Below are 42930 nucleotides of genomic sequence, written 5' to 3'. Positions count from 1 at the left end.
GCTGGAAAGTCGCCGAGCCTGTTTCTGCCAACTGCCAACTGCCAACTGCCAACTGAACACTGAGTTACCTCTCCGGCGGTTCTAGCTCCTCCAGCGGCCAGCGGGCCACGACCGAGCAGTCCCAGCCGTCACGCTCACCGGCGGCCAGGCGCAGGGCGCCGGCGTGGGCCACCATGGCGCCGTTGTCGGTGCAGAACGCCGGCCGCGGGAAATGCAAGCCCACCTCCAGCTTATCGGCACCCGTAGCGAAGCGTTCCCGCAAGCGGGCATTGGCGCCCACGCCCCCGGCTACCACCAGCCGTTTCAGGCCGGTCTCCTCAAGGGCCCGGGCCGACTTGCGCCACAGGGTCTCCGCCACCGCGTGCTGGAAGCTCGCGCACAGGTCCGCCACGAACCGGTCCGAGGGGCCGCCCTCGTCGGCCGTCTTGGCCTGGTTGAGCACGGCCGTTTTCAGTCCCGAGAAGCTGAAGTCCAGGTTGGGCTTGTCCACCATGGGCCGAGGCAGGTCGAAGGCGGCCGGATCGCCGCCAACCGCCGCTTCGGCCACTGCCGGTCCGCCCGGATAGCCCAGCCCGAGCAGCTTGGCGGTCTTGTCGAAGGCCTCGCCCGCGGCGTCGTCCAGGCTCTGTCCCAGCAGCCGGTAGCGGCCAATCCCGGCCACCTCCGCCAGCAGGGTATGCCCCCCCGAAACCAGCAGGGCCACGAAGGGAAATCCGGGCGCCTCCTTCTCCAGGGCCGGGGCGAGCAGGTGGGCTTCCAGGTGGTGGACGCCGAGGAAGGGCAGATCCCGGGCGAAGGCCAGGGCCTTGCCGGTGGACAGGCCCACCAGCAGGGCACCCGCCAAGCCCGGCCCCGCTGTGGCGGCGATGCCGTTGAGATCCCCGTAGTCGCATCCCGCATCGGCCAGAACTTGCTCGATCAAGGGCGCGGTGCGCCGGATGTGATCCCGGGAGGCGAGCTCCGGAACCACCCCGCCGTAGTCGGCGTGGATGGCCGTCTGCGAATGCAGGCGATGGGCCAGCAGGCCGTGGGTCTCGTCCCACAGGGCGACGCCGGTCTCGTCGCATGAGGTCTCGATGCCGAGGGTGCGCAAGGGTTGCTCGCTCCAGGGGCTGGACAGCCCATTCTACGGCTTAAGGCCCCCATCGGTCAGGCCTTGGGCGCGGCCATTTGCCAGGGGTTGAACAATCGGCGTAAAATGACTTGTTTTCCGGTGAAATGGGCAACAAGGAGAGGGTGTCTATGACGGCTGTCAAGGTACGCGACAACGAGCCGTTCGAGGCGGCGCTGAAGCGGTTCCGCAAGTCCTGCGAGAAGGCCGGTGTTATCTCCGAGGCGCGCCGGCGCGAGCGCTACGAGAAGCCCACCGAGGCCCGCAAGCGCAAGGCCGCAGCGGCCCGCAAGCGCCTGCTCAAGCGTCTGCGTCGGCAGCAGCGCCGCATGGAGCGCTCCGGCACCGGCTGGCGCAACCGCTGAGGCTCGTTATTTCGTGTCCCTGAAAGAGCGTCTCAACGACGACATCAAGGCAGCCATGCGGGCTAAAGAGAAGACCCGGGTGGGACTGCTGCGGATGCTGCAATCCGCCATCCGCAACGCCGAGATCGAGCAGGGCAGGGAGCTTTCCGAGACCGAGCACTACGCGGTGGTCAACAAGCTGATCAAGCAGCGCCGGGACTCGGTTGAGCAGTACCGCCAGGGGGGTCGCGACGACCTTGCCGACAAGGAGGCGGCCGAGGCCGAGATCCTCACCGAATATCTGCCCCCCGCTCTGAGCGATGCAGAGATCGACGACGCCGTGGACCAGGCCATTACCGAGGCCGAGGCAAGCGGTCCCCAGGACATGGGCAAGGTCATGGGCGTGCTCAAGGAGCGCTTACAGGGCCGCGCCGACATGGGGGAGGTCAGCCAGCGGGTCAAGGACCGGTTGGCTTCCTGAACTCGCTATCATCCGGGCACATGGCGGACACCACCTCCCCGATTCCCGATCGCGACATACCCCGGCAGGCCGAGGACCTGGCTAGCGAGGCCGTCCTCGGCCGCTATGCGTCCGGCTCCGGACCCCCACCCGATGATCCGCTCGAAGCCGAACGGGTGCGTCAGGTCCTGGCCGATCGCACCGCCAACGTCTACGCCGCGGAACGGGCCGCGGTTCTGGACCCGCTGGACGGTTACGAGGTCGTCGCCGACCGTCTGGCCCTGGCCGGAGCCGTCGCCCGGGAGACGGCCGAGGGGCGAGCGCTGCCCCGGTTGCACCTGCCCGAGATCCGGGAGGCCCTGGCCCGGGCAAGGATCGAGGACGCGGTGCTGGAGGCGGAAGAGCTGGCGGCCGTCCACCGCTTCCTGGGGGTGGCCGGCGAGGTGGAGACGGCGGCCGCGGAGGTGGAGGAACCCCGCCTCGCCGACTTCCTCGGTGACTTCGCCCGCCCCGATGAGCTGGTTCGCCACCTGGATCGGGTGGTCGATCCCGCGGGCGGCATCCGGGATCAGGCCAGCGACGAACTGGCTGGTGCCCGGGCCGAGGTGCGCCGCGCCCGCGAGCGGGTGCGCAGCCATCTGGAGGAGCGTGCCAACAGCCGGGGCCTGCGGCCGCACCTGCGGGACAGCCGCATCACCCTCCGCCAGGGCCGCTACGTGCTGGCGGTCAAGGCCGAAAGCCAGGGGCATGTAAAAGGTGTGGTGCACGCCGCCTCGGGCAGCGGCGAGACGGTGTTCATGGAGCCGCTGGAGGCGGTCCACCTGAACAACGGCCTGGAGCGGGCCGAGGCGGAGGCCCAGCGCGCCGAGCATAGAGTCCGGGTCCAGGCCACCAAGGCGGTGGCGCGGGCCCGCCAGGACCTGATCGAGGCCGCCGATTTCTTAGGGCTTCTGGACCTGCTGCGGGCCGGTGAGGCACTGCGCGGGGACCTGGGCGGTTCGGTGCCGGAGCTGGGCGAAGGTCCGGCCTTCGCCCTGGAGGGGGCGGCTCATCCCCTCCTGGTTCTGGATCACGGGCCCGATCAGGTGGTGCCTGGCGATCTGAGCCTAGGGGGCGACGCGCGCTGCCTGGTAATCTCAGGGCCCAATACAGGCGGCAAAACGGTCCTGCTCAAGACCGTGGGCCTGGCCCACTGGATGGCCTATTGCGGTCTGCCGGTGGCGGGGTCCGGTACGGTGGGCTGGTTCGACGATGTATGGGCGGTGATCGGCGACCAGCAGAGCCTGCAGGCGGATCTGTCCACCTTCTCCGCCCAGCTGGTGCGTCTCAAGGGGGTGCTGGCAGGCGTCGATGACCGGCGCCTGGTGCTGATCGACGAGCTGGGTTCGGGGACCAATCCCAACGAGGGCTCGGCGCTCGGCATCGCGGTGCTGGAACGGCTGCGCCAATCGGGCGCGGTGGCGCTGGTCTCCACCCACCTCGACCGGCTCAAGCACTACGCCGTGGCCCACGACGGGGTGGTCAATGCCGCCCTGGCCTTCGACGTCGAGCGCCTGGAGCCCACCTACCGGCTGGAATGGGCCCAGGCTGGGCGCTCCCAGGCCCTGGAGATCGCCGCTCGTCTGGGGCTGCCGGAAGACTTGATTGAATCGGCCCGCGAGGCTCTGGGCGAAGAAGCCCTGGAGGTTGAGCGCTTGCTCAACGAGCGCGACCGGCTGCTGGCCGAGGCGGACAGTGACCGGGCCGGTGCCGCCGAGGCCCGGGAGCGGGCCGAGGCCGCTGACCGGGAGGCCGCGGAGCTGCGCGCCCAGTTGGAAGCCGAGCGCCACCAGGCCTATGGCGAGGCGTCGGCCGCCTGGGCCGAGACCCTGGAGGAGGCCCGAGAGGAGGTCCGGGCCGTTATCCGGCGTCTCAAGGAGACTGGCAACACCGCCGAGGCCGATGCCGCCCTGCGTGAACTGGACAAGCGCTTCCGGGGGACCGGGGAGTCGGCCCCGGCGGAACAGGGAACCGGGGCCGCTGTCAAAGCCGACCAAGAGGTACAGGTGGGCGACAAGGGCCGTTTGGCGCCTTTTCGCAAGGCGGGCGAAGTGGTGGCCGTCGATAGCGAGCGCGATGAAATCGAGATGGATCTGGCGGGCAAGCGGGTGCGCGGCGAGTTGGCCAATTTCCAGCGAACCCAACGCGCCGAGCCGGCGACCCAGGCCGAGTCGGCCGGTGCCGTCCAGCGGGCCCCGGCCACCCCGGCCACCACCGAGATCGATCTGCGCGGCATGCGCCGGGAAGAGGCCCTGGCCGCGTTCCAGCACTTCCTGGACAATGCCTACAGGGCCGGCTTGAGGCAGGCGACCGTGCTCCACGGCAAGGGCACCGGCGTGCTGTCGGAGGCCGTGCATCAGGCCCTCGCCGCCGAACCCCGGGTAGCCCGTTACGGCCATGCCCGCCCGGAGGCCGGCGGTGCAGGGGTGACCGAGGTGGAATTCACCGGCGGCCAGAACGCTTCCTGAGCCGGGCGAGACGAGGGGCCCATGGGCCGTATCCCGCAGTTCTTCATCGATGACCTGCTGGGGCGGGCGGACATCGTCGAGGTGATCGACGAGTATGTCCCCCTCAAAAAGCAGGGCAGCAACTTCAAGGCCCGCTGCCCCTTCCATGAGGAGCGGACCGCCTCCTTCAACGTCAACCCAGAACGCCAGATCTTCCACTGCTTCGGCTGCGGTGCCGGCGGCAACGCCATCGGCTTCCTGATGGAGTACGAGCACCTGCGCTTCCCCGAGGCAGTGCGCGAGCTGGCCGGCCGCTACGGCCTGGAGGTGCCGGAGGAAGCCGGCGCCCCGCGCGAGGAAACGGAAAAGGCCGAGGCGGGCAGCGGCTTGGACCAGGCCACCCTGGCCGCGGCCAACGAAAAGGCGGCCCGGTTTTTCGAATACCAGCTGCGGAACCATCCCGAGGCAGGTGCGGTCCACAGTTATCTGCGCGACCGGGGCATCGACGGCGAGACAGCCGGACGGTTCCGGTTGGGCTTTGCCCCGGCCGGGTGGCGCAATCTGTTGGAGGCGCTAGGCACCGGCCAGCCGAGCCGCAAGGCCCTGGAGGAGCTGGGCCTGACCATCAGCCGCAATGGGTCGGTCTACGACCGTTTCCGGGATCGGCTCATGTTCCCCATTCGCGACCGCCGGGGGCGGGTTATCGCCTTCGGCGGTCGTGTCATGGGGGACGGCGAGCCCAAATACATGAACTCGCCCGAAGGCCCGCTTTTCCACAAGGGGCGCGAGCTCTATGGGCTGTTTGAAGCGCGCCAGGTCCTGCGCCAACAGGAGAGCGCCCTGGTGGTGGAGGGCTACATGGACGTTATCGCCCTGGCCCAGGCCGGGGTCGGTAACGCCGTGGCGCCCCTGGGCACGGCGCTGACCGCCGATCAGCTCAAGCTGCTGCTGCGGACGGTGCCCGAGGTGGTGCTGGCCTTCGACGGCGACAGCGCCGGCCGGGAGGCAGCCTGGCGTAGCCTGGAGACGGCTCTTCCGGAGGCGGGACGCGGCCGCAGCCTGCGCTTTTTGTTTCTGCCGGAGGGCGAGGATCCCGACTCCCTGGTACGGGCCGAGGGGGCCGAGAGCTTCCGGGCCCGGTCCGATCAGGCGGTGCCGCTGTTCGAGTTCCTCATCCAGGGGCTCAAGGAGCGGGTTAATTTGAGCGCGCCGGAGGGCCGTGACCGCCTATTGGAGCTGGCGGGCCCCCTTTACGGCCGCATCCGGGACAGCAAGCTCCGGGATTTTCTGGTCCAGCGCCTGGATGGCATCGCCAAGCTGGGCCAGAATCAGGTCCACCGCCACCTGGAGCGCAGCAAGGGCCGGGAGCGTGACTCCGGGGGCCCCGAGTCCGCGGAGCAGGTCCGGCGCTCGGCCGATTTCCTGTGGCGTCAGCCAGTAACGCGCCAGGCCCTGCTGCTGCTGTTGAGCGAGCCCCACGAGCTGGCGGCGGACGTCATGGCGGCTGCCGAGGATCTGGGGCGCCACCGCTCTGCGGGCATCAATCTGCTGCTCTCCGTGGCAGAGACGGTCCACGCCCACCCGGACATGAGCCTGGGGGCGCTGATCGAGCATCTGCGTGAGGTCCCCTACGGCGAGGGTGTCGCCGACCTCGCCGGCCATGATCCCGGGGTTCCCCCGGAAGGGCGCCGCATCGAGCTCCAGGGGTGTTTGCGCAAGCTCCAGGTGCATGCCATCAAGGCCCGCCTAGACGCGTTGGAGGAAGAGGCGCGGGTGGCCGCGTGGAGCGCCGATCAGGCGCGCGAATTTCAGGATCTCAAGCGCCAGGAGCAAGCGCTTGAACGACGGGGCACCCCCTGAGGGCGAGCCCTGGAAGGCATTGAGTATTGCCGCCGGTCCCGACCCGCGGCGTGTTTTTGGAATACCGACCCGAACGCATAGGTCCAGCCAGGAGGGATTGCCGCATGAGTAACCAGGCCGAGCAGCGCTCGGAGCTAAAGCGCCTAATCGCGCTGGGGAAGGAGCGCGGCTACCTCACCTACAAGGAGATCAACGACCATCTCCCCGAGGACGTCCTCGAGGCCGAGCAGGTGGAGTCGATTATCTCCATGATTGGTGACATGGGCATTGAGGTCCTCGATGAAGCCCCCCAGAACGAGATGCTCATCGGTGCCGCCGGTGGCTCCGACGACGATGCCGAGGAGGCCGTGGCCAGCGTCGAGGCCGATCTGGGGCAGACTTCCGACCCGGTCCGCATGTACATGCGGGAGATGGGCAGCGTGCCGCTGCTGACGCGTGAGGGCGAGATCGAGATCGCCAAGCGCATCGAGGAGGGCCGCAACCAGGTCATCCGCGCCCTGTGCAGCCTGCCCTCCACCTTCGACGAGGTGCTGACCCTGGCCGATGAGTGGGCCGAGGTCCATCGCCGCCTGGACGAGATCATCCAGGCCTTCGAGGACGAGGAGCAGCAGGAGGCCAAAGCGGGCGATCTCGAGCAGGAGGACGCCGCCCTCGATGCCGCCGTGGAACAGCTCGAGGACGAAGGCGAGGTTGAGGAGGCCGACGAGCAGGAAGCCAAGGAGGTCTCCAAGGAGGAGCTTGAGCGCCAGGCCGGCGAATTTTTCGACCGCTGCCGCCAGCTCTACACCGAGGCCCAGGAGGCCCGCCAGGCCGAGGGCCTGCACGCCGAGGCCTACCACGCCAAGCGCGACGAGCTCGCCGGCGAGTTCCAGCGGGTCAAGTTCAATCCCCGGCTCATCGACGACCTCGTCGACCGGGCGCAGGAGCAGGTAAACGAGCTCCGCCGGTCCGAGCGCGCCATCATGGAGCTGTGCGTGCGCGAAGCCGGGCTGGATCGCAAGGAGTTCCTGCGCGAGTTCCACGGCTGGGAGGGCCATCCCGAGTGGATCGACGAGCTGGTGAGCCGGGACCACGGCAAGGCCACCGGCCTCAAGGCGGTGCGTGAGCGGGTCCACGACCACCAGGAGAGGCTCCAGCGCATCGAGGAGCAGTCCGGCCTGCCCGTGCGCGAGGTCAAGGACCTGCACCGGCTGATCACCACCGGCGAGGCCAAGGCCCGTCGTGCCAAGACCGAGATGGCCGAGGCCAACCTGCGGTTGGTGATCTCCATCGCCAAGAAGTACACCAACCGCGGCCTGCAGTTCCTGGACCTGATCCAGGAGGGCAACATCGGTCTGATGAAGGCGGTGGACAAGTTCGAGTACCGGCGCGGCTACAAATTCTCCACCTACGCCACGTGGTGGATCCGCCAGGCCATTACCCGGGCCATCGCCGATCAGGCGCGCACCATCCGCATCCCGGTGCACATGATCGAGACCATCAATAAGCTCAACCGCACCAGCCGGCAGATGCTGCAGCGGATGGGCCGGGAGCCCACCCCCGAGGAGCTCGCGGAAGAGATGGAGATGCCCGAGGAGAAGGTGCGCAAGATCCTCAAGATCGCCAAGGAGCCGTTGTCCATGGAGACGCCCATCGGCGACGACGAGGACAGCGCCCTGGGCGACTTCATCGAGGACAAGAACACCGAGGCCCCGGTGGATTCGGCCATCAAGGCCAGCCTTACCGAGTGCACCGACGAGGTCCTCCAAGAGCTCACGCCGCGGGAAGAAAAGGTCCTGCGCATGCGCTTCGGCATCGGCATGTCCACCGACCACACCCTGGAGGAGGTGGGCAAGCAGTTCGACGTCACCCGCGAGCGCATCCGCCAGATCGAGGCCAAGGCCCTGCGCAAGCTACGCCACCCCTCCCGCTCCAAGCGGCTTTCGAGCTTCATGGAGGTGGACAGCGAGAGCAGCAGCGCCGGCTGAGCGTCCTGCCGGCCGGCGAGTTACCCCAGCGCCGTTGCCGCCGTTCCCGGCGCCCCCGGCCCTGGGGTAAATTTTTGCTTCCACGGGCCCGTAGCTCAGTTGGTTAGAGCAGGGGACTCATAATCCCTTGGTCCCCGGTTCAAGTCCGGGCGGGCCCACCAATAATCAAGGCCCCAGGCGAATTCGCCTGGGGCCTTTTTTACCGGACCGGATTGCCGCTAGGAAGCATTACAGAAGGCCCTCGGCCAAAGCCCCGGGTCGCAAAGAACAGGCCTTAACCATGGCCAGCCGAAGCCTGCCAGCGAGGCCCGGTCCATCTCTTTACCCACGAAGAACTCGTTGAATAGCTGGTTTACCGTAACCGCCGTTCCCATGGGAGCCATCAAGCGGTCCGGTAACAACGGGCATTGCGGTCTGGGCAGGAACGAGAAGGGCCGAAAGGCGGTGCCGGCTGGCTCGGGGCTCTGGCCATTCGGCTCCCCGGGCTGAACGAGACGGTAAGCCCCTATCCCTGCCTAGGCAGCCGAACAAGGAAAAGGCCCTCCGGCGGTTGCGGAGGGCCTTTTCAGCTACGGCGAACAGAGCCTCAACGCTGGTTGATGCTCAACTTGCCGGGACCGGTGAAAACCAGGGCCAGGGCGGTGAGTAGATACATGCCCTGGAGCTCGATCTGCCAGCCGCCGTGCTGGTTGAGCATCAGGATCTCGTCGGGGTGCATCAGGCCGATGGCGAAAAGCATGTTGATGGCGATCAGCGCCGCACCGATACGGGCGTGCCAGCCCAGCAGGAGCATGATTGGGGCGAGGATTTCGCCGATGAAGACCCCATAACCAATGAATCCGGGTAGACCGGCGCTCTCGGTGAGGCCGACGATGCCGCCGGCGCCCTCGGGGATCTTGGCAATGCCGTGGAGCAGAATCAGGACGGACAGGACCACTCTCAGGACAAGCTTGCCGAGGTTATCCGCAGTGGTTGGATGCATGATGGTTGACCCCCAAAAGAGATGTATCTTGCCAAAAGTAAGCCACTAATTGACCCGCGTCTAGGTGGCGGCTCCTGACCAATTCCGTTGGCGGATTCGGTGGCCGGGCCCGATTGGGGGCATCCCCCACTCTGGGGCCATGCTGGTGCCCCTGGCCGGACTGGTACACCTGCCCTGGGGGATTTGAATGACTGTCATCCTTACCCCAATTCCTGCTTTGGGCTAGGCTGGGGAAACCAGGGGTAGGTCGGAAAGCGGGGATATGCCCTCGGAACAGTTTTTGAGTCTGGAAAGGCAAGCCGGCCAGCTGGTAATCCGGGTTTTCGGTGACTGGGTGATCGAGAACGGGGCCGCCCTCAAGGAACGCCTTTCACAGGTGACTGAAGAGGCGAAGGGCTTCCCCTTTGTCCTTATTCGGTGCGGCAGCCTGGAGCAGCTCGATACCTCGGGGGCTTGGCTGCTGCAGGATGGGGTCCGAAATCTGGAGCAAGCTGGCTTCGAAGTCGAAGTGACCGGTTTCAAGGCGGTCCATAGCCGGCTTTTTGACAAGGTGGTGGCCGACCTCCCCGACCTGGTCGAGTCTCCCCGCCCCGGGCGGGAGACTCTGCTTGACGGTATCGAAAAGGTGGGGGCCTGGACCGTCTATGGCCTCCGGCACACCGGTAAGGCAACCGTCTTCCTGCTCCGGCTGTTGGCAACCCTGGTGCTGTGCCTGGTCATTCCCACCCGGCTGCGCTTCGGCGCGGTTGTGGCTAACATGCACCGGGCCGGGGTGAACGCCATCCCCGTGGTGGCGCTGCTGGCCTTTCTGATCAGCATTGTGTTGGCCTATCAGGGGGCGACCCAGCTAACCCGTTTCGGTGCCGAGATCTTCACCGTCAACCTGACGGTGGTTTCTCTGCTGCGGGAGATGGGTGTGCTGCTCACCGCCATTCTGGTGGCGGGCCGGTCGGGCTCGGCTTTTGCGGCGGAGATCGGCTCCATGAAGCTCCACGAAGAGACCGATGCCATGGAAACCATGGGCATGGACCCGTTCGAGGTCCTGGTTCTGCCTCGGGTCATGGCGCTGGTGATTATGGTGCCGTTGCTCACGGTCCTGGCTGATCTGGCGGGGCTGGTAGGGGGGGCGCTGTCGGCCTATATGCTCATGGGGCTCTCCCCGCTTTCCTACCTGGACCAGGTGGAGTCGGCGCTGACCCCGTGGACCTTCTGGGTGGGGCTGATGAAGGCCCCGGTTTTCGCCTTCCTGATCGGTACAGTGGGTACCTTTTGGGGCATGCACGTCGGCGGATCCGCCGAAAGCGTGGGGCGCTCAACCACCGTGGCAGTGGTCCAGTCCATCTTCCTGGTGATCACTGCCGATGCCGTTTTCTCCATCCTTTTCACCACCCTGGGCATATAGGACGGCTCCGCCGATGCCCCATGTTGCTACCGGTGAGCCGCTAATCCAGGTCCAGGGCTTGGCGAACCGCTTCCATGATCGGGTGGTTCACGACGAGCTCGACCTGAACATCCTCAAAGGCGAGATCCTGGGGCTTATCGGGGGCTCCGGAAGCGGCAAGACGGTGCTCGTGCGCAGCATACTGGGGCTCAATCGGCCCCAGGCGGGCCAGATCCTGTACCAGGGCCGCGATATCCTGAAGCTCCCCCACCGTAAGCGCATGCGCTATCAGCGCCACTGGGGCATGCTTTTCCAGGGAGGGGCCTTGTTCTCGGGGCTGACCGTGGGGGAGAACGTCGAGCTGCCCATGCGTGAGCATCTGGGTGTTCCCCGGTCCATCCGCCGGGAGCTGGCGGGGTTCAAGCTCCACATGGCCGGCTTACCGGCCCATACCGCCGACCAGTTCCCGGCCGAACTCTCCGGCGGCATGGTCAAGCGGGCGGGGCTGGCCCGGGCCTTGGCCATGGAGCCGGAGGTGGTTTTCCTGGACGAGCCCACAGCGGGCTTGGATCCCATCGGGGCGGCCGCCTTTGACGAGCTGATCCAATACCTCCGGGAGGTCTTGAATCTCACGGTCGTAATCGTCTCCCATGACCTCTATACCCTGGTTCATATCTGCCAACGACTCGCCGTGATTGTGGATAAACGCATCCGATCCGGGACCCTGTCAGAAATGTTGGCAAGCGGTCACCCCTGGTCCCGGGAATACTTTCACGGGCCGCGCATGCGGGCCATACTCGGCAAGGATGAGGCATGGAACGGGATGTCCGCTACCTGACGGTAGGGCTGGTGGTGGTCCTGTTGATGGCCGCGTTTGCAGGGTTCGCGGTCTGGCAGGCCGGTACTTATCGGACCAGCGACCGGGATCGGTATACCGTCCCGTTCGAAGGGGGCGTCGGCGGTCTCAGCCAGGGCGGTCGCGTGCGTTATCGGGGTGTTGAGGTGGGCCGGGTCCTCGAGGTGCGCGTGTCTCCGCAGAAGCCCGATGTCGTGGCAGTCGATGTCGCTGTTGAGCCCATTACGCCCGTAACCGAGGACACCGTGGCGCAAATCAAGCCCCAGGGCATTACAGGTCTGTCCTACATCGAGCTCACCACCGAGGCCGCCGGGCCACCCCCGCCCAAGCCCGAGGACCGGCCCTACCCGGTGCTTGAGGCCCGGTCTTCCCAGCTGGACCGGCTGATCGAGGACCTCCCCGAGACTGCCGAGCGGGTAACGCGCATCGCCGAACGCCTCGAGCGGGTTCTGTCCGAAGACAACCTGGCCGAGATCGGCCGGACCCTGGCCAATGCCCGCAAGCTGTCCGGCCGCCTCAACCGGTTGGCCGAGCGGGCGGGCGGCCTAGTCGCGAAGGCGGAAGGCAGCTTGGAGGAAGTGGGTCGCACTGCCGGCCAAGCCAGGACGACCCTGTCCGAGGGGCGGGAGCTAATCCCGGATGTGGAGGCGGCCCTGACCCGGGTGCGCTCCCTCAGTACTCGGCTGGACCGCCTGACCCGCAGCAACGCGGACCAGATCGACCGCTTCGCCGGGGAGGGCCTGGAAGAGATTCGCCTATTCCTGCGCGATGGCCGCAGCACCCTGGCCGAGATTAAAGCCTTGGCCCGGCAGCTGCGTAATAATCCCTCGCAGCTGGTGGTTCCGCCGGAAAAGGGCGGCCTGGAGGTCCCCCAATGATCGGGTACGCTCCTACGCTTGGGCTGCTGTCCGCCTTGTTTCTCAGTGCCTGCGTTTCCCTCCCCGAGGCGGAGGCTCCGCCCGAGCGCTATGTTCTGACCCCGATCGGCCTCGAGGAAGCCACCACAGTGCCTGGCCGCATCGAGGTGGCCAGTCCCGTGGTGCCGGCCGGTCTGGCTTCCGACCGCATCGCTGTTATGCGCGGGGGGCGGCGCCTGGACCACTTCGCCGGTGCCCGCTGGGCGGCGCCCCTGCCGCAGCTGGTCCGGGATTTCCTCATAACTAGCGTGGAAAACCGCCTGGGGGCGGCTGCCTGGGCCTCGAGCGGCGCCCCGGCACGTTACCGGCTGGTCACCGCGGTGCGGGATTTCCAGGCGGAATATCCCCAAGGCTCGCAGGCTCCCCCCACGGTCCGGATGACCCTGATCGCCGTCCTTTGGGACCAAAGCCGAGGTCGGGTGGTCCTGCGCCAGCGTTTCGCCGCAAGCCAGCAGGCGGAGGCCAATCGCCTCGAGGCGGTAACGGCCGCGCTGGAGGGCCTGCTTCAGCAAGCCTCCGGTGCCGTCCTCGCCCGCACGGCCCACCGTCTGGGGGGCAATGCCTAAGCGGCGCCGGGATCGCTTTCTCCTTTTCTGATAAAGGGGCCTGTCATGCAACGGTTCAAGCGCATCCTGTTCTACGCCAGCGCCACTTCCCGGCTGGATCCGGCCTTGGACCGGGCCGTGGGGCTGGCTCAGCGCAACGGCGCGCGGCTGACCCTGATTGATGTCCTCGATCCCGTTCCTGGTGTTATGGGCGAGCTGCTTCCCGGGTGGTCGGTGGAGCGGTTGTCCGTGGCTATCCGCGATGCCCGTCAGGCGGAGCTGGAGGACTTGGCGGCGCAGGCCCGGGACCAGGGAGTGGCGGCCGAGGTGACCGTGGTGTTCGGCAAGGCCTTTGTCGCCCTCACCAGACAGGTTATGCGCGAGGCTCACGATATCCTGATCAAGGGGGCGCCGGCCGGGCCCGCCGAGGGGCTGGTGAGCACCGACATGCACCTCATGCGCAAGTGTCCGGTGCCCATCTGGGTCATCAAGAGCGATTTCGGCACCCCCCCAAGGCGCATTTTGGCCGCCGTGGATCCGGACCCCGAGGAGCCGGACAACGACCCCCTCAACCGCAAGATCCTGGAGCTGGCCAGGGCGTTGGCGGCGTGGGAGGGAGCCGAGCTGCATCTGGTCCACGCCTGGCAGGTGGTAGGCGAGTCCATCCTGCGCGGAAGCCGGGCACGGCTAAGCGAGACCGAAGTGGACGCCCTTGAGCGCGGCATCGAGGACAGCCATCGCTATCACCTCCAAACCGTGATGGCGACCTATGGCGGTGGGGCCGATGAATGGATCGGCCACGTTCACAAGGGTGAGCCCGCAGAGGTCATCCTGGCCACTGCCGAGGAGCAGCAGGCCGACGTGGTGGTCATGGGCACCCAGGGGCGCTCCGGCCTGGCCGGCCTGTTCATCGGCAATACCGCTGAGGAGGTGCTCAAGCGAACCCGGGCCTCGGTACTCGCGGTCAAGCCCGACGACTTCCGCAGCCCCGTGGAGCCAGAGGCGTAGCGGAACCGGTGCGCTGGTCCAAAGGGGAAACGGCCCGAGCTCGAGCTCATGCCATGTCGGTGCCCGCTGTCTGCGGCTTTCTCCTAGTTCTGCTCTTTTTGGGTCCGGTTGGCCCGACAGGGGCCGCCGAGGGCGGGCTGTGGCGCCCTAACCTGGAAACCGCCCGGGGGGAAGCCCGGAAGTCGGACAAGCCCCTGTTCGTCTACTTCGATGCCGACTGGTGCAGCTGGTGTCACCGCTACGAGCGTGAGACCTTGCAAGCGCCCCGGGTGCGCAAGGCGCTGCGGCACCATACGGTGCCGGTACGCATTAATTGGGACGCCCGCCCCGACCTGGTCCAGCGCTTCGGTGGGCGCGGCCTGCCGTTCAATGTCGTCCTGGAACCCGGTGGGTCTGTCCTGCGCACCTTTACCGGCATCCTTTCCCCCGACGACCTCATCGCCCTGCTGCAGAGCCCCGGTGACTCTCGCGAGCGGTCCCCTTCCGGGCGAACCCTACGGCCTGAAGCACTTGACGCCCCTGCCTTCCGGGCCTTCCGCGACGCCTTCCTGGCGCATTTGGAACGGCTCTACGACCCGGGTCAGAGTACCCTGGTCGGCCGTTTCGAAACCGGAGCGGGCTTGAAACGGCCCCAAGCGCGCACTTGGCTGTGGCTGGAGGCGGAGGGATTGTGGCCGGACCGGCGCTCTGAGGCGGCCCGTGTCGACGCCAACCGGCTGCTGGATCGCCTGGAGGGTGGTTTTTTCTATTACGTGGATCCCCACCGGCCGGACGCCCACGTGGAGACCGCCAAGCTTTTGGAGCCCAATGCGTGGCTGACCGCCTGGCTGGCGGGCTACCCGGGGCAGCCCCGGTTGGCGGCCCACTCGGGCTGGTTCTTCCTGCGCGATGCCTTATGGGATCCGGCAGGCGGATTCTGGCGGGGCCGGATTGCCGACGTTTCCTATTATGAGCGCCCGGCGAGCAAGCGCCTGGATCGGCCGGCCCCGCCGGTGGAAAGGGTCAAGCTGGCCGGGGCCAACGCTGAGGCGGCCCGGGCTCTGCTGCGCGCTGCGGAGCGGCTGGACCGCCCCGAGTTGCGCGACTACGCCGAGGACGCCCTGGACTATGTCATTGAGGCCATGTGGCAAAAGGGTCGCCTCTACCACGATCGCCGCGACGGCAGTCTAGGGTCGGCCGATCTGCCCGGAGACCTGTTTCGGGTCCTGGCAGTTGGTGCGATCCTCCAGCAGCGCCGTCCCCACCCGCAACGGGGCCGGCGTTTGGCCCGCGTGGCCGGCAATGCCGCCGACTGGCTGGGGGCGCGAATGGAGAGCGGGAAGAAGCAACCGGGCACGGAGCTGGCGGGCTGGGTGGCCCTCGCCTGCGGTCACCGGGAACACTTCCCTCAGCTACCCGAGGGCTGCCAGCGCTGGGCTCTGGAGAAACTGGCCCTGCGCCCGGATACCCGACCCGACTGGGTTGTTCCGGGGCTTCAGGCCTGGCGCCTTCGGCTCGAGCAAGCCCAAGGCTCAAGCCCTTGATCATCGGTGAGGCACCGTCCCCAGCCGCCCCGGCTAGGGGTTGGGTGTCAACATGGTGCCATTGCGCACCAACGCTAGCCCGGGGCCGTCCTCGGAATGCCCCCACAGCGCGGCATCCGGCCTCCCTGTTTCGTCCAGGCCGGTGGCGGCAGGACCCCCCCGGCCGGGACCGGCCCGAGAAGCGGTCGAAGCCCCGCTGTAGGGTCAGCTCGGTGGTAAATCGGCCCGAGCCTGTCATTTAAACCGTGGTCCCATAGGAGCCATCGGGGAGGGGCCCGCTAAAGGCGACAGCCGTTCCGACGTTGCCGTTGAAGTGGCAGGCGCCGACCCGCTCCCCGGCATGGGAATGGGTTGGAATAGGGCACCCTGTGCCTTCAAGGCGAGGGCTTTGGGGTGCCGAGATACAACCGCCCAATAGAATGGCGGTGCTGCCGAGGACAGCGGACAGGGAGCGGGCGGGTTGAATGCCTTTTCCCGGTGGTGGTGGCGAGGGAGCTTGGTGACGCACCCTATTCTAGTGCCTTGTAAGGAGTCAGGGGTTGGCGGCGGGTGGTCGGCAAGTTCGGCGGCCGGCAGAGCCGGAGGCCACAGGAACCCTTGGCCTGCCGTGCCGCCCTGCTGGGGAGGAACGAGGCCTGGCCCCGGGTTTCCACCCCTTCGGCGACCATGGCCAAGGCCAGGCGGTGGCCATGGCCAGGACCGCCTCCACAATGACCGATGAGCTGTGGTCGCTGTCGGTTTCCGTGATCAGGGAGCGGTCGATCTTCAGGTTACGTTGTCCCGGTAGGCCAAACGGCGGATTTCGGATTGGGTCTACTTCTGTTCGCTGATATCGCGAGCGATGGCGGAGAAGTGAGTCAGCTCACCGCTGGAGTCGCGGTGGGCAATTATGGTCTGGGAAAAGGGGAGAGGGGCGCCATCGACCCTCAGGAGCTCGGTCTCGCCGCGCCACATCCCGTATTCCAAGGCCATCGGGAAGGTCTCTTTCCGGAGAAGATCCCATGATTCGGAGGATGGCTTTTAGCGATATTGCCCTCGGTGCGCCTGAGGCTCAGAGGTACCATGGCCGCCGGGTTGGGGTAGAGGAGGTTACCGGCAGAATCGGCCATACCTACCACCTCCGGTGTGGCCTCGACGATTTCAATCAGGCGGCGGTGCTCGGCCATGCGGTCGTGGTGGTCCAGGGCTAAGGAAATGTCTAGGACCATCTCGTCCAGCAAATGGATGAGGTCCACGCTGACAAAATGGGACTCATCGGCGTAGACGTTGAGACTGGCCTCCACCTTGCCGCCACGGTGGAAGCGGAAAGCTGCCAAGGAGCGCAAACCGGCCGCCTCTGCCGCGGCATGCAACGGGCACATGGCCGGATCGGTAATGCTATCGGGCTCCACCAATTGCCGGTCCTCGTACATGGCGATGCCGGTGGGGCCACGGCTTTCCGGCTGCCGGGGATCGGTGGCAATGGCCAAGTGAGCGAGGTAGGCGCTGGCGTCTCCGGAGGCGGCCACGGGATGGACCCAGCCCTGGCCATCGGGTATAGCCACCCAGGCCAAGCCAGGCCAGGCCGCCATAGGTCACCGCGATCTCGTATACCGCCGCGAAGACCGAGTCCGGATCCGGCTCCTGAAGGATAACGAACTGGTTGATCTCGCTCATAGCGGCGTAGTGGTTGCGCTGGCGACGGAGGCGACGCTCCGACTGTCGGTGCTCGGTATGGTCGCGCGTGATCATCACCGCACTGCGGCACGCGCCGTCGGTGCCGGTGACGGGTTGGGCCCTTCACGTCAGGGCACCTAGGGCCCCGGAGGGATCCCGGGCCGCTAGCCCGCGAACCTCTGTAGGCCCTTCGTTCAATGCCTGAATGAGGGGGAGCTCCTCGGGGGATAAGGGGGTGCCGTCGCCCTCCCGGAGGAGGGTTAGCCCTTGAGACCAACGGGTGGAAGGGGAGCCTTCGGTGGCCTCTGGGAAAAGCTCCCGGGCAGGGGGGTTGACCAGTGACAGGGGTCCGTCCCGGGCGCAGGCCGCAACGGGCGCGGCCATTTGCCACAGGACGGATTCGAGCACAGCCGGCTGTGGCGATGGGGGAGCGGTTTCGGAAGCGGGTGGAGCGAGCCCCTACTCGGTGGCGTTGCCCTCTTCGCCTTGGAGTTGCCGGAAACGCCAGCCCAACCGGGCGAGCTGATTCCTAAGTCCGTCGGCTGGTCCGGTGTCCCCGGATAGGAGCCGCAGCCGGATAGGGTTCATCAAGGGACCCCCTGAGGGTATCCCGGCTTGTCCGCTGGAAGTCGCGCGCCGCCACCCGGGCGGTCGGCAACCCACCGAATCAATCATGCCGAACAGGGCGCGGTGGAAAAAGGGGGCCACAGGTCCGATATGATGGAAAGCCCGGCCGCGAGCTATTGCTGACGGCGGTGCCGATCCCACAGGACCTCGGGTTCCCCCGTGCGGTGGTTGATGACCCGCGCCAGCACGAACAAGAGATCGGACAGCCGGTTGAGGTAGCGCAAGGTGACCGCCGAGACCTTGTCCTCATGGGACAGCACGTAGACCGCCCGTTCGGCTCGACGGCAAACGGTCCGGGCCAGGTGGGCCTGGGCTCCGGCGCGGCCGCCACCGGGTAGGATGAATTCTTGAAGGGGGCCGAGCTCCTGATTGAAACGGTCCATGGTCGCTTCCAAGGTCTCCACTTTGGCCGCGTCCAGGGCGTGATGGCCGGGTACCACCAGCTCCGCGCCGAGGTCAAAGAGATCGTGCTGGATGTCGCTCAGCAGCTCGGAAATCTCGTCGGGGAGGTCCTCCGCGGCGATCAGGCCGACGTGGCTATTGAGCTCGTCTACCTCGCCATAGGCGATGACCCGCGGATGGTCCTTGGCCACCCGCGAGCCGTCCCCGAGATCGGTATCGCCTTGGTCGCCGGTACGGGTATAGATCCGTGATAGCCGGTTACCCATGAGGGTCCTTTTGCGCGCTTGGGGGCGCCGGGAAACTACCCCCGGTTCATTCCCGCTCGAAGGTGTCGTCACCCCAGGGGTTGTCCAATGTGGACCCCATCTCGAGGTTCACGGTCTTTTGCTCCTGGATGATCCGCTGGCCTTCGTCGGACAGGGCAAACTCCACGAACTGCTTCACGGCGGGGTCGGGATCCTTGGGCGTGGTTAGATAAAGGGGACGGTAGTAGGGGTAATCGCCCGAGGCGATGTTCTCCGGGCTGGGCTCGATGCCATCGATGCCAATGATCTTGATGTCCCTTTTACGGGCACTGGAGACACCAGTAATGGCAAACGCATTGGGCAAGTGCTCGACTGCCATCTCCAGCGGGCCCGAGGACTTGCGGGCCACCCCGGCGGTAAAGTCCCCCGGACCCGTCTTCTCCCGGAAGCCCAGCTCCCTAAAGGAGTAGCCCACTCCCGAAAGCGGGGCGGAGCGATAACCGACCACAATGAACTTGTCCGGACCGCCCACCTCCTTCCAGTTGGTGATGTTGCCGCGAAAGATTTGCCGCAGCTCCTGGCTTGAAAGGTTATCAATCGGATTGGAAGGGTGAACGATAGCAACCAGGGCATCCCAGGCCACCTGCACCATGCGCACGTCTTCCTTGGGATGTCCGGCTATGCGCGGGCGGCAGGAGCCGCCCATATGGATCTCGCCGCTTTCCGTGCCACGGATGCCATGGGTGGCACCGCCGCCGTGGATTTCGATCTTTGTTCCATTACGCTCTTCGAAGGCGTCCGCCAAGGCGAACACGAAGGCCTTTTTGGTAATGCCGCAGCCGCCCCATTCCAGGGTTTTGGCCATAGCTGGCGAGGCGGCAAGGGCCGCGGTCGTCATGATGGATGCCAGAATCGCGGTGCGCCACAGCTTCGTTATCCTCAAGGTTACTCCTCCCTGCGGGATTGCCGGCCGGAGACGCCCCTGCGCGGACGGTGTCATTACTGGGGTATCCTCGCTACGAGGGCGCACTTCGAGATGTGTGATCTTGGGTGCATTTGCCATCTCACAGTTCCTGCCGCCCTAATGAGGCGCCTGGCAGCACCGGTCCCCAGCGGCGAAGCGTGACTGGATGGGCCACTGAGAGGCACGGGCCATAAAAACGCCCCCCGAGGCATAATGGCTGCAGACGGCGGATACCGCTCCGATGCTGGGATCATAACGTCTCGCATGTGGCGCTGGAAGCCTACGGTACCGCCGAAGGGTTGCTTGGCACCACCCTTCCTGGGCCTACTGAGCAAGCAGGGTCGGCGAGGGGATTGGTCCAAGGCGATTGCCAAGGAGGCTGCTTCTGGTAATCGGTGGGCTCGGATGCCGCCTTTGCCCGGAAAGTTGGCGATACCTTGGTGGGGCGGGCGGGACCGCCCGCGCGGGCGTGCCTTTACTGGGCCGGTTACGCGGGCGGTGTGCGCTCCGCGCCGCCGCACCATCTTTTGGACCGGCGAAACGGAGCGGCGGTGATTGACACGATCCGGGGTCAGGGCTAGGTTCGACCCCTTTCCCAGGCGGAGGTGTAACCATGGCCCAGTCTCTTAGCACTGCCGAGGTCCAGGCCCTTTTGGATAAGCCTTTCATGGACCTTGTCCATGAGGCCCAGACAATTCACCGCCGCCACTTCCGGCCGGGCACGGTTCAGGTGAGCTCCCTGCTTTCGGTAAAAACGGGGGGCTGCCCCGAGGACTGCGGCTACTGCGCCCAGGCAGCACGCTACCAAACCGGTGTCCAGGGGGAGGGCTTGATGGCCACCGACCAGGTTCTGGAGCAGGCCAGGGCGGCGCGGGACGCCGGTGCCACCCGGTTCTGCCTAAGCGCCGCTTGGCGCGGTCCCAAGGATCGCGATCTGGATCAGGTGGCCGAGATGGTGGCGGCGGTCAAGGAAATGGGCATGGAGACCTGCGCCACCCTGGGCATGTTGGGCGAGGGCCAAGCGGAACGCCTGGCCGTGGCTGGCCTGGATTATTACAACCACAACCTGGACACCTCCCCGGAATACTACCAGCAGGTGATCGGGACGCGGGGCTATGATCACCGGCTCGACACCCTGCGCAAGGTCCAGGAAGCGGGTCTCAATGTCTGCTGTGGCGGCATTGTGGGCATGGGCGAGAGCCGGACCGACCGGGCCGGTCTGATCGCCCAGTTGGCTGCGCTGGCGCCCCAGCCCCAGAGCGTCCCCATCAACAATCTGGTTCCGGTGCCCGGAACGCCGGTGGGCGACAGCAGCGAGCCGGTGGAGCCCCTGGAGTTTATCCGTACCGTGGCCGCGGCGCGCATCGCCCTGCCCAGCTCCTACATCCGCCTCGCCGCCGGGCGGTTGTCCCTGACCGAGGCGGAGCAGGCCCTTTGCTTCCAGGCCGGGGCCAATTCCATCTTCTACGGCGACGAACTGCTGACCACACCCAACCCCGACGAGGGCAGCGACCGCGCCCTGCTCGACAAACTCGGCATGGCCATCGAGGAAGCCCCGCAGGACTCGCGCGCCGAAAAGCAGGCCTGAAGCGTTAGCGCCTGTTTGCGGGGAAGGGGCGGGCGTTGGCGGTGCCGTTTGCTAAAAACTTACCACTGAAAACCGAAAACTAGCCGTCCGGCTCCCACGCCCGGATGCGCTCGGCCAGCTCCGCCGCGGAGGAGTCCCAGAGCGGCTCGCCCGCGTAGATGCCGACCCGGCCCGTGCGCAGGTGGTGATACCAAGCGCTCAGGAAATTGCGGTACTGCTCAGCGATGTAGCGGTCGTCCTCGGTGGCTTCCGGCCCCAGGTAGGCGCTACCGGATAGGCTGTCGCCGTAGGCGGCCAGGGCTGGATCGCCGGCTGGGGATGGTTCTTCCGGCCGGCACAGCAGGAACCGCCCGTTCAGGTGCAGGCACAGGGTGCGTCGGGCACTGGTGTCGGTGCCGGCGATGACCTGCCGGAGCTCTTCCCGGTCGGGGACCGGAGCCGGCTGACTGCGGTGAGCGATGGCGTGGAGACTGATCTCGCCGGGGGCGAAGGTGGTGCGGCCGGGGGCCGCCTCCCAAGTGACGCGGCCCCGCCAGTCCTTGGTCAGCCGGCCCGTCAGCCACGGGCGCACCTCCTCCGGGTCAGGGGTGACGAAGTCGCCCTCCTGAAGGGCCTCGGCGAAGCGGGCCTTGCGCCAGGAGTGATCGGTCTGCAGGCGCCAGGCCTTGGTACCGGGGGGATTGAGGGCGTCGACGGTGAGCTGGGGCATGCTCGCCTCTCGTGTGGTGGAGCCGGGGCTAGGCGGGGTAGATCACAACGGCGGTCAGGTTGTCCTGGTGAGGGTTGCCGGCGGCCGCTGCCGCCTGGTAGAGGGCCCCAGGGGCGTCAGCATCGGGGCTATGCCCCAGAACCCTAGCAATTTCCGCGTCCGTAAGCGTGTCGGTGAGCCCATCGGAGCACAGCAGGAAGCGCTCTCCGCCTTCCAGGGGGAGCCATACGGCTTCGGCTTGCTCGTCCCGGTCGAGACCAAGGGCCCGGGTCAGCACATGGCCGTAGGGATGATGGCGGGCCTCCTCCGGTCGGATACGGCCCTGGGCTACCCATTCCTGGACCACGGTATGGTCGCTAGTGACCTGGCTCAGGGTGGCGCCGTCCCAGCGGTACGCCCGGCTGTCCCCCAGCCAGGCCACCTCGCCCGCGTCGGCGTGGAGGCGCAAAGCTACCAAGGTGGTACCCATATCCGAGCCCCGCTGCCGAGCGGCTTCCCAGGTGGTGCGGTTGGCTGCGGTTGCCGCCGCCGCCAAGTCCTGGCCCTCGAGCATAGCGCTTTTGAGGGCCGACAGGGCGGTGCGGCTGGCTATCTCCCCGTGAGCGTGGCCGCCCATGCCGTCGGCCACCGCCCACAGACCCAGATCCGGGGCCTCGAGGAAGTCGTCCTCGTTGGTGCCGCGCTGGCCGATCTCGCTGATAGCCACGCTTTGCCAGGCGTTCATGGCCGGTCCCCGGTTGGTCTTAGGGCTGCTCGCTAGGCTCGGGGCGGGGTGGCAGGGCGGCTTCCACTTCCAAGGGATCCAGGGTCTGGTCCATTGAGGCGGCGGCCTCGGCCAGAAGGTCGCTGCTCATATCCACCTCCAGCTCCGGTAGCCAGGTGCGCTCATCGAAGGGGAGTGGGCGTGGACCCAATCGCTCAGGCGAAGGGTCTCCTCCCAGGTCGTCGTGATCGCTCCCTTCCGAAGGGCTCGCCCCAGGCGCTTGGCCACCCGATGGATGACGATAGGCTCCTGCAGGACCCGGGTGACCACGAGGTCGGTACCTGGCCGGTCCCAGCGACCCAGCTGGACCTCTTCCTCGGCCCGGGAGTGGGGGATCATCTCCCCCTCTCAGAAGTGGTGGGCGGCCTCGGCCAACCGCCGTTGCTCCTCGGGACTTGCCTCCCGCCGGCGCCACTGGCGCAGGGTCTTGGCAAAGACCAAAGCGATGTGGTGCTGGCGGCTGAGGGGGCGCAGGGCTTCGTCGCGGTACATGAGCCAATCCGTGCGCGGTAACCCCCATCATTGCGTCTGGCCGGGCCGGGGGCAAGGGAGTGTGCCAGAATGGGGTTTGCATTTTACAGGAGGACAGCCGGTGGCACGCAGGACCCTCTATCGCCACGCCGACAGCGAGGGCGTGATCGAGGTGGTTCAAGAGCCCTCCGGGGTGCGCACCCTTCACTTCGGCAGCGTCTCCAAGCAGAGCAGCCTGGACCCCCAGGAGCCACACTGGCTGGTTCTGCCCTATACGCGGATCCTGACGGCGGCGCTGCTGTTCCGCCCCGAGCCTCGACGCATCCTCCTCCTCGGACTGGGCGGCGGCGCCCTGGCCCACTTCTTCCTACATCACTTTCCCGCGGCGCAGGTGGAGGCGGTGGAGAGCTGGCCCCGGGTGGTCTCCGTGGCCCGGGATTTCTTTGCCCTGGCCGAGGATGATCCGCGCCTGCGTATCCATCTGGCTGAAGCCGGGGCGTTTATTGCCGACCCGGGGCCCGACAGCCCCGGGGCCTGGGACCTCGTGGTCGCCGATGTCTTTGACGCCCGCGGTCCAGCCGCCGGAACGCTGGCGCGGGCCTTTTACGGCGGGATCCAACAGCGCCTAGAAGAGGGCGGCGTGATGGCCGCCAACCTGTGGAGCAGCAATCGCCTGCGCCTGAACGGCGCCCTTAAGGCCATGTCCGACGCCTTCGGTCGGCCGGTTTACCGTCTGCAGCCCCGGGGGCGGGCCAATGTGGCGGCTTTTGCCGGGCGGCCACCCCTTCCCCAAGCGGCTCCTGACCGCATGGGGCGCCGCGCCCAGGAGCTGGCCGACCGCATCGGCTTGGACTATCGGCGCTACCTGGGGGATATGGAGGCCATTCCCAAGGGGTGGCTTACCGGGCGGTTGGCCTCCCCCTCCTGAAGCGTTCCCCTAAGGCTATCCTGGTTCCGGCTTGCCGCTCCGACCGGGGTGCCAGGCAGCGACAGATGGTCAGTCGGCCCCGGTCTCGGCAGCCAGCTCCTCCGCTTGGCCTACCATACCCTCGAGCACGTCCAGGCCCTTGTCCCAGAACCCGGGGTCGGCAAGGTCCAGCCCCAGCCGTCCCATCAAGGCCTCGGGGGCCTCGCTGCCTCCGGCCCGCAGCAGTTCCATGTACTGGGGCACGAAGGCCTCGCCCTGCTCCCGATAGCGCTCGTACAGGGCCAGGGTCAGTAGCTCGCCGAAGGCGTAGGCGTAGACGTAGCCGGGGACGTGCAGGAAGTGAGGGATGTAGGACCACCAATGGCCGTAGCCCTCGGTCATGCGCACTGCCTCGCCGGCCTCGTCGGCGAACTGCGGGCGCTGGGTCGCGCGCCAAAGCTCGCCCACGCGCTCCGCGGCAAGCTCCCCTTCTTCCCGCCGGGCGGTGTGCACCGCGTCCTCGAAGCGGTTCATGGCCACCTGCCGGAACACAGTGGCGAACATCTCTTCCAGCTTGTTGCACAGCAGCCCCAGACGCACCTGCGGGTCCGATTCCTGGCCCATGAGGTGCTCGAAGGTGAGCATCTCGCCGAACACCGATGCGGTCTCCGCGGTGGTCAGGGGCGTATCGGCGTTGAAGTGGCCCTGCTCGCGGGCCAGGTACTGATGGACGCCGTGGCCGAGCTCGTGGGCCAGGGTCATGACGTCGCCAGGGGTGCCGGTGAAGTTCACCAGCACGTAGGGATGGGCGTCCGGCGTCGCCGGATGGGAGAAGGCGCCCCCGATCTTGCCGTCGGCCACGGGGGCGTCGACCCAGCCGAGGTCGAAGAACATCTCGGCGATGGCGCGCATGTCGGCGGAGAAGGCGCCGTAGGCCTCGAGGACCGTGCGCTGGGCCTCTTCCCAGGACACGGTGCGCTGGGTGCCAGGGATGGGGGCATAGCGGTCGTAGTCAAACAGGGTGTCTACCCCCAGCAGGCTTGCCTTTAAGCGGTAGTAGCGGGCCATCAGGGGGTAGCGGTCGGTGACTCGGTCCACCAGGGCATCGACCATGGTATCCGAGGCCTCGTTGTCCAGGTTGCGCTCGGTGAGCCAGTGGGGGTAGCCGCGCAGCCGGTCCTCGATGGCCTTGTCGGACAGCACCGTGTTGAAGATGTGGGTGAGCAGGGGCAGTTGCTCGTCCAGACCGTCAGTGAACGCCTCTGCGGCGCGCTGGCGGGTGCCTCGGTCCTCTTCCTTGAGGCGGGCCAGGATCTCTTCCTCGGACAGGGCCTCGCCGTCCACCTCGAAGCGGAGGCGGGTAAAGGTTTCGTCGAACAAACGGGTCCAGGCCGAACGGGCGGTGAGCTGCTTCTCGGCAAGGACGCGCTCCTCCGGTTCGGACAGGCGATAGGGGGCGTAGCGCCGGGCCGTTTCCAAGAAATGGTGGTAATCGGCCAGGCCCGGCTCGGCGAGCAGGGCCTGGGCCGCCTCCTCGGACAGCGCCTGCCACTCGAGCTGGAAGAACAGCACTCGGTTGCCGATGGCGGTGCCGCGCTCCTCCACGCGGGTGAGGGCGGCCCCTACCTCGGGATCGTCGGCGTGGGTGGCATGGAGCAGGTGGATGAAGGAGCCGGCTCTGGCCAGTTGCTGCTCCAGCGCCTCCAGCCGGGCCACCGCCTGGTTCAGGGCGCCGGCGTCCAGGTCGGCGATGCGGTCGTGATAGGCTGCGCGGAACCGGTCGGCCTCCGCCTCGGCCGCGTCCAGGTCGGCCCATAACCCCGGGTCATCGGCGCCGGCGTAGAGGTCGCTCAGGTCCCACCGGACATCCTCGGCGCCGGTGGCCTCAGTCATCGACCCGGCCTCCCTTTTCCTGGGCCAGCCGCTGAAGGCACTCCAGGTAGCCGGCCTCGTCGGGCTGGCCGCCGGCCTGCTGGGCGTCCCACAGGGTCCGGCCCAGGCATTCCATCATCTCGTGCTCGGCGGCGTGGGTTTCGCCCATGCCCGCAGCGAGCTTCTCGTAGGCCTGGCGGATGCCGGCGGGGCGGTCCATGCCCACCTGCTCGGCCAGGGCGATATGCATGCCCATGTGAAGGAAGGGATTGGTCTCCCCCATCTCCGGGGTCCAGTCCTTGTCGGCCTTGTCCCGATCCCCCACCACCCGGTGGTATTCGGGGTGCCGGTGGAGGACGTCCACCACCAGCTGCTCCGCGGGCTCCAAGTGATCGCCCCGATGGAATTTCTCCCATGCGCTGAAGAACACCTCGCGCATGTCGCTGCGGTTTTCGCCGAAAAGCATGATGTTCCCCGTCAGTGAAAAGTAGTTAAGTATTAAGTAATTAAGTCGGGGCCAAGGCCCGGTCGGAGCCTTTCGGCGTTACTTAACTACTTAATACTTAAAACTTGCCGTGTTTACGACGCCGCTGAGTCCGCGTAGTTCGCCTTCTCGTCCCAGAGGCACAGGTCGTAGGCCCGGCACTGCCCGCACAGGGGCCGGCGGGCCTTGCAGGTGTAGCGCCCGTGGAGGATCAGGCAATGGTGGGCGTGGCGCTTGTAGGCGTCGGGCAGGACGGCTTCCAAGGCCCGCTCCACCGCCGTGACGTTGGCGCCCGGGGCCAGGCCGGTGCGGTTGGCCACCCGGAAGATGTGGGTGTCCACGGCGATGGTCGGGTGGCCGAAAGCGGTGTTGAGAATGACATTGGCGGTCTTGCGGCCCACCCCGGGCAAGCGCTCCAGATCGGCGCGGCTCTCGGGTACCTCGCCGCCGAAGTCCGCCACCAGGGTGCGGGCGGTCTCGGCGAGGTTGCGGGCCTTGTTGTTGTATAGGCCCAGAGTTTGGATGTAATAGCGGATGCCGGCCTCGCCCAGCTCCAGCATGGCCTGCGGCGTATTGGCTACCCGGAACAGCCCCTCGGTGGCCTTGTTCACTCCCACGTCCGTGCTCTGGGCGGACAGGATCACGGCCACCAGCAGCTCAAACGGGGTGGTGTAGCTCAGCTCGGTAGTGGGGGAAGGGTCGCACTCGGCCAGCCGGGCGATGAAGGCTTCGGCCTCGCCTTCGGTCATGGCGCGGGGGGCCTGGTCCGGCATGGGCAAACCTCGAGCAGGAGGGGATCGGAAGGAGGTATTCAGTGTTCAGAACAAACATCCCGAGCCTTACTAGCAGGGTTCAAGGTGTTGGCGTTACTGAAAACTTCCAACTGAACACTGAACACTTTCTTGCAAACAAACCGGGCGGCCCGCGACCGCCCGTGGTCCCGCCAAGGGGATGCCCTAGGTATGGCGAAAAGCGGGGATGTCGTCGCTTTCCTCCTGGGGTTTGGCCTCGGCCTTTTTCCGCAGTTCGGCTACCTTTTCTTCGTGGCGCTTGGCGAAGCCGGCCTTTTCCTCATCCGACATGGTCAGATAAAGGGTCTTGCCAATTATGTTGCCGATGTCGGCGGCCCGCACTGACCATATATGGCCGCTCAGATGGAAGTCCTCACCGGCGTGCTGGCCATGGGGGTACTCCTTGAACTCGGTACCCTTGGCGGCCTTAAGGCCAGCATCCTTGTCCATGCGCTCAAGGACGAAATCGTACAGGAAGCGGTAGTATTCCTCTTCCAGCTCCTCGTCGAAGCCGTTGTACTCGAAGAAGCTATGGAGGTTGTTGCGGTCAACCCGCTTCTCGAACGGCAGGTGGTGATGCTCGGGCTCTGCGGTTTGCTCTTCGCTCATCAAACTCTCCCGTGGTGGGTGAAGGAGATGTTGGGGAAACCAGTAGTAAGAAATTAAGTATTAAGTAGTTAAGTGGCTTCAAAGGAGCGGAATGGGCTTTCCTTTTCTTAACTACTTAATTACTGCCGTCACTCCCCCTCCCCGAAGCGGTCTTCAACCAGCTCGGTTAGGGCCTTGGCCGCTGCATCCTCATCGGGGCCGTTGGCAATGAGCTCCAGCTCGGTACCCCGGCTAGCCCCGAGCATCATGACCCCCATGATGCTTTTGCCGGAAACCTCCTGGCCATGGCGGCTGAGGGTGATCTCCGCCTCGTATTGGGAAGCGGTCGAAACCAGCTTGGAGGCGGCCCGAGCGTGGAGCCCCAGTTTGTTGATAATCTCCAAGGAGCGGCGGGTCATGGCTGCCCCTGCCAGGTGGAATGTGGCCGCGGCCGGTTACGGCCCAAAACCACCCCCTGGCGGCCCCCCTCGACTGCCTTCTCGAGCTGCTCCTCGAGGGGCTTGGAGCGATAGGTCAGAAGGCGGACCAGCATGGGGAGATTGACGCCCGCTATCAGCTCGGTCCGACCAGGCTCCAGGAAGTCCATGCCAAGGTTGGCAGGGGTGCCCCCATACATGTCGGTCAATATCACGGCGCCGTGGTGGTCCCGAACCTCTTCCAGGGCCGCCGCCACCCGTTGACGGGCCTCTTCATAGGACACCTCCGGGTGTATCGCCACCGCCGCCAGCGCCGCCTCGTTGCCCCCTACGATGTGCTGGGCGGACCGGATGAGCTCTTCGGCGAGGTTCTGGTGGGCGATGACAACGATTCCGACCATGGGATCACTCGGCCACGTTCGGGTTCCGCCGCGCGTTGCCGCCGGCGAGCTCGCGGTGCCGGACCAGGACCTCGGGAAGTTGATCGCGGAAGCGCCGGGCCATCTCTTCCACGGCGTATACCGAGCGGTGGCGGCCACCGGTGCAGCCCACCGAGACCGTGAGATAACTGCGGGGCTCCTCGGCATAGGCGGGCAGCCAGCCGTTGAGCAGGTCCACCATCTCCCTCAGCCGTTCGGCCATTCCGGGCTGGGCTTCCAGGAATTCACGGACCGCCGTGTCGCGGCCGTTAAGATCAGCCAGCCCGGGCTCGTAGTTCGGATTGGGCAAAAAGCGTAGGTCGAACAGCAGATCGCTGTCCATCGGGACCCCGTGCTTGAAGCCGAAGGACTGGAACAGCACGGTCAGGGAGGCCGACGCCGCCTCCCCCCGGGCCAGGGCCTGGACCCGCCGGCGCAGGGTATGCACCGACAGGTCGCTGGTATCCACCACCCAGTCGGCGATTTCGGCCAGGGGGGCCAAATGCTCACGCTCGGCCGCGATGGCCTCGGGTAGGCTGCGCCCCGCCTCGGCCAGCGGATGGCGACGGCGGGTCTCGCTGAAGCGCCGAAGCAAGCTGGCCTCGTTGGCTTCCAAGAACAGGCCCCGCACCCGGATGCCGCCCTCCTGTTCCAGCTGCTCCAGAGCCCGGGGCAGACCCTCCAAGTGCGCCCGGGTTCGCACATCGATGCCTACGGCGGCGCCTGCTTCCGGCTGGGGGCCGCTGGCCAGGACCTGGCCCAGATCGCACAGCAGCTCCGAGGGCAGATTATCGACGCAGTAGAACCCCACGTCCTCCAGGGCGTGAATGGCGCTGGACTTGCCCGATCCCGAGATGCCGCTGACCACGATCAGTTCCATTCGCCGCCCCGATCGTCTTCCAACAGCTGCTTACGCAACCGTTCCCGGAAGTCCTGCTCGGGATCCACACCCTGGGTTTTCTGGAAGTGCCTCTGGACCGCTACCTCCACCATGACCGCCAGGTTGCGCCCCGGTGTCACCGGCAGGGTCACTCGTGGCATGGGGACGTCCAGGACGGATTGGGTGTCCTGCTCCTGCTGCAGGCGGTCGATCTGGGAAAGGTCGTCGCCGGCCACCCGTTTAAGGTGGATGATTAGGCGCAGGCGCTTGCTTGCCACCACGCTGGCTGGTCCGAACAGCTGCCGGATGTTGAGGATACCCAGGCCACGTACCTCGAGGTGATCCTTGAGCATCTCCGGCGAGCGGCCCACCAGCATGCCGGGCACCTCCTCGGCGAGCTCGGGGGCATCGTCGGCGATCAGGTGGTGGCCCCGGTTGACCAGCTCCAGCGCCACCTCGCTCTTGCCTACGCCGCTGGGGCCCGTGAGGAGAACGCCCAGGCCCATAACATCCAAAAAAACGCCGTGGACGGTGGTCCGTTCGGCCAGAACCCGGCTGAGGTAGTGGTGGAGGTGGTGGACCAGCTGAGGGCTGGACAGGCTGGAGCGCAGCAGTGGGGTGTTGTGGGCTTCGGCTACGTCGGTCAGCTCCCCGGGCAGCTCCAAGCGGTCGCGGTCGCTGACCACCAGCGCCGAAAGGCCCTTGGCGAACAGACCCTCCAAAGCGTTGCGGCGCTCTTCGGGCGCCATCTGGGCCAGAAAGGCGATCTCGGCCCGGCCGAAGACCTGAAGGCGGTTGGGGTAGACGAAGTCGAGCTGGCCCATAAGGGCCAGCGACGGCTTCTGGACCATCTCCGATTGGATCGGGTAGGCCCCTGCTTCGCGCGCGGCCACCCACTCCAGACCGACGGTGTCGGCCTGCGCCTCGTAGACCTCGTCGACGGTAATCGTGCCGCTCACTGCCCCGCCATTTCCTCGTCCTTAGCCACCAAAAGGTCGTAGAGCTCGTCTTCGGGGGACTGCAAGAGCCGTTCCCGCAAGGCCTGGTCGTCGAACATCTGCGCAAGCCGAGCCAGGACTTGGAGATGTTGTTCGTTCTCCTCGTCGGGAACCAGCAGGGCGAAAACCAGGGCCACTGGCTGGTCGTCGATGGCGTCAAAATCGGCCGACTCCGTCAAGCGGGCAAAGGCGCCCAGGGGTTGGTCCAAGCCCGCCATGCGCCCGTGGGGCAGGGCGACACCGTGGCCGATGGCAGTAGAGCCCAGGTTCTCCCGCCGCAGGAGGGTCTGGAACACCTCGCGTTCGTCCAGCTCGGGATGGCCGGACCGCAGCTGGGCGGCCAGCTGATCCAGGAGGCTCTTCTTGCTGGTAGCGGTCAGATCCGTGCGCACCCGCGCAGGGGTAAGCAGGTCGCGGAGGCGGATGGGCTCGTCACTGGCCATGGTGGCTTCTACCCCCGCTTTCTCGGCATCATTCGTTGCTTCCTGAGGTCGGTGCTGAGATGTCGCGCGCTTGGTGCGGGGGGTGATTCGTAGCCTCCCCGTGATGGCGGCGAGCTTGCCGGTCGATTTTGTCGCCCATGGCATCGATTGCCGCATACATGTCCCTGTTTTTCGGCATCGGCGTTGAGGGTTGGGCCGCTGGTGTTGAGGTTGATCCCGACGGGGTGCTGGGCGGCGCTGACGCGCTGCCGCGAAATTTTCCCGATTGGCGAGACGGAGCCGCGGTCGCCGCCGGAGCGCCGCCGCGAAATTTTCCCGATTGGCGAGACGGAGCCGCGGTGTTTGGCCGCCGAAAGCGTCACCGGCCCGTGCTGCCGGTCGTCCCGATGGAATTGGGCCCACTCCAGGGTGTCCGCCCCATACCTTCGGATAACCGCAGTTGCCGCTCGCGCGCCGCCACGTAATCTTTTGGATCGGCCGAACGGAGCCGCGGTTTCCTCGGTTTTTCTGCCGGACAGGGCCATTGCCAATTGGGGCTATCTCCTTGGCCGGAAACGGGGCTCAGCGTCGAGCCCGGCGTTTGCGCTGGCTCGAGGACGGGATGTCCAGGGCCTTGCGGTATTTGACCACCGTTCGACGGGCCACCTCATAGCCCTGCTCATTGAGGATTTCGGCCAGCCTGGCATCGCTGTAGGGCTTGGCTGGATCTTCATCGTCCACCAGCTTCTGGATCATGGCCCGGATGGCGGTTGCCGAGACCCCCTCGCCGTCGGTGGTGCCCAGCTGGCTGGAGAAGAAGTGCTTGAGCTCGAAGACCCCTTGCGGGGTGTGCATGTACTTCTGGGTGGTTACCCGCGACACCGTCGATTCGTGAAGCTCCACCGCCTCGGCGATGTCCCGAAGGACCATGGGACGCATGGCGGTGGGCCCGTGCTCCAGAAAACCTTGCTGGCGCTCCACGATGGCGGTGGCCACCTTGAGCAGGGTCTCGTTACGGCTGGCCAGGCTCTTGATGAACCAGCGCGCCTGCTGCAGGTGGTCGCGAACGTATTTCTGGGCCTCCCGGTCGGGTGCGTTCCTGGCCAAGTCCGCGTAGGCGGCGTTAACCCGCAGCCGGGGGATGGCCTCGGCGTTGAGCTCCACCTGCCAACGGTCTCCCTGATGGCGGACGATGACATCGGGCACCACGGTCGGTGCTGCCTCGCCGCCGATGACGGTACCGGGGCGCGGATTGAGGCTGCGGATAAGCGCCACCGACGCGTCGAGCTCGGCCTCATCGGCACCGATGGCCTTGGCCAGGGTCTTGTAGTCGTGCTGACCCAGGGCCTCCAGGTGGTTCCGAACGATAGCCCGGGCGGTGCCCAGCGCCTGGGTGTCCGCTGGCAGGAAGTCGAGCTGGGCCTCCAGGCACTCGGCCAGGTCCCGCGCCCCCACACCAACTGGATCCAGGTGCATGATCCAGACATGGACGGCGTGGACATCTTCCTCGTCCAGGCCCAGGGTTTCGGCGACCTCCGCCAGGGTGGCGGTCTGGTAGCCCTGGTCGTTGATGCTGGCTATCAGTCCCGAGGCAATGGCCCGGTCGGCGGCCGATAGCGGCGCCATGTGGACCTGCCACAGCAGGTGGTCGCTCAGGGTCTCGGGGGCTGAGCTGCGGGCCTCCAGGCTGGGCAGCTCATCGTCCTCGCCGCCGCCGGTACCGCCAAGGACCGGGTAGTCCGCTTCCACCCCCGCGTCCCAATCGGTATCGACGCCGTCCTCGGGTCCCTTGCTCTCGGTCTCCGGGGCCGTGGTGGTGTCGGTCACCTCCATAGAGGTGGTGGGCTCAGAGTCCACTTCGGCCTCGTCCTCGTCCTCGGTGCCGGGGGCCACCTCCTCGAGCAGGGGGTTTTCCTCGAGAGTCTCCTGGATCTCCTCCTCGAGCTCCAGACGGGACAACTGCAGCAGGTGGATAGCCTGCCGCAGCTGCGGGGTCATCTTGAGCTGCTGAGATACTTTGAGTTCTAGTGCTGGTTTCATGGCCTACAGGCTAAAGTGGTCGCCGAGGTAAACGCGGCGTACCCGTTCGTCACCAATGATATCGCCTGGCTCGCCGGAAGTCAGCACGCTTCCTTCGCTCAGGATGTAGGCGCGTTCGCAGATCCCCAAGGTCTCGCGCACATTGTGGTCGGTGATCAGGACCCCGATGCCGCGGCCCTGGAGGTGGTGGATGATGTGCTGGATATCGCGAACAGCCAGGGGATCCACTCCGGCAAAGGGCTCGTCGAGCAGGATGTATTTGGGGTCCGTGGTCAGGGCCCGAGCGATCTCGACCCGGCGTCGCTCGCCCCCGGAGAGGGACTGGCCGCTCTGCTGGCGCAGGTGACTGATGCCCAGCTCCTGGAGCAGCCCCTCCAGCCGCTCCTCCCGTTGGGCGCGGGTGAGCCTGAGGGTCTCGAGGATGGCCAGCAGGTTTTCCGCCACGTTCAGGCGGCGGAAGACCGAAGCCTCCTGGGGCAGATAGCCGATGCCCAGACGGGCCCGCCGGTACATGGGCAGGGCGGTGATGTCGCTGTGGTCCAGGTGGATTTGGCCGCTGTCGGGCCGGATTAGACCAACAATCATGTAGAAGCTGGTTGTCTTGCCGGCGCCGTTGGGGCCCAACAGCCCGACGATCTCGCCTGGCTCTAGGGCCAGATCCACACCCGATACAACCGCCTTGCCTCGATAGTGCTTGGACAGATTCTCGGCTTGGAGGGCGCTCATGGGCCGTTTTCGCCCTCGCTATTGTCACTTCCGCCTTCCGGCGGTTCGCCGGGCTGAAATACGGCCCGTGCCCGGCCTTCTTCGTCGTCACCCCCGAAGGCCTCGGTTCGGCGGGCGTCGAGGTAGTATCGGATGCGCGCTCCCTCAAGCCTACTGGGCCCTTCCTCCAGGTAGGCGTTCCCCTTCAGTAGCAGGGAGCGGTCGGCGGCCTCGTAGACGGCCTCCGAAGCCCGGCCGTGGCGCTCGTTCCGATCCATGGTTACCGGCTCGCCGTAGGCGTGGGCGCGCTTGATGCCGGTTTCGGTGTAGGTCACCACCAGGCGGTCGGCGTGAAGCGTCAGATCGCCCTTGGTGGCGACGACATCGCCCGTATAGACGGCCTTCTGATCCGCATCCCGGATGACCATCTCGTTGGATTCCACCACCAGCGGCGGTTCTTCGTCGGCTGACTGACGTGTCTGGTTGCCCGGGTCGCCCCCGGATCCCTGGGCGGCAGCGCCGGTCGCCAGGAGCAGGGCCGCCAGAACCGCATACCACCGGAAAAGGGTCTCAGGGTGCATCGTCGGGGCGCCTCCAGAAATTGGTGGTGACCTCGGTGTGGAGCTCCACTCGGCGGCTCCTGGTCCACAGCGTGGCGCCGATCCCGGTGGCCTCGCCGAAGTCGGCGGTGACGGTCACGGGGTCGCTCGTCTCGGCTCGATTGGCCTCGGGCAGGTAGTGGAGGGTATCGGTGGTCAGGCGGTAGGCTCCAGGCTCCACGACCACCACCTCATCCATCAGCGTGACCGCATTGTCGGCGTCGGCCACGCGGCCCCGCTGGGCGTCGGCGGTGAGGGGCGAGCCCTGCGAGCGCAGGACTTCCAGTCGAACGGGGCGGAGCCGGGTTACGCCAGGGCCCGGGTAATGGGCGGCGTAATCGGCTCGTAGCTGCCAGCGGCGCTCGCCGTCGCGTTGGCGCAGTTCTACCCCCCAGATCTCGGCGTCCATCTCCGGTGCTTCGCGGGCGCCGTCGCGTTCCTCCTTGTCCCCACCCTGCCAGAGGAGGGTCAGGGCCAAACCCAGGCCGAGGGCTAACAGGAGGGTGGCCAGAAGGGGGCGGGGGGAGGACCGGTTCTGGGGCTGCATGGCAGTTACGGGCCGGCCAGGTAGTCGGCTAGCAGGTCGTCCCAGTAGCCCTGCGTCTGCAGGAGTCGGTCGGCGATCTCACGCACCGCGCCGTGGCCACCGGCATGAGCCGTAGTCCAGTGGGCGCGTTCAAGCAAAGCGGGGTGGGCGTCGGCCACGGTCAGGGCTAGCCCGGTCCGCGTCATCACCGGCAAATCCACGATGTCGTCGCCGACCATGGCGGCCTCCTCCGGGGCGGCTTTCGCCGTGGCGAGCAGCTCGTCCAGTGCTTCGCCCTTGCGCTGGATGCCCTGGACTACGGGAGCAATGCCCAGCTCTTGGGCGCGGCGCTCCACCACCGCGGAGCGGCGCCCGGTGATAATGGCCACCCCGATCCCGTGGCGCTGCAGCAGCTTGATGCCGTGGCCGTCGCGCACGTTGAAGCGTTTGTACTCCCGGCCCTCGAAGTCCATGAAGATGCCGCCTGCTGTAAGGACGCCGTCAACGTCGAGGATCAGGAGACGAATACGGGCCAGCCGTGCCCGGAGTGCCTCGGGCGAGAGGGGCCCCAGGCTCATATGACCCCCGCGCGCAAGAAATCGTGCATATTAAGGGCGCCCACCACCCGGTTGCCTTCGGCCACCACCAAGAGGCCGTTGATGGACCGGTCCTCCATATACTGCAGGCCGCGAGCAGCCAGCTCGTCCGGCCCGATGGTGAAGGGATCGGGGGTCATGGCTTCGCCCGCGGTGACCTCGTGCAGGTCCATGGCCTCGTCCAGGGACCGGCGCAGGTCACCGTCGGTGATCACGCCCACTAAGCGTTCCTGGGCGTCCACCACCGCGGTCATGCCCAAACGCTTGGCGGTCATCTCCAGCAGGGCCTCCCGCATGGGGGCACTGCGGCGGACCTGGGGAATGCCGTCGCCGCTATGCATAAGGTCGCTTATGTGTAGAAGAAGCTGCTTGCCCAGGCTGCCACCTGGATGGAAGCGGGCGAAGTCCTCCGGTGTAAAGCCCCGCTCCTCCAGCAGCGACACCGCAAGGGCATCGCCGAGGGCTAGAGTGACGGTGGTGGAGGCTGTGGGTGCCAGATTCATGGGGCAGGCTTCGTTGGTCACGCTGATGTCCAGGATGGCGTCGGAGCGCTGGCCCAGTGTGGAATCGGCGCGCCCGACCATGGCGATGACTTTAGTGCCCAGGCGCTGCAAGAGCGGCAGCAAAGCCACCACCTCCTGGGTTTCCCCGGACGAGGAAATGGTCAGCACCACGTCCTGCCCGGTGATCATGCCCAGATCCCCGTGGCTGCCTTCGGCCGGGTGCATGAAGAACGAGGGGGTGCCGGTGCTGGCCAGGGTAGCGGCGATCTTGCGGCCGATCAGCCCGGACTTGCCCATTCCGGTGACCACCAGCCGACCCTTGGAGGCCAGGATGATCTGGACCGCTTCCTCGAAGGCGCCCTCCAGACGGGCCTCCGCCTCCTGCAGAGCTGCGGCCTCGACAGTTAGGGTGCGGCGGGCGTTATCCAGGACGCGGCTCATGCGCTGGAACCTGCTTGCGGCGAAGGCACCCCCGCCGTAGAGTGTCCCGGGCCCACACGGCTTTCGGTGGGTTTGCGCCCGATGCCTTGCCAGCCGGCCTGCGGGGAAGCCATGGATACGGTGTTCATCAATGACCTTCAGGTTGATGCGGTAATCGGAATTTTCGACTGGGAACGGCGCATTCGCCAAACCCTTTCGGTTGATCTTGAGGTGGCCACCGACTGCGCCGCCGCCGCGGCCACCGACGAGGTAGCCCAGGCGGTGGACTATAAGGCCCTGACTAAGCGGGTTGTGGCCTTCCTCCAGGAGAGCCAGTTCCAACTGGTGGAAACCGCCGCCGAACGGACCGCCGAGATGGTGCGCGCCGAGCTCGGTGTCCCCTGGGTCCGGCTGCGGTTGCATAAACCCGGCGCGCTGCGCGACGCCCGGGACGTGGGCGTGGCCATCGAGCGAGGCGAAAGGCCGCAGGAGTGACCGCGTGACGACGGCCTACGTGGGTATCGGCAGCAATGTTGCTCCCGCGGCTAATGTTCGCGCCGGGGTGGCCGCAATTAGAGAGACCTTCGACGGCGTCCGTTGTTCCACCGTCTACCAGACCGAGCCGGTCGGCTTCGATGGGCCGCCATTCTTCAACCTGGTGGTGGCGATCACCACGGCCCGGGATCTGGAAACGGTAATTGCGCAGCTGCGCGCCATCGAGGACCGCTTTGGCCGAAAGCGGCAGCGGGGCGACTCCTCCTTCGGCAGCCGCACCCTGGATCTCGACTTGCTCCTTTTCGGCGATACCGTCACCGACGACCCCGTGCCCCTGCCCCGACGCGACGTGGTGGCGTACGCCTTCGTCCTCGGTCCCCTCACCGAGCTGGCCCCAGAGACCCGCCATCCCGCCCTCGGCCGCACCTTCGCCGAACTATGGGCCGAATTTCCCGCTGAAGAGGCGGCCGGGATGAAGGCGGTGGACCTCAAGTTTTAAGTCTTGTGTGTTAAGGGCAGGAAAAGCCCAACCCTTTGACTTTAAAATTAAAACTGAAAACTTAAAGCTTAAAACTGAACACTGCCGCTCAGTACAGCAACCGCCCGCCCTCGATCCCCAGAACCTGCCCCGTAATATAGTCCGCCGTCGCCAGGAAGTGGACCGCCTCGGCGATGGGTGCGGTGCCGCTGGGATGGCCTAAGGCGGTGTGGCGCAGGACAAGCTCCTTGTCCTGCTCGGAAAGCCCCCTCTCCGGCCACAGGGCCGCCCCGGGGGCGACGGCGTTGACACGCACGTCGGGGCCCATCTCTTTGGCCAGGGTGCGGGTGAGCATGGCCACCCCGGCCTTGGAAACGGAATACACCGGATGGTGGGTGAGGGGGCGCTCGGCGTAAACGTCGGCCAGATTGATGATGCAGCCACTGCTCTGCCGCAGGTGGTCGAAGCCGGCCTGGGCCAGGAAGAAGGGCGCCTTGAGGTTGGTGGCCATGAGGTCGTCCCACTGGGCCTCAGTGACCTCGGCCACCGGGGTGGGGTAGAAGCGGGCGGCGTTGTTGACCAGGATGTCCAAGCCGCCAAGCGCGGCGGCCACGGAGTCCACCAGGGGGCCCAGGTCGGCGGTTTCCTCCAGGGCGCAGCCGAAGGCCCGGGCCTGGCCCTGCTCCTTGGCCTCCAGTTCCTCGGCCAGCGCCTCCGCCTCCACCTGGGAGCGATGGTAGTGGATGGCCACATCGGCTCCGGCGGCGTGCAGCTGTCGCGCCGTGGCCGCCCCCAGGCGGTGGGCGCCGCCGGTGACCAGCGCCACCCGGCCGGTGAGATCGCCGTCGCTCATCAATCAAGCCCCTTTGTGGCTGATCGGCCCTGACTGAGGTTCGCCGGCCGGGAATGCTAGTATACCGCCCGCCGCCATTTTCCCGAACCGTACCGGAACCCCCATGCCATACACCGACTCCGTCCTTCCCGAGCCCACTGAACCCGAGCGCGAGCGTGCCGAGGCGGTGGCGGCCGTCCTGCACGAGCGCATGGCGGATGCCGGGGGCGCCATTCCCTTCGACCAGTTCATGCGCATCGCCCTCTACGAGCCCGGCCTAGGCTACTACGTAAGCGGGCGGGAGGTCCTGGGCCGTGGCGGCGATTTCGTCACCGCCCCGGAGCTGACGCCCTTTTTCGGCTACACCGTGGCGGGGCAGGTGGTGGACCTGCTGGCTCGCGCCGGCGGTGGCGATGTTCTGGAGGCCGGCGCCGGCAGCGGGGCGCTGGCCATCCAGCTGCTGGCGGAGCTTGAGCGGCTGGGCAGTCTCCCCGAGCGCTACCGCATCCTGGAGGTGAGCCCCGACCTGCGCGACCGTCAGCGGCGGACCATCGAGCGGGCCCTGCCCCACCTGCTGGAGCGTGTGGAGTGGCTGGACGACTTCCCCGCCGAGGTCTGGGATGGTGTGGTGGTGGCCAACGAGCTGCTGGACAGCCTCCCGGTCCATCGGGTGCGGTTAACCGAAACCGGGGTCGATGAGCTTTACGTGACCCCCGAAGATGGCGGCTTTCAGTGGCAACAAGGGTCGGTTTCCGACCCGATCATCGCCGACCGGCTGGGCCTGGGCGCCAGCCTGCCGTCGGGGATGGAGACCGAGGTGGGTCTGGAGGCCCCGGCCTGGGCGGCCCGGGCGGGCGAGACCCTGCGCCTGGGTGGGGTGCTGTTCCTGGATTATGGCCATCCCGCCGCCGAACTCTACCATCCTGACCGTTACCACGGCACCCTCATGTGCCACTACCGCCACCGGGCCCACAATGATCCCTTCTTCTTGCCTGGGGTCCAGGACATTACTGCCCATGTGGACTTCTCGGCGGTGGCGACCGCCGCCCGGGCGGCCGGCCTGGAGGTGGCCGGCTTCGCCGGTCAGGCCCAGTTCCTGGTTAACCTGGGTCTCACCTATCGCGTCGAGGAGTACCTGGCGGCTGGCGGGGTCAGCGACGAGGAGCAGTTCCAGCTGGCCACCGCCCTCAAGCAGCTCACCCTCCCCCACGGCATGGGCGAGACCTTCAAGGCGCTACTGCTGACCCGGGGTGTGGAAGGGCCGTTCCCCGGATTCCGGCAGGGGGACCGGGCGGGGGTGCTTTGAATGGAAGTGTTCAGTTTTTCAGTATTCAGTTTTCAGTGAAAGCTCGGCCCAGGAGGAAATTGGCATTGGTCGAGGGTTTTGACGTTACTGACCACTTAAAACTGAACACTGAAAACTCCCCATGACCTACCTCCATGCCCTGATCCTCGCCCTGGTCCAGGGCATCACCGAATGGCTGCCCATCTCCAGCTCGGCGCATCTGATCCTGTTCCCCCGCCTGGTGGGCTGGTCGGATCAGGGGCTGGGGTTCGATGTGGCGGTGCACGCCGGATCGTTGGTCGCGGTTCTGATCTATTTCCGGGCCGAGCTCAACGCTATGGCCCGGGACTGGGCCCGCTCCTTGCTCACCCGGCGCCTTAACGGGGAGGCGGGATTGGCCTGGGCGGTGCTGCTGGGAACCATTCCGGTCGGCCTTGCCGGCCTGGCCTTCAAGGATGTGGTGGAGACGACCCTGCGCGACCCCCACGTCCTGGCCTGGGCCCTCATCGGCTTCGGGTTGTTGCTGTGGGCCGCGGACCGGTGGGGGCGGCGGCAGCGCAGCGAGCACCAGCTGACTTGGCGGGATGTGGCGATCATCGGCTGCGCCCAGGCCCTGGCCTTGATCCCCGGGACCTCGCGCTCGGGCATCACCATGACGGCGGGCCTGGGAGTGGGTTGGACCCGCGAGGCGGCCGCTCGCTTCTCCTTCCTGCTGGCGATCCCGGTGATCGTCCTCGCGGGCGGTCTGGACGCGGTGGAGGTCGCGAGGGACCGGGTGCATCAGCCCCTGGACGTGCTCGCTGTCGGCTTCGCCGCCAGCGGCGTTTCCGCCTACCTCTGCATCCGGGCGTTCCTGGCCTGGATCGCCCGCATCGGCATGACTCCTTTCGTCGCCTACCGTATCGTCCTGGGGATCCTTCTGTTAGCGGTGTTCTGAGCTAGCTGCCGAACGCCCGGGTTACCGCCAGCACGCCACTGTAGTCGGTGCGGGTGTCGACGATGGGGCTGTCGGTAATCCCCTCGTCCAGCCAGTAGTGCCGAACCAACGCGAATATCCCCCACTTTTTGCCCAGACGGACCCGGGTGCTGGCTCCCACGAATGGGTTGGTGGCTGCTTTCCCGGTGTAGGCTTGGCGGCCCGCTCGGGCCTCATCCGAGCGAACGCCGGAATAGTAATTGACGAAATCGCGACTCTGCCACTGGATCCCCGCTGCAGGCTTCACGGTAACCATTGGCCCGCCTAGCCGAACGCTGGCCTCGGCGGTCACTACCTGGCCGCTGTGGCGCCCGAGAAGGTCGGTAACTGCGCGCAGCCCCGCTTCCCAACGACCTTTCTGGAGCTGCCCGCGGAAACCGGCCTCTGCCGTGCGGCGTCGGCTCGTCATTCCAGCAAGAGCGGCGCTGTCGTTGGCCGTAAAGTTCTGGAGGCGCGGCTGGCCCACGGCGTTCACGGTTAGGGGGCCGATCTTGGTGAGTCGGTAGCCTGCCTCCAGGCCGCGCAGGTAGAAGCGGTCGAGCTCCAGATTGACGAAGGGCACCACGGTTAACGGTGCTTCGTCGACGCCGGTGTAGGGAGAGGGCGAGGCCACCGCCCCCAGGCCCGCCGTCACCGGGGGTGGGGACCGTTCGGGCTGGGCGGCGCCAGGGAATGCCACGGCTAAAAGCCCCATGGCCATGGCCACTTCCGCCACAATCCGATGGTAACGTCCTGACCAACGCCCTCGGCCGCTGCCTTTTTGCAGGGGGGGCGGGTCAGGGGATAAAGGACGCATGGCAGTGCTGCCCCAAAGAGAGGAGATCCGGCTCCTACCAAAGATTCGCCGCCGCCCCACTAGGTATCGGCCAGGAGGCGGCTAAGGTCGGAGGCGATGGCCTCGGCATCGTCGTCGGGTCGGGCGACCAGGCGCGGCCGACCCTCCCGGTCGAAGACGAACAGGGCCGAGCTGTGGGCCACCAGATAGTCGCCGTCGGCGTCCGGCTTGTCGCGGTTATAGACCACCCGGTAGCGGCGGGTTAGGTCTTTGAGCTGGCTCGGTTTGCCGCGCAGGCCCACGAACTGCGGGCCGAAGGCGTTGACGTAGCGGCTCAGGGCGCCCCGGGTGTCCCGTTCCGGGTCGACGGTGACGAACAGCACCGTGACCTGACTCGCCTCATTGTTCAGCTGCCCCAGGGCACTGCGGACGGTGGCCAGGGTGGTGGGGCAGACGTCGGGGCAGTGGGTGTAGCCGAAATACATCAGCACCGGCCCGCCCCGGAAGTCCTCGCCTGTGGCTGCCTCACCGGTATGATCGGTGAGCGTGAAGGTCAACTCGGGCATGAGTCCGGTAATGTTGGTTAGCCGCCAGCCGTCCTGCTCGGGGGCGCAGCCGACGATCAGGAAAGCGGCAAGGGCGGCGACGGCCCCACGCAGAGCGTGCACTGTCCTCATCAGCCCGTCCCCGTTTGAGCAGCCGGTCCGGTGTCGCTATGGCGCAGCCACATGCGTAGCACGATCAAAGCGGCAATGACGCTCATCATGCTCGCCGGGATCCAGGTCAGCAGGCCACCCAGCTGCTGATCCACCAGCGGCGGCAGCGGCCAAGCCCGGCCGCAGATGTCGTAGACCTCGAACAGCACCTCTTTGCTGAGACCGATATAGGCCCCGAGCAGGATCTGCGGCGGCATCACCCCCCACACCATGATCATGCGCACGCCGAAGCCGAGGCCGCCGTTGGTTGGCGAGCGGGGGTCCAGGATGAGCCACCAGAACAGCAGGCCCTCCACCAGGACACTCCAGTTCATGGCGTTGTAGTAGGGGACGCTGAGCATGGCCGCGAAGTGGACCGAGGGTATCAGCCAGAAATAGATGATGCCCACAAACAGCAGCGGCGCCACTACCGGATGCTGGATCAGGCGGTAGGGGATCTGGACGGCGGGATGGTGCCATAGCGGCCGGAGCCAGCCATCGAGCAGGCGGCCGGGTACAGCCCGGGCCATGACCGTGTGCGGCAGGGCCAGGACCATGAGGATGGGACCCAGGTGGTGGAGGACCAGGTGCTGACCGCGATGGACCCAGAACATGTGCTGGGCCAGGTAGTCCAGCTGGGTTTGGAGCACGGTGTAGGTGAGTCCGAGCCCCAGCCAGAAGGACAAACCCCGCCACCAGCCTACGGGCTCGCCGGCTCGGCGGGCAGCCCCTTGGCCCCGGCCGAACAGGATCCCGACCAGCAGGGTCACTGCCAGCACGGTGGGGTAGAAATCGTAGGGGCTTAAAAAGCGGATTGGCTCCAAGATCGGCATCCCCGCCGGGTTCTAGGCAGCTTGGCCCGAGGCCGGGACCAAAGCAATCTTTTCCGGCGGCTGAGACAGAGGGCCGGGCACGGGGATTCCCCCATTATGGGCTTCCCGCGGGCCGCTTCGAAGCCTCAAGCCTGGCTTGCGCCTCGCTCGCCACACCCCGGCAGGCCCATCCGGTGCAGGATCTTCTCCAGCGGGCAAAACCGAGTGAAACCGCTCTGCAGCAGGTTGGCGCCCACGAAGGCGGTGAGCACCAGCCACAAGTGGCTGTGGTAGAGCACCAGCAGGATTGAGATCAAGACGACGGCGCCGGCGAAGCTGCGGACCACGCGCTCGCTATTCATGGGGAGCCCTCCTTGCGGGCGATTAGGTGGCTTCGCCGCCGCCGGCGTCGATGACGCGCTCGAGGCGGTGGCGCATGAAGGCGTAGTACATCACCGGGATCACCACCAGGGTCAGCAGGGTAGCGGCGGCGATGCCGAACAGCAGGCTGATGGCCAGCCCCTGGAAGA

General features: G+C 66.7%; 48 protein-coding genes and 1 tRNA gene (1 of these 49 cut by a window edge). 18 read left to right on the top strand and 31 right to left on the bottom strand.

What is annotated here, in order from left to right; all coding sequences use genetic code 11:
• Positions 1-64: 64 nt before the first annotated feature.
• The gene (gene tsaD / locus V5A19_RS03310; RefSeq protein ID WP_332319628.1) at positions 65-1093 is read right to left on the bottom strand and encodes a tRNA (adenosine(37)-N6)-threonylcarbamoyltransferase complex transferase subunit TsaD; all 1029 of its coding nucleotides are present in this window, start codon (positions 1091-1093) and stop codon (positions 65-67) included.
• A 149-nt stretch (positions 1094-1242) separates the two neighbouring features.
• Here tsaD and rpsU point away from each other — a divergent pair, with 149 nt between their 5' ends.
• The 6 genes from rpsU to V5A19_RS03280 all read left to right on the top strand — a co-directional run bounded on the left by rpsU (position 1243) and on the right by V5A19_RS03280 (position 8389).
• On the top strand, positions 1243-1476 hold the full coding sequence (rpsU, locus tag V5A19_RS03305) for a 30S ribosomal protein S21 (RefSeq protein ID WP_332319627.1): 234 nt from the start codon (positions 1243-1245) through the stop codon (positions 1474-1476).
• 13 nt (positions 1477-1489) lie between these two features.
• A complete protein-coding gene (locus V5A19_RS03300) occupies positions 1490-1936 on the top strand; it encodes a GatB/YqeY domain-containing protein (RefSeq protein WP_332319626.1) in 447 nt (148 codons plus the stop codon).
• A gap of 20 nt (positions 1937-1956) precedes the next feature.
• On the top strand, positions 1957-4422 hold the full coding sequence (locus tag V5A19_RS03295) for an endonuclease MutS2 (RefSeq protein ID WP_332319625.1): 2466 nt from the start codon (positions 1957-1959) through the stop codon (positions 4420-4422).
• A 21-nt stretch (positions 4423-4443) separates the two neighbouring features.
• Positions 4444-6261 carry a DNA primase gene (gene dnaG, locus V5A19_RS03290; protein WP_332319624.1) on the top strand — a complete coding sequence of 606 codons (1818 nt, stop codon included), beginning with the start codon at positions 4444-4446 and terminating at the stop codon, positions 6259-6261.
• Positions 6262-6365: 104 nt separating this feature from the next.
• On the top strand, positions 6366-8228 hold the full coding sequence (gene rpoD / locus V5A19_RS03285) for an RNA polymerase sigma factor RpoD (protein WP_332319623.1): 1863 nt from the start codon (positions 6366-6368) through the stop codon (positions 8226-8228).
• An 84-nt stretch (positions 8229-8312) separates the two neighbouring features.
• Positions 8313-8389, top strand: a tRNA-Ile gene (locus V5A19_RS03280).
• Between the two features lie 425 nt (positions 8390-8814).
• On the opposite strand, the gene V5A19_RS03275 is transcribed toward V5A19_RS03280, so the two are convergent.
• Entirely contained in the window at positions 8815-9210 is a 396-nt protein-coding gene (locus V5A19_RS03275) for a DoxX family protein (RefSeq protein ID WP_332319622.1), read from the bottom strand.
• 262 nt (positions 9211-9472) lie between these two features.
• Between V5A19_RS03275 and V5A19_RS03270 the strand changes: the two genes are divergently transcribed.
• From V5A19_RS03270 to V5A19_RS03245, 6 genes are read left to right on the top strand one after another with little or no spacing between them, the layout of a single operon-like run.
• Positions 9473-10612, top strand: coding sequence for an ABC transporter permease (locus V5A19_RS03270; protein WP_332327703.1), 1140 nt, complete (start codon positions 9473-9475; stop codon positions 10610-10612).
• Positions 10613-10625: 13 nt separating this feature from the next.
• On the top strand, positions 10626-11429 hold the full coding sequence (locus tag V5A19_RS03265) for an ABC transporter ATP-binding protein (protein ID WP_332318151.1): 804 nt from the start codon (positions 10626-10628) through the stop codon (positions 11427-11429).
• Complete coding sequence (locus V5A19_RS03260) at positions 11405-12325, top strand: MlaD family protein (protein WP_332318152.1); 921 nt, start codon at positions 11405-11407, stop codon at positions 12323-12325. The genes V5A19_RS03265 and V5A19_RS03260 overlap by 25 nt, the downstream gene beginning before the upstream one ends.
• Complete coding sequence (locus V5A19_RS03255; RefSeq protein ID WP_332318153.1) at positions 12322-12930, top strand: ABC-type transport auxiliary lipoprotein family protein; 609 nt, start codon at positions 12322-12324, stop codon at positions 12928-12930. The genes V5A19_RS03260 and V5A19_RS03255 overlap by 4 nt, the downstream gene beginning before the upstream one ends.
• 45 nt (positions 12931-12975) lie before the next feature.
• Positions 12976-13917: a universal stress protein gene (locus V5A19_RS03250; RefSeq protein WP_332318154.1), complete on the top strand. Its 942-nt coding sequence runs from the start codon at positions 12976-12978 to the stop codon at positions 13915-13917.
• Between the two features lie 53 nt (positions 13918-13970).
• A complete protein-coding gene (locus V5A19_RS03245) occupies positions 13971-15440 on the top strand; it encodes a thioredoxin family protein (protein WP_332318155.1) in 1470 nt (489 codons plus the stop codon).
• An 813-nt stretch (positions 15441-16253) separates the two neighbouring features.
• On the opposite strand, the gene V5A19_RS03240 is transcribed toward V5A19_RS03245, so the two are convergent.
• The 4 genes from V5A19_RS03240 to V5A19_RS03225 form a co-directional block, all read right to left on the bottom strand.
• Complete coding sequence (locus V5A19_RS03240) at positions 16254-16394, bottom strand: PAS domain-containing protein (RefSeq protein ID WP_332318156.1); 141 nt, start codon at positions 16392-16394, stop codon at positions 16254-16256.
• Positions 16367-17011: a GAF domain-containing protein gene (locus V5A19_RS03235; protein ID WP_332318157.1), complete on the bottom strand. Its 645-nt coding sequence runs from the start codon at positions 17009-17011 to the stop codon at positions 16367-16369. The genes V5A19_RS03240 and V5A19_RS03235 overlap by 28 nt, the downstream gene beginning before the upstream one ends.
• An 825-nt stretch (positions 17012-17836) precedes the next feature.
• On the bottom strand, positions 17837-18391 hold the full coding sequence (locus tag V5A19_RS03230; protein WP_332318158.1) for a cob(I)yrinic acid a,c-diamide adenosyltransferase: 555 nt from the start codon (positions 18389-18391) through the stop codon (positions 17837-17839).
• A 46-nt stretch (positions 18392-18437) separates the two neighbouring features.
• The gene (locus V5A19_RS03225; protein WP_332318159.1) at positions 18438-19313 is read right to left on the bottom strand and encodes a substrate-binding domain-containing protein; all 876 of its coding nucleotides are present in this window, start codon (positions 19311-19313) and stop codon (positions 18438-18440) included.
• Positions 19314-19947: 634 nt separating this feature from the next.
• On the opposite strand from V5A19_RS03225, the gene bioB reads away from it, so the two are divergent.
• Positions 19948-20922, top strand: a complete 975-nt coding sequence (gene bioB / locus V5A19_RS03220) for a biotin synthase BioB (RefSeq protein WP_332318160.1) — start codon at positions 19948-19950, stop codon at positions 20920-20922.
• A gap of 79 nt (positions 20923-21001) precedes the next feature.
• Here the strand turns inward: bioB and V5A19_RS03215 are convergent, their stop codons facing one another.
• From V5A19_RS03215 to V5A19_RS03200, 4 genes are all read right to left on the bottom strand, one after another.
• On the bottom strand, positions 21002-21631 hold the full coding sequence (locus V5A19_RS03215) for a hypothetical protein (protein ID WP_332318161.1): 630 nt from the start codon (positions 21629-21631) through the stop codon (positions 21002-21004).
• A 28-nt stretch (positions 21632-21659) separates the two neighbouring features.
• Entirely contained in the window at positions 21660-22355 is a 696-nt protein-coding gene (locus V5A19_RS03210) for a PP2C family protein-serine/threonine phosphatase (RefSeq protein WP_332318162.1), read from the bottom strand.
• A gap of 126 nt (positions 22356-22481) precedes the next feature.
• Positions 22482-22733 carry a hypothetical protein gene (locus tag V5A19_RS03205; RefSeq protein WP_332318163.1) on the bottom strand — a complete coding sequence of 84 codons (252 nt, stop codon included), beginning with the start codon at positions 22731-22733 and terminating at the stop codon, positions 22482-22484.
• Positions 22734-22742: 9 nt separating this feature from the next.
• A complete protein-coding gene (locus tag V5A19_RS03200; RefSeq protein WP_332318164.1) occupies positions 22743-22886 on the bottom strand; it encodes a hypothetical protein in 144 nt (47 codons plus the stop codon).
• A gap of 100 nt (positions 22887-22986) precedes the next feature.
• Here V5A19_RS03200 and V5A19_RS03195 point away from each other — a divergent pair, with 100 nt between their 5' ends.
• A complete protein-coding gene (locus V5A19_RS03195) occupies positions 22987-23793 on the top strand; it encodes a hypothetical protein (protein ID WP_332318165.1) in 807 nt (268 codons plus the stop codon).
• Between the two features lie 69 nt (positions 23794-23862).
• Here V5A19_RS03195 and V5A19_RS03190 read toward each other — a convergent pair whose 3' ends face one another.
• From V5A19_RS03190 to V5A19_RS03120, 15 genes are all read right to left on the bottom strand, one after another.
• Positions 23863-25665, bottom strand: coding sequence for a M3 family oligoendopeptidase (locus V5A19_RS03190; RefSeq protein ID WP_332327702.1), 1803 nt, complete (start codon positions 25663-25665; stop codon positions 23863-23865).
• Positions 25658-26110 carry a DUF1841 family protein gene (locus V5A19_RS03185; RefSeq protein ID WP_332318167.1) on the bottom strand — a complete coding sequence of 151 codons (453 nt, stop codon included), beginning with the start codon at positions 26108-26110 and terminating at the stop codon, positions 25658-25660. The genes V5A19_RS03190 and V5A19_RS03185 overlap by 8 nt, the downstream gene beginning before the upstream one ends.
• Before the next feature lie 113 nt (positions 26111-26223).
• Positions 26224-26877 carry an endonuclease III gene (gene nth / locus V5A19_RS03180; RefSeq protein ID WP_443081417.1) on the bottom strand — a complete coding sequence of 218 codons (654 nt, stop codon included), beginning with the start codon at positions 26875-26877 and terminating at the stop codon, positions 26224-26226.
• 207 nt (positions 26878-27084) lie between these two features.
• On the bottom strand, positions 27085-27528 hold the full coding sequence (locus tag V5A19_RS03175; RefSeq protein WP_332318169.1) for a hypothetical protein: 444 nt from the start codon (positions 27526-27528) through the stop codon (positions 27085-27087).
• Between the two features lie 128 nt (positions 27529-27656).
• A complete protein-coding gene (locus V5A19_RS03170; protein WP_332318170.1) occupies positions 27657-27926 on the bottom strand; it encodes an HPr family phosphocarrier protein in 270 nt (89 codons plus the stop codon).
• Positions 27923-28345 (bottom strand): PTS sugar transporter subunit IIA, encoded by a 423-nt coding sequence (locus V5A19_RS03165; protein WP_332318171.1) that lies wholly within the window; start codon positions 28343-28345, stop codon positions 27923-27925. Before V5A19_RS03165 ends, V5A19_RS03170 begins: the two co-directional genes overlap by 4 nt.
• Positions 28346-28349: 4 nt before the next feature.
• Positions 28350-29243: an RNase adapter RapZ gene (rapZ, locus tag V5A19_RS03160; protein WP_332318172.1), complete on the bottom strand. Its 894-nt coding sequence runs from the start codon at positions 29241-29243 to the stop codon at positions 28350-28352.
• Positions 29234-30202, bottom strand: a complete 969-nt coding sequence (gene hprK, locus V5A19_RS03155; protein WP_332318173.1) for an HPr(Ser) kinase/phosphatase — start codon at positions 30200-30202, stop codon at positions 29234-29236. The genes rapZ and hprK overlap by 10 nt, the downstream gene beginning before the upstream one ends.
• Positions 30199-30684, bottom strand: coding sequence for a PTS sugar transporter subunit IIA (locus tag V5A19_RS03150; protein WP_332318174.1), 486 nt, complete (start codon positions 30682-30684; stop codon positions 30199-30201). Before V5A19_RS03150 ends, hprK begins: the two co-directional genes overlap by 4 nt.
• A gap of 561 nt (positions 30685-31245) precedes the next feature.
• Complete coding sequence (locus V5A19_RS03145) at positions 31246-32703, bottom strand: RNA polymerase factor sigma-54 (RefSeq protein ID WP_332327701.1); 1458 nt, start codon at positions 32701-32703, stop codon at positions 31246-31248.
• Between the two features lie 3 nt (positions 32704-32706).
• Complete coding sequence (gene lptB, locus V5A19_RS03140) at positions 32707-33429, bottom strand: LPS export ABC transporter ATP-binding protein (protein WP_332318176.1); 723 nt, start codon at positions 33427-33429, stop codon at positions 32707-32709.
• Entirely contained in the window at positions 33426-33989 is a 564-nt protein-coding gene (gene lptA / locus V5A19_RS03135) for a lipopolysaccharide transport periplasmic protein LptA (RefSeq protein ID WP_332318177.1), read from the bottom strand. The genes lptB and lptA overlap by 4 nt, the downstream gene beginning before the upstream one ends.
• A complete protein-coding gene (gene lptC, locus V5A19_RS03130; RefSeq protein ID WP_332327700.1) occupies positions 33979-34554 on the bottom strand; it encodes an LPS export ABC transporter periplasmic protein LptC in 576 nt (191 codons plus the stop codon). The genes lptA and lptC overlap by 11 nt, the downstream gene beginning before the upstream one ends.
• A 5-nt stretch (positions 34555-34559) precedes the next feature.
• A complete protein-coding gene (locus V5A19_RS03125) occupies positions 34560-35111 on the bottom strand; it encodes a KdsC family phosphatase (RefSeq protein ID WP_332318179.1) in 552 nt (183 codons plus the stop codon).
• Positions 35108-36073 carry a KpsF/GutQ family sugar-phosphate isomerase gene (locus V5A19_RS03120; RefSeq protein WP_332318180.1) on the bottom strand — a complete coding sequence of 322 codons (966 nt, stop codon included), beginning with the start codon at positions 36071-36073 and terminating at the stop codon, positions 35108-35110. The genes V5A19_RS03125 and V5A19_RS03120 overlap by 4 nt, the downstream gene beginning before the upstream one ends.
• A gap of 111 nt (positions 36074-36184) precedes the next feature.
• Between V5A19_RS03120 and folB the strand changes: the two genes are divergently transcribed.
• Together folB and folK are read left to right on the top strand one after the other, a co-directional pair.
• A complete protein-coding gene (folB, locus tag V5A19_RS03115; protein ID WP_332318181.1) occupies positions 36185-36547 on the top strand; it encodes a dihydroneopterin aldolase in 363 nt (120 codons plus the stop codon).
• A gap of 4 nt (positions 36548-36551) precedes the next feature.
• Positions 36552-37046: a 2-amino-4-hydroxy-6-hydroxymethyldihydropteridine diphosphokinase gene (gene folK / locus V5A19_RS03110; RefSeq protein WP_332318182.1), complete on the top strand. Its 495-nt coding sequence runs from the start codon at positions 36552-36554 to the stop codon at positions 37044-37046.
• An 88-nt stretch (positions 37047-37134) separates the two neighbouring features.
• Here the strand turns inward: folK and V5A19_RS03105 are convergent, their stop codons facing one another.
• On the bottom strand, positions 37135-37878 hold the full coding sequence (locus V5A19_RS03105; RefSeq protein WP_332318183.1) for a pteridine reductase: 744 nt from the start codon (positions 37876-37878) through the stop codon (positions 37135-37137).
• 103 nt (positions 37879-37981) lie between these two features.
• On the opposite strand from V5A19_RS03105, the gene V5A19_RS03100 reads away from it, so the two are divergent.
• Positions 37982-39163, top strand: a complete 1182-nt coding sequence (locus tag V5A19_RS03100; RefSeq protein ID WP_332318184.1) for a class I SAM-dependent methyltransferase — start codon at positions 37982-37984, stop codon at positions 39161-39163.
• Positions 39164-39284: 121 nt separating this feature from the next.
• On the top strand, positions 39285-40079 hold the full coding sequence (locus V5A19_RS03095) for an undecaprenyl-diphosphate phosphatase (RefSeq protein ID WP_332318185.1): 795 nt from the start codon (positions 39285-39287) through the stop codon (positions 40077-40079).
• A 1-nt stretch (position 40080) separates the two neighbouring features.
• Here V5A19_RS03095 and V5A19_RS03090 read toward each other — a convergent pair whose 3' ends face one another.
• The 5 genes from V5A19_RS03090 to V5A19_RS03070 form a co-directional block, all read right to left on the bottom strand.
• Positions 40081-40818 (bottom strand): MipA/OmpV family protein, encoded by a 738-nt coding sequence (locus tag V5A19_RS03090; protein WP_332318186.1) that lies wholly within the window; start codon positions 40816-40818, stop codon positions 40081-40083.
• Between the two features lie 155 nt (positions 40819-40973).
• Positions 40974-41570: an SCO family protein gene (locus V5A19_RS03085; protein ID WP_332318187.1), complete on the bottom strand. Its 597-nt coding sequence runs from the start codon at positions 41568-41570 to the stop codon at positions 40974-40976.
• Positions 41570-42412 (bottom strand): cytochrome c oxidase assembly protein, encoded by an 843-nt coding sequence (locus V5A19_RS03080; RefSeq protein WP_332318188.1) that lies wholly within the window; start codon positions 42410-42412, stop codon positions 41570-41572. Before V5A19_RS03080 ends, V5A19_RS03085 begins: the two co-directional genes overlap by 1 nt.
• 134 nt (positions 42413-42546) lie before the next feature.
• Complete coding sequence (locus V5A19_RS03075; RefSeq protein ID WP_332318189.1) at positions 42547-42762, bottom strand: YgaP family membrane protein; 216 nt, start codon at positions 42760-42762, stop codon at positions 42547-42549.
• A gap of 22 nt (positions 42763-42784) precedes the next feature.
• A protein-coding gene (locus V5A19_RS03070; RefSeq protein WP_332318190.1) for an efflux RND transporter permease subunit crosses the window boundary here: on the bottom strand, positions 42785-42930 show its final stretch. The gene runs 3154 nt beyond the window's last position; the window shows 146 of its 3300 coding nt (coding positions 3155-3300); its start codon lies beyond the right edge, outside the window; the stop codon is at positions 42785-42787.

Source organism: Thiohalorhabdus sp. (assembly GCF_036628635.1).
In the GTDB taxonomy this organism is placed as follows: Bacteria; Pseudomonadota; Gammaproteobacteria; order Thiohalorhabdales; family Thiohalorhabdaceae; genus Thiohalorhabdus.
Note: the sequence above shows the minus strand (reverse complement) of the source record. Positions and strands in the feature narration are given on the sequence as shown.

Bases quoted from the DNA above. Each gene is read 5' to 3' on its own strand.
- rpsU (WP_332319627.1), top strand. From the start codon at position 1,243: ATGACGGCTGTCAAGGTACGCGACAACGAGCCGTTCGAGGCGGCGCTG.
- V5A19_RS03295 (WP_332319625.1), top strand. From the start codon at position 1,957: ATGGCGGACACCACCTCCCCGATTCCCGATCGCGACATACCCCGGCAG.
- dnaG (WP_332319624.1), top strand. From the start codon at position 4,444: ATGGGCCGTATCCCGCAGTTCTTCATCGATGACCTGCTGGGGCGGGCG.
- rpoD (WP_332319623.1), top strand. From the start codon at position 6,366: ATGAGTAACCAGGCCGAGCAGCGCTCGGAGCTAAAGCGCCTAATCGCG.
- V5A19_RS03275 (WP_332319622.1), bottom strand. From the start codon at position 9,210: ATGCATCCAACCACTGCGGATAACCTCGGCAAGCTTGTCCTGAGAGTG.
- V5A19_RS03270 (WP_332327703.1), top strand. From the start codon at position 9,473: ATGCCCTCGGAACAGTTTTTGAGTCTGGAAAGGCAAGCCGGCCAGCTG.
- V5A19_RS03265 (WP_332318151.1), top strand. From the start codon at position 10,626: ATGCCCCATGTTGCTACCGGTGAGCCGCTAATCCAGGTCCAGGGCTTG.
- V5A19_RS03260 (WP_332318152.1), top strand. From the start codon at position 11,405: ATGGAACGGGATGTCCGCTACCTGACGGTAGGGCTGGTGGTGGTCCTG.
- V5A19_RS03255 (WP_332318153.1), top strand. From the start codon at position 12,322: ATGATCGGGTACGCTCCTACGCTTGGGCTGCTGTCCGCCTTGTTTCTC.
- V5A19_RS03250 (WP_332318154.1), top strand. From the start codon at position 12,976: ATGCAACGGTTCAAGCGCATCCTGTTCTACGCCAGCGCCACTTCCCGG.
- V5A19_RS03245 (WP_332318155.1), top strand. From the start codon at position 13,971: ATGTCGGTGCCCGCTGTCTGCGGCTTTCTCCTAGTTCTGCTCTTTTTG.
- V5A19_RS03240 (WP_332318156.1), bottom strand. From the start codon at position 16,394: ATGTGGCGCGGCGAGACCGAGCTCCTGAGGGTCGATGGCGCCCCTCTC.
- V5A19_RS03235 (WP_332318157.1), bottom strand. From the start codon at position 17,011: ATGGCGGCCTGGCCTGGCTTGGCCTGGGTGGCTATACCCGATGGCCAG.
- V5A19_RS03230 (WP_332318158.1), bottom strand. From the start codon at position 18,391: ATGGGTAACCGGCTATCACGGATCTATACCCGTACCGGCGACCAAGGC.
- bioB (WP_332318160.1), top strand. From the start codon at position 19,948: ATGGCCCAGTCTCTTAGCACTGCCGAGGTCCAGGCCCTTTTGGATAAG.
- V5A19_RS03215 (WP_332318161.1), bottom strand. From the start codon at position 21,631: ATGCCCCAGCTCACCGTCGACGCCCTCAATCCCCCCGGTACCAAGGCC.
- V5A19_RS03210 (WP_332318162.1), bottom strand. From the start codon at position 22,355: ATGAACGCCTGGCAAAGCGTGGCTATCAGCGAGATCGGCCAGCGCGGC.
- V5A19_RS03205 (WP_332318163.1), bottom strand. From the start codon at position 22,733: ATGATCCCCCACTCCCGGGCCGAGGAAGAGGTCCAGCTGGGTCGCTGG.
- V5A19_RS03200 (WP_332318164.1), bottom strand. From the start codon at position 22,886: ATGTACCGCGACGAAGCCCTGCGCCCCCTCAGCCGCCAGCACCACATC.
- V5A19_RS03190 (WP_332327702.1), bottom strand. From the start codon at position 25,665: ATGACTGAGGCCACCGGCGCCGAGGATGTCCGGTGGGACCTGAGCGAC.
- V5A19_RS03185 (WP_332318167.1), bottom strand. From the start codon at position 26,110: ATGCTTTTCGGCGAAAACCGCAGCGACATGCGCGAGGTGTTCTTCAGC.
- nth (WP_443081417.1), bottom strand. From the start codon at position 26,877: ATGACCGAAGGCGAGGCCGAAGCCTTCATCGCCCGGCTGGCCGAGTGC.
- V5A19_RS03175 (WP_332318169.1), bottom strand. From the start codon at position 27,528: ATGAGCGAAGAGCAAACCGCAGAGCCCGAGCATCACCACCTGCCGTTC.
- V5A19_RS03170 (WP_332318170.1), bottom strand. From the start codon at position 27,926: ATGACCCGCCGCTCCTTGGAGATTATCAACAAACTGGGGCTCCACGCT.
- V5A19_RS03165 (WP_332318171.1), bottom strand. From the start codon at position 28,345: ATGGTCGGAATCGTTGTCATCGCCCACCAGAACCTCGCCGAAGAGCTC.
- rapZ (WP_332318172.1), bottom strand. From the start codon at position 29,243: ATGGAACTGATCGTGGTCAGCGGCATCTCGGGATCGGGCAAGTCCAGC.
- V5A19_RS03150 (WP_332318174.1), bottom strand. From the start codon at position 30,684: ATGGCCAGTGACGAGCCCATCCGCCTCCGCGACCTGCTTACCCCTGCG.
- V5A19_RS03145 (WP_332327701.1), bottom strand. From the start codon at position 32,703: ATGAAACCAGCACTAGAACTCAAAGTATCTCAGCAGCTCAAGATGACC.
- lptB (WP_332318176.1), bottom strand. From the start codon at position 33,429: ATGAGCGCCCTCCAAGCCGAGAATCTGTCCAAGCACTATCGAGGCAAG.
- lptA (WP_332318177.1), bottom strand. From the start codon at position 33,989: ATGCACCCTGAGACCCTTTTCCGGTGGTATGCGGTTCTGGCGGCCCTG.
- lptC (WP_332327700.1), bottom strand. From the start codon at position 34,554: ATGCAGCCCCAGAACCGGTCCTCCCCCCGCCCCCTTCTGGCCACCCTC.
- V5A19_RS03125 (WP_332318179.1), bottom strand. From the start codon at position 35,111: ATGAGCCTGGGGCCCCTCTCGCCCGAGGCACTCCGGGCACGGCTGGCC.
- V5A19_RS03120 (WP_332318180.1), bottom strand. From the start codon at position 36,073: ATGAGCCGCGTCCTGGATAACGCCCGCCGCACCCTAACTGTCGAGGCC.
- folB (WP_332318181.1), top strand. From the start codon at position 36,185: ATGGATACGGTGTTCATCAATGACCTTCAGGTTGATGCGGTAATCGGA.
- V5A19_RS03105 (WP_332318183.1), bottom strand. From the start codon at position 37,878: ATGAGCGACGGCGATCTCACCGGCCGGGTGGCGCTGGTCACCGGCGGC.
- V5A19_RS03100 (WP_332318184.1), top strand. From the start codon at position 37,982: ATGCCATACACCGACTCCGTCCTTCCCGAGCCCACTGAACCCGAGCGC.
- V5A19_RS03095 (WP_332318185.1), top strand. From the start codon at position 39,285: ATGACCTACCTCCATGCCCTGATCCTCGCCCTGGTCCAGGGCATCACC.
- V5A19_RS03090 (WP_332318186.1), bottom strand. From the start codon at position 40,818: ATGGCCATGGGGCTTTTAGCCGTGGCATTCCCTGGCGCCGCCCAGCCC.
- V5A19_RS03085 (WP_332318187.1), bottom strand. From the start codon at position 41,570: ATGAGGACAGTGCACGCTCTGCGTGGGGCCGTCGCCGCCCTTGCCGCT.
- V5A19_RS03075 (WP_332318189.1), bottom strand. From the start codon at position 42,762: ATGAATAGCGAGCGCGTGGTCCGCAGCTTCGCCGGCGCCGTCGTCTTG.